At 59.2% G+C, this 49,759-nt stretch carries 47 protein-coding genes; 41 read left to right on the forward strand and 6 right to left on the reverse strand.

Annotation, left to right across the window (positions count from 1 at the left end; all coding sequences use genetic code 11):
• Window positions 1–252 precede the first annotated feature (252 nt).
• On the reverse strand, window positions 253–1,434 hold the full coding sequence (metK, locus tag B3F77_RS20280) for a methionine adenosyltransferase (RefSeq protein WP_293606702.1): 1,182 nt from the start codon (window positions 1,432–1,434) through the stop codon (window positions 253–255).
• A gap of 216 nt (window positions 1,435–1,650) precedes the next feature.
• On the opposite strand from metK, the gene B3F77_RS20285 reads away from it, so the two are divergent.
• Both B3F77_RS20285 and B3F77_RS20290 read left to right on the forward strand, forming a co-directional pair.
• A complete protein-coding gene (locus B3F77_RS20285; RefSeq protein ID WP_293606703.1) occupies window positions 1,651–2,511 on the forward strand; it encodes a lysophospholipid acyltransferase family protein in 861 nt (286 codons plus the stop codon).
• Window positions 2,511–3,410, forward strand: a complete 900-nt coding sequence (locus tag B3F77_RS20290; protein WP_293606704.1) for a lipid A biosynthesis acyltransferase — start codon at window positions 2,511–2,513, stop codon at window positions 3,408–3,410. The genes B3F77_RS20285 and B3F77_RS20290 overlap by 1 nt, the downstream gene beginning before the upstream one ends.
• Window positions 3,411–3,527: 117 nt before the next feature.
• On the opposite strand, the gene B3F77_RS20295 is transcribed toward B3F77_RS20290, so the two are convergent.
• Both B3F77_RS20295 and yihA read right to left on the reverse strand, forming a co-directional pair.
• Complete coding sequence (locus tag B3F77_RS20295; protein WP_293606705.1) at window positions 3,528–3,788, reverse strand: alpha/beta fold hydrolase; 261 nt, start codon at window positions 3,786–3,788, stop codon at window positions 3,528–3,530.
• Between the two features lie 105 nt (window positions 3,789–3,893).
• Window positions 3,894–4,628, reverse strand: a complete 735-nt coding sequence (gene yihA / locus B3F77_RS20300; protein WP_293606706.1) for a ribosome biogenesis GTP-binding protein YihA/YsxC — start codon at window positions 4,626–4,628, stop codon at window positions 3,894–3,896.
• 201 nt (window positions 4,629–4,829) lie between these two features.
• Between yihA and B3F77_RS20305 the strand changes: the two genes are divergently transcribed.
• The 3 genes from B3F77_RS20305 (at window position 4,830) to B3F77_RS20315 (ending at window position 7,483) form a co-directional block, all read left to right on the forward strand.
• Window positions 4,830–5,504, forward strand: coding sequence for a c-type cytochrome (locus tag B3F77_RS20305; protein WP_293606707.1), 675 nt, complete (start codon window positions 4,830–4,832; stop codon window positions 5,502–5,504).
• 284 nt (window positions 5,505–5,788) lie between these two features.
• Window positions 5,789–6,787: a protein-methionine-sulfoxide reductase catalytic subunit MsrP gene (msrP, locus tag B3F77_RS20310; protein ID WP_293606708.1), complete on the forward strand. Its 999-nt coding sequence runs from the start codon at window positions 5,789–5,791 to the stop codon at window positions 6,785–6,787.
• Between the two features lie 57 nt (window positions 6,788–6,844).
• Window positions 6,845–7,483: a sulfite oxidase heme-binding subunit YedZ gene (locus tag B3F77_RS20315; protein ID WP_293606709.1), complete on the forward strand. Its 639-nt coding sequence runs from the start codon at window positions 6,845–6,847 to the stop codon at window positions 7,481–7,483.
• A gap of 52 nt (window positions 7,484–7,535) precedes the next feature.
• On the opposite strand, the gene lysA is transcribed toward B3F77_RS20315, so the two are convergent.
• Window positions 7,536–8,843, reverse strand: coding sequence for a diaminopimelate decarboxylase (gene lysA, locus B3F77_RS20320; RefSeq protein WP_293606710.1), 1,308 nt, complete (start codon window positions 8,841–8,843; stop codon window positions 7,536–7,538).
• The gene (gene lptM / locus B3F77_RS20835; RefSeq protein WP_349678431.1) at window positions 8,840–9,067 is read right to left on the reverse strand and encodes an LPS translocon maturation chaperone LptM; all 228 of its coding nucleotides are present in this window, start codon (window positions 9,065–9,067) and stop codon (window positions 8,840–8,842) included. The genes lysA and lptM overlap by 4 nt, the downstream gene beginning before the upstream one ends.
• A 12-nt stretch (window positions 9,068–9,079) precedes the next feature.
• Here lptM and cyaY point away from each other — a divergent pair, with 12 nt between their 5' ends.
• Complete coding sequence (cyaY, locus tag B3F77_RS20325) at window positions 9,080–9,415, forward strand: iron donor protein CyaY (RefSeq protein ID WP_293606711.1); 336 nt, start codon at window positions 9,080–9,082, stop codon at window positions 9,413–9,415.
• Window positions 9,416–9,490: 75 nt separating this feature from the next.
• On the opposite strand, the gene B3F77_RS20330 is transcribed toward cyaY, so the two are convergent.
• Entirely contained in the window at window positions 9,491–11,890 is a 2,400-nt protein-coding gene (locus tag B3F77_RS20330) for a penicillin-binding protein 1A (RefSeq protein ID WP_293606712.1), read from the reverse strand.
• Between the two features lie 268 nt (window positions 11,891–12,158).
• On the opposite strand from B3F77_RS20330, the gene B3F77_RS20335 reads away from it, so the two are divergent.
• From B3F77_RS20335 to hisA, 35 genes are all read left to right on the forward strand, one after another.
• Complete coding sequence (locus B3F77_RS20335) at window positions 12,159–13,238, forward strand: pilus assembly protein PilM (RefSeq protein WP_293606713.1); 1,080 nt, start codon at window positions 12,159–12,161, stop codon at window positions 13,236–13,238.
• Window positions 13,235–13,858, forward strand: a complete 624-nt coding sequence (locus B3F77_RS20340; RefSeq protein ID WP_293606714.1) for a PilN domain-containing protein — start codon at window positions 13,235–13,237, stop codon at window positions 13,856–13,858. The genes B3F77_RS20335 and B3F77_RS20340 overlap by 4 nt, the downstream gene beginning before the upstream one ends.
• 23 nt (window positions 13,859–13,881) lie before the next feature.
• Window positions 13,882–14,556 (forward strand): type 4a pilus biogenesis protein PilO, encoded by a 675-nt coding sequence (locus tag B3F77_RS20345; protein ID WP_293606715.1) that lies wholly within the window; start codon window positions 13,882–13,884, stop codon window positions 14,554–14,556.
• Window positions 14,553–15,107, forward strand: a complete 555-nt coding sequence (locus B3F77_RS20350) for a pilus assembly protein PilP (protein ID WP_293606716.1) — start codon at window positions 14,553–14,555, stop codon at window positions 15,105–15,107. Before B3F77_RS20345 ends, B3F77_RS20350 begins: the two co-directional genes overlap by 4 nt.
• A complete protein-coding gene (gene pilQ / locus B3F77_RS20355) occupies window positions 15,104–17,278 on the forward strand; it encodes a type IV pilus secretin PilQ (RefSeq protein WP_293606717.1) in 2,175 nt (724 codons plus the stop codon). Before B3F77_RS20350 ends, pilQ begins: the two co-directional genes overlap by 4 nt.
• A 42-nt stretch (window positions 17,279–17,320) precedes the next feature.
• On the forward strand, window positions 17,321–19,273 hold the full coding sequence (locus tag B3F77_RS20360) for a hypothetical protein (RefSeq protein WP_293606718.1): 1,953 nt from the start codon (window positions 17,321–17,323) through the stop codon (window positions 19,271–19,273).
• Window positions 19,270–19,791 carry a shikimate kinase gene (locus tag B3F77_RS20365; protein ID WP_293606719.1) on the forward strand — a complete coding sequence of 174 codons (522 nt, stop codon included), beginning with the start codon at window positions 19,270–19,272 and terminating at the stop codon, window positions 19,789–19,791. The genes B3F77_RS20360 and B3F77_RS20365 overlap by 4 nt, the downstream gene beginning before the upstream one ends.
• An 88-nt stretch (window positions 19,792–19,879) precedes the next feature.
• Window positions 19,880–20,995 carry a 3-dehydroquinate synthase gene (gene aroB / locus B3F77_RS20370; RefSeq protein ID WP_293606720.1) on the forward strand — a complete coding sequence of 372 codons (1,116 nt, stop codon included), beginning with the start codon at window positions 19,880–19,882 and terminating at the stop codon, window positions 20,993–20,995.
• A gap of 93 nt (window positions 20,996–21,088) precedes the next feature.
• On the forward strand, window positions 21,089–22,285 hold the full coding sequence (locus B3F77_RS20375) for a deoxyguanosinetriphosphate triphosphohydrolase (RefSeq protein WP_293606721.1): 1,197 nt from the start codon (window positions 21,089–21,091) through the stop codon (window positions 22,283–22,285).
• 124 nt (window positions 22,286–22,409) lie between these two features.
• Window positions 22,410–23,147 carry a DUF1624 domain-containing protein gene (locus tag B3F77_RS20380; RefSeq protein ID WP_293606722.1) on the forward strand — a complete coding sequence of 246 codons (738 nt, stop codon included), beginning with the start codon at window positions 22,410–22,412 and terminating at the stop codon, window positions 23,145–23,147.
• Between the two features lie 67 nt (window positions 23,148–23,214).
• The gene (locus tag B3F77_RS20385; protein ID WP_293606723.1) at window positions 23,215–23,913 is read left to right on the forward strand and encodes a transposase; all 699 of its coding nucleotides are present in this window, start codon (window positions 23,215–23,217) and stop codon (window positions 23,911–23,913) included.
• A 235-nt stretch (window positions 23,914–24,148) separates the two neighbouring features.
• Window positions 24,149–28,891: a glutamate synthase-related protein gene (locus tag B3F77_RS20390; protein WP_293606724.1), complete on the forward strand. Its 4,743-nt coding sequence runs from the start codon at window positions 24,149–24,151 to the stop codon at window positions 28,889–28,891.
• 112 nt (window positions 28,892–29,003) lie between these two features.
• Window positions 29,004–30,470: a glutamate synthase subunit beta gene (locus B3F77_RS20395; protein ID WP_293606725.1), complete on the forward strand. Its 1,467-nt coding sequence runs from the start codon at window positions 29,004–29,006 to the stop codon at window positions 30,468–30,470.
• A 183-nt stretch (window positions 30,471–30,653) separates the two neighbouring features.
• Window positions 30,654–31,499, forward strand: coding sequence for an ABC transporter ATP-binding protein (locus tag B3F77_RS20400; protein WP_293606726.1), 846 nt, complete (start codon window positions 30,654–30,656; stop codon window positions 31,497–31,499).
• A complete protein-coding gene (gene mlaE / locus B3F77_RS20405) occupies window positions 31,496–32,278 on the forward strand; it encodes a lipid asymmetry maintenance ABC transporter permease subunit MlaE (protein WP_293606727.1) in 783 nt (260 codons plus the stop codon). The genes B3F77_RS20400 and mlaE overlap by 4 nt, the downstream gene beginning before the upstream one ends.
• A gap of 10 nt (window positions 32,279–32,288) precedes the next feature.
• Window positions 32,289–32,795 (forward strand): outer membrane lipid asymmetry maintenance protein MlaD, encoded by a 507-nt coding sequence (gene mlaD / locus B3F77_RS20410; RefSeq protein WP_293606728.1) that lies wholly within the window; start codon window positions 32,289–32,291, stop codon window positions 32,793–32,795.
• Between the two features lie 14 nt (window positions 32,796–32,809).
• The gene (locus tag B3F77_RS20415) at window positions 32,810–33,568 is read left to right on the forward strand and encodes an MlaA family lipoprotein (protein ID WP_293606729.1); all 759 of its coding nucleotides are present in this window, start codon (window positions 32,810–32,812) and stop codon (window positions 33,566–33,568) included.
• Window positions 33,569–33,730: 162 nt separating this feature from the next.
• Window positions 33,731–34,366 carry an MlaC/ttg2D family ABC transporter substrate-binding protein gene (locus B3F77_RS20420; RefSeq protein WP_293606730.1) on the forward strand — a complete coding sequence of 212 codons (636 nt, stop codon included), beginning with the start codon at window positions 33,731–33,733 and terminating at the stop codon, window positions 34,364–34,366.
• A gap of 14 nt (window positions 34,367–34,380) precedes the next feature.
• The gene (locus tag B3F77_RS20425) at window positions 34,381–34,662 is read left to right on the forward strand and encodes an STAS domain-containing protein (protein WP_293606731.1); all 282 of its coding nucleotides are present in this window, start codon (window positions 34,381–34,383) and stop codon (window positions 34,660–34,662) included.
• Between the two features lie 136 nt (window positions 34,663–34,798).
• Window positions 34,799–35,185, forward strand: a complete 387-nt coding sequence (locus B3F77_RS20430) for a type IV pilin protein (RefSeq protein WP_293606732.1) — start codon at window positions 34,799–34,801, stop codon at window positions 35,183–35,185.
• A gap of 9 nt (window positions 35,186–35,194) precedes the next feature.
• A complete protein-coding gene (locus B3F77_RS20435) occupies window positions 35,195–35,668 on the forward strand; it encodes a GspH/FimT family pseudopilin (protein ID WP_293606733.1) in 474 nt (157 codons plus the stop codon).
• Window positions 35,665–36,192, forward strand: coding sequence for a type IV pilus modification PilV family protein (locus B3F77_RS20440; protein WP_293606734.1), 528 nt, complete (start codon window positions 35,665–35,667; stop codon window positions 36,190–36,192). The genes B3F77_RS20435 and B3F77_RS20440 overlap by 4 nt, the downstream gene beginning before the upstream one ends.
• Entirely contained in the window at window positions 36,189–37,208 is a 1,020-nt protein-coding gene (locus tag B3F77_RS20445) for a PilW family protein (protein WP_293606735.1), read from the forward strand. The genes B3F77_RS20440 and B3F77_RS20445 overlap by 4 nt, the downstream gene beginning before the upstream one ends.
• Window positions 37,205–37,765: a pilus assembly PilX family protein gene (locus tag B3F77_RS20450; protein WP_293606736.1), complete on the forward strand. Its 561-nt coding sequence runs from the start codon at window positions 37,205–37,207 to the stop codon at window positions 37,763–37,765. Before B3F77_RS20445 ends, B3F77_RS20450 begins: the two co-directional genes overlap by 4 nt.
• 10 nt (window positions 37,766–37,775) lie before the next feature.
• Window positions 37,776–40,913, forward strand: a complete 3,138-nt coding sequence (locus B3F77_RS20455) for a pilus assembly protein (RefSeq protein WP_293606737.1) — start codon at window positions 37,776–37,778, stop codon at window positions 40,911–40,913.
• Window positions 40,914–41,065: 152 nt separating this feature from the next.
• Window positions 41,066–42,025 (forward strand): ABC transporter ATP-binding protein, encoded by a 960-nt coding sequence (locus B3F77_RS20460; protein WP_293606738.1) that lies wholly within the window; start codon window positions 41,066–41,068, stop codon window positions 42,023–42,025.
• 34 nt (window positions 42,026–42,059) lie between these two features.
• Window positions 42,060–42,818, forward strand: a complete 759-nt coding sequence (locus B3F77_RS20465) for an ABC transporter permease (protein WP_293606739.1) — start codon at window positions 42,060–42,062, stop codon at window positions 42,816–42,818.
• An 18-nt stretch (window positions 42,819–42,836) separates the two neighbouring features.
• Window positions 42,837–43,079 carry a BolA family protein gene (locus tag B3F77_RS20470; protein ID WP_293606740.1) on the forward strand — a complete coding sequence of 81 codons (243 nt, stop codon included), beginning with the start codon at window positions 42,837–42,839 and terminating at the stop codon, window positions 43,077–43,079.
• Between the two features lie 35 nt (window positions 43,080–43,114).
• Window positions 43,115–44,398, forward strand: a complete 1,284-nt coding sequence (murA, locus tag B3F77_RS20475; RefSeq protein WP_293606741.1) for a UDP-N-acetylglucosamine 1-carboxyvinyltransferase — start codon at window positions 43,115–43,117, stop codon at window positions 44,396–44,398.
• Window positions 44,398–45,036 (forward strand): ATP phosphoribosyltransferase, encoded by a 639-nt coding sequence (gene hisG / locus B3F77_RS20480; RefSeq protein ID WP_293606742.1) that lies wholly within the window; start codon window positions 44,398–44,400, stop codon window positions 45,034–45,036. The genes murA and hisG overlap by 1 nt, the downstream gene beginning before the upstream one ends.
• Window positions 45,037–45,054: 18 nt before the next feature.
• Window positions 45,055–46,398: a histidinol dehydrogenase gene (gene hisD / locus B3F77_RS20485; RefSeq protein WP_293606743.1), complete on the forward strand. Its 1,344-nt coding sequence runs from the start codon at window positions 45,055–45,057 to the stop codon at window positions 46,396–46,398.
• The gene (gene hisC / locus B3F77_RS20490) at window positions 46,395–47,480 is read left to right on the forward strand and encodes a histidinol-phosphate transaminase (protein WP_293606744.1); all 1,086 of its coding nucleotides are present in this window, start codon (window positions 46,395–46,397) and stop codon (window positions 47,478–47,480) included. The genes hisD and hisC overlap by 4 nt, the downstream gene beginning before the upstream one ends.
• Window positions 47,477–48,109: an imidazoleglycerol-phosphate dehydratase HisB gene (hisB, locus tag B3F77_RS20495; RefSeq protein ID WP_293606745.1), complete on the forward strand. Its 633-nt coding sequence runs from the start codon at window positions 47,477–47,479 to the stop codon at window positions 48,107–48,109. The genes hisC and hisB overlap by 4 nt, the downstream gene beginning before the upstream one ends.
• A 102-nt stretch (window positions 48,110–48,211) precedes the next feature.
• Window positions 48,212–48,880, forward strand: coding sequence for an imidazole glycerol phosphate synthase subunit HisH (gene hisH / locus B3F77_RS20500; protein ID WP_293606748.1), 669 nt, complete (start codon window positions 48,212–48,214; stop codon window positions 48,878–48,880).
• Between the two features lie 87 nt (window positions 48,881–48,967).
• Window positions 48,968–49,708, forward strand: a complete 741-nt coding sequence (gene hisA, locus B3F77_RS20505) for a 1-(5-phosphoribosyl)-5-[(5-phosphoribosylamino)methylideneamino]imidazole-4-carboxamide isomerase (RefSeq protein WP_293606746.1) — start codon at window positions 48,968–48,970, stop codon at window positions 49,706–49,708.
• The last annotated feature ends 51 nt before the right edge of the window (window positions 49,709–49,759 follow it).

Raw genomic sequence — 49,759 nt, forward strand, 5'->3', positions numbered from 1 at the left:
AACATTATTTACGGATAAGTTCTAAGACTCGACAGTAATTGACTGTTTTGAGGCGCGTGGTTTATCCCGAATGCCGTCCTCCAAGGTAGGGGGCACTTCAGCCGGCACTCCCTGTATGGGCCGATGGCGCTCCCCAAGGTTTTGGCCTTGGACGCGGAAATAAATGGCCGGCAAAAAAAGCCACCCAAGGTGGCTTTGCGTGAGACGAGCGGTTTTTCCCAAGACGGCCGAACCGCCGCGCGCTTGCGTGGCTTACAGCCCCGCCGCTGCACGCAGCGCTGCCGCCCGATCCGTGCGCTCCCAGGTGAACTCGGGCTCGTCGCGGCCGAAGTGGCCGTAAGCGGCGGTTTTTTCGTAGATGGGGCGCAGCAGGTCGAGCATCTGGATGATGCCTTTTGGGCGCAGGTCAAAGTGTTCGTTGACCAGTTCCGAAAGTTTCTCGTCAGAGATCACGCCGGTGCCTTCGGTGTACACCGTCACGTTCATGGGCTTGGCCACGCCGATGGCATAGGCCACCTGGATCTGGCACTGCTTGGCCAGGCCCGCAGCCACGATGTTCTTGGCCACGTAGCGCGCGGCGTAAGCAGCCGATCGGTCTACCTTGCTGGGGTCTTTGCCGCTGAAGGCGCCGCCGCCGTGCGGGCAGGCGCCGCCGTAGGTGTCCACAATGATCTTGCGGCCAGTCAAGCCGCAATCGCCCTGCGGGCCACCCACCACAAAGCGGCCGGTCGGGTTGATCAGGTATTTGGTGCCCTTGAGCCATTCCTTGGGCAGCACGGGCTTGATGATCTCTTCGATGATGGCCTCAACGAACGAAGCCTTCATCTTGTGCGGGGTTTCGCTCTGGTCGGGGCTGTGCTGGCTGGACAGCACCACGGTGTCGATGCTGTGGGGCTTGCCGTCAACATAGCGCATGGTGATCTGACTCTTGGCGTCAGGGCGCAGGAAAGGCAGGCGGCCGTCCTTGCGCAACTGGGCCTGGCGCTCGACCAGGCGGTGCGCATAGTAAATCGGCGCGGGCATCAGCTCGGGCGTCTCGTCGCAGGCGTAGCCGAACATCAGGCCCTGGTCGCCAGCACCGGTGTTCAGGTGGTCGTCGCTGGCATGGTCCACGCCCTGCGCGATGTCGTTGCTTTGCTTGTCATAGGCCACCAGCACGGCGCAACCCTTGTAGTCGATACCGTACTCGGTGTTGTCGTAGCCGATGCGTTTGAGGGTGTTGCGCGCGACCTGGATGTAGTCGACATGCGCGTTGGTGGTGATCTCGCCAGCCAGCACCACCAGGCCGGTGTTGGTCAGGGTTTCAGCGGCGACGCGCGAGCGCGGGTCCTGCTTGAAGAGCGCGTCGAGGATTGCGTCGGAAATCTGGTCAGCCACCTTGTCGGGATGGCCTTCGGAGACGGATTCGGATGTAAAGAGAAAATCGTTCGCCATTGCGTACACTCCATTAGGTTAGTCGGCGCGTTGCCGGCTGGGGTGCCTCGGCGAACGCTTTAGCAGTTTGGTTTAATGTCGCCCTGCAAGTTGTTCAGTAACTCGGCGACAGCTGAAATTATAAGACGCCTTGTAAGCCACCATGGTTTTGACTGGATTTGCCTTTCAACGTCGCTTACCTTTCCCTGTTTCCCTTAAAGCTCTTAACGCCCTTACATGCTCTGGTTATTCCGTTTCTTCTCCGTCTGGCCGCTGGCTGCCTTGCACGCACTGGGCGGCATGCTGGGCTGGCTGGTCTGGGCCATGAGCCCGCGCTACCGTGCGCAGTTTCGGGCGAACGTGGCGCAGGCGGGCCTGTCGTTTGAGGCCGCCCGGCCGGCGATTGCCGAGGCCGGGCGTTTTGTCGCCGAGCTGCCCAAGCTGTGGATGCGCCCCCCTTCGCAGTCTTGCCTGGCGAACGTCCAAGTCGAGGGCCAGTCCCATGTGGAGCAGGCTTTTGCGCAGGGCCGGGGCGTGATTTTCTTTGGACCGCACTGCGGCAGTTTTGAGCTGGGGCCGCAGGCGCTGGCCGAGCTTTACGGACCCCTTCACGGCCCCATCACCGCCATCTACCGGCCGGCCCGCAAGGCCTGGCTGGCCCAGCTGGAGCGAATGGCCCGCGACCGCCCGAATCTCACCGTGGTACCCGCCAGCCTCAGTGGCATCCGCCTGATGCACAAAGCCCTGAAGGCCAATCGGGCTGTGGCCCTGTTGACGGACCAGGTGCCACCGGAGGGCCTGGGGATCTGGGCGCCTTTTTTTGGCCGACCCGCCTACACCATGACACTGGCGGCCCGGCTGGCATTGCAAAGCGGAGCGGTCTTGCTGCCCGTGAGTTGTGAGCGCCTGCCCCGCGGGCGGGGTTATGTGCTGAAAATCTGGCCGGCGGTGGCGGGCCTGGAAGCCCACGGCAAATCCGATATGCGGCACGCCGTGACGCTGATCAACCAGGCGATTGAGGCCATCGTGCTGAGCCAGTCGGGTCAATATTTGTGGGGCTATGCGCGCTACAAGACACCACGCAAGGAAGTCCTTTGATGCCCCGTCAGCTGACCCGATGTTTCAGTTATGTCACGACCCGGGCGAGTATCGCATTCATGCAGGGGCTGGCCCTCTTGCCGCTGTCCTGGATCCGGGCCTTGGGCGCAGGGCTGGGCTGGGTCTTGTATGCCTTGGTCGGGTCACGCCGGCGGGTGGTGCAAACCAATTTTTCCTTGTGTTTCCCGGAACGCTCCGAGGCCGAGCGGCGCAAGCTCACGCAACAGACCTTTGTCTATTTCGCGCAAGCCTGGCTGGACCGGGCCTGGTTGTGGCATGCGCCCAAGCGCTGGGTGCAGCGGCGGGTGCAGTTGACCGGCGCCGTGAGCGAAGTGGCAGGCACTGACCCGACGGTGATTTTCCTGCCGCATTTTGTCGGCCTGGATGCGGCGTGGGCCGGCATAGCCTTGGCTGTCCCCCGGCTGTCGACTACCATTTACACGGACCAGTCGAACAAGCTGGTAGATCAGTGGATTCTGCGGGGCCGGCAGCGCTTTGGCCACTTGCGCCTGTTTGGGCGGGTTGACGGCGTCAAACCGATTGTGGCCGCGCTACGCGAAGGGCAGCCGCTGTATTTGCTGCCGGACATGGATTTCGGACCTGAAGATTCCGTGTTCGTTCCGTTCTACGGCATTCCGACGGCGACCGTGCCGTCGCTGTCCCGCTTTGCCAGGCTGGGCCGCGCCAAGGTGGTGCCGCTGTTGCCACGCATCACCCCGGCGGGCTACGAGGTGCAGGTGCTGCCTGCTTGGGACGATTTTCCAAGCGACGATGCGGTGCTTGACACCGCCCGCATGAACGCCCGCCTGCAGGATTACATAGCCACCATGCCGGCGCAGTACTACTGGGTCCACAAGCGCTTCAAGACCAGGCCCGAGGGCGAGCCCTCGCTGTATTGAGCCGTGCTGGTGTTGGGGTATTATCCCGGTTTCTTAAGGTTTTTTGGCTTGTAGCCCTTGCAGGACGGGCGTAGTTAGCTATTTTATTGATAGCAATTCGGCGCTGCGCTGCCCCGCTCAGCGCAGGAATTGCTGCAGATAGCTGGCCACCAGCTCGGGCTGTTCATGCACGATCCAGTGCGTCGCGCCTCCCACCCGGCGTAGCATCATTTGCGGCACAAAATCGTCCAGCCCATCCAGCAGGGCTGGGGGCAGGACGGTGTCGTCAGTGGCCCAGATCACCAGCGTCGGAAGGTGGACTTCCAGCATCTCCCGTGGAATCGTCACAGCGGCTGCAGCGGGGTCATTGTGCGGCGGGCCGGGCCGGGGTGGCCGCAAGGGGGAAGCTCGGTAGTCATTGCCGAGCCCCCTCAAGCCCTTGGCCCAAACCGCCCGGTATTGCGCCCTGACCGCTTCGGTCAGCCACGGGTGCGGCCGCGGGCTTCAGGATTCGGTGACGGGCACGACTTTGGGTGGTTTAAGCGGTTTTTCCGGCGGATGCGCCCAGTCCCACAAATGCTGGGCCACCTCTTCAACGCCCTGCCGCTTCAGCGCGGAAAAGAGTTTGACGTCTCCGCCGCCTGCCTGCAGTCGCACAATGGACAGCGCCTTGGCGGCTTCGGTCTTGTTGAGTTTGTCCGACTTGGTCAGCAACACCAGGAACTTGAGCCCTTCGACCACCCGGGGCCGGATCACGTCGAGCAGAATTTCATCGAGTTCCGTCAGCCCCAGGCGCGGGTCGCACAGCAGCACCACGGCCTTGAGATTGTCGCGGGTCTGCAGATAGTTGCCCATCACCTGTTGCCAGCGGTATTTGGCTTCCTTGGGCACGGCCGCATAGCCGTAGCCCGGCAAGTCGGCCAGCACCGCGTCGACCACGCCCTGTTTGCCTAGGCTGAACAGGTTGATGCTTTGCGTGCGGCCCGGCGTTTTCGAGGCAAAGGCCAGCCGGTGTTGCTGCGTCAGGGTGTTGATGCAGGTGGATTTGCCGGCGTTGGAGCGGCCCACGAAAGCGATTTCGGGTACCTCCAGCCGGGGCAGGTGTTGCAGTTCGGGGGCAGTGGTCAGGAATTTGGCTGTGTGCAGCCAGCCCATGGCGATCTTGGGATTGGGTGGGGCCAATGCCCCAGCGGCTTGCGGGCTGGAAGCGGGTGAGGGTGGGGAGGTGGATGAGGTCATGGTCGGGCGGTCTCTGGAGGGCTTGTGGCGTGCGCTTGTATGCGGTAGCGCGTCGGAAGATGGCGAAAGGGCGTCGGCCAGCGGGGTTGTGGCCGGTGCCAGGCTACCGCGGCAAGACTTGAATAATACGAGCTGCCATCAAGCCATTGTAAAATCAGAAAATTATAAGTTTTGCGCGCCAACCCAATTAAAACACCCGATATGAAGCTGTTCGTTACCTCCCTACTGGCCGCCTTGTTGGTCGTGCCTGCTGTGTCGTCATTGGCTGCCGGCGAAACTGCGCCTGTGCATGGCACGGCTGCAGCCCCTGCTGGCGCTGCACCCGCCCAGGTCGCGAAGCCTGATCTGGTCAAGGGTGAGGCCAGCTTTGTGGCGGTGTGCGTCAACTGCCACGGCGCTGGCGGTAACTCCGCAACACCCGCCTATCCCAAGCTGGCGCAACAGCACCCTGAATATCTGGTCAAGCAATTGCAGGAGTTCAAGGCCGGCAAGCGCCAAAACGTCATCATGCTGGGCTTAGCTTCGACGCTTTCTGAAGAGGACATGAGAAATGTCGCCTACTGGGTGACCTCGAACAAAGCCAAACCCGGTTTTGCCAAGGACAAGGATCTGGTGGCGCTCGGTGAGCGCATATACCGTGGCGGCCTGGCTGATCGCCAGATCCCCGCTTGCGCCGGCTGCCACAGCCCGGACGGTGCCGGCATTCCTGCGCAGTATCCGCGCCTGAGTGGGCAGCATGCTGAATACGTGGTGAGCCAACTGACTTCTTTCCGCGACGGTATCCGCAACAACAGCTTGCAGATGACCCAGGTCGCTGCCAAGCTGAACGATCGCGAAATCAAGGCAGTAGCCGACTACATCGCCGGTCTGCGTTAGTCCTAGGCTGGTGTCGCTGGTCAGCGCGTTGGGTTCTTGATTGAACCAAACGCTCGCAACAAACCCTGATGGGGGCGGGTCTATTTCTAAATGGGCTGCCCTTTTTTTTGAGTTAACGACAATCGGGCCTGGCAGTGAACAGCTTTGCCTTCATTGGCGTCAGTATGTTCCTGAGCGGTTTGCACAGCTACGGCACGGTCGCGGAATGATGTAGCGGGTTTGGCAACAGATTCTTGTAACAATGGACACCGTCCCACGACTGCCACTACAACGAGGACAGCATCATGTTGATCAAAACCAGTCACGACGGCTTTTGCCATCCGGTCGCCAGCGAGATCACGACCCAGCGCGTTTATGAGGGGCGCCGCGACCTGATAAAACTGATGGCCACGGGTGCCGCGGGCGCGGCGCTGGCAAGCTGGGCGGGGCGTCAGGCCCTGGCGCAGACTGCGCAAAAGCCGGGCAAGCTGGCGGCGTTGCCCGGTGGAAAATCAGCAGTTGCCGGCGCGCTGACCATGGAAAAAGTCACTGATTACAAAGACGCGACGACGTACAACAACTATTACGAGTTTGGTACTGGCAAGTCCGACCCGGCCAGAAATGCCCATACGCTGCCAACCAAGCCCTGGTCAGTCGCGGTGGAAGGTCTGGTCAAGCAGCCGAAAACTTACACTCTGGAAGATCTGATCAGGCTCAGTCCGCAGGAAGAACGCATCTACCGCCTTCGCTGTGTGGAAGGCTGGTCCATGGTGATTCCCTGGGTGGGCTATTCGCTGTCTGAACTGATCAAGAAGGTCGAGCCGCTGGGCAGCGCCAAATACGTCGAGTTCGTGACCCTGGCCGATCCCAAAACCATGCCTAGTGTGGGTTCGAGTGTGCTGGATTGGCCCTATGTCGAGGGCTTGCGGCTTGACGAGGCGATGCATCCCCTGGCGCTGCTGACGTTTGGCATGTATGGCGAAGTGCTGCCCAACCAGAATGGCGCGCCTGTGCGTCTGGTTGTGCCCTGGAAATACGGTTTCAAAAGCGGCAAGAGCATCGTCAAAATCCGCTTTACCGACAAAGAGCCGCGCACCGCATGGAACAAGGCTGCCGCGCAGGAATATGGTTTCTATTCCAACGTCAATCCCACGGTGGACCACCCGCGCTGGAGCCAGGCAAGCGAGCGGCGTATTGGTGAGGATGGGCTGTTTGCCAAAAAGCGCAAAACCCTGATGTTCAACGGCTACGAGTCGCAGGTTGCTCAGCTGTATGCCGGTATGGATCTCAAGAAGTTATTCTGAACGTCGCTTACCGCGTCGGTGCGCGATTTTTGAGTGCTGCACAAGCCGCGTTGCGCCATGAACAAACTGCTTCTTCATCCGTTCGCCAAGCCCGTCGTTTTTATCGCGTGCTTGCTGCCCTTTGCCTGGCTGTTTTACAGCGCGGTGACCAACCAGTTGGGGGCCAATCCGGCGGAGGCGCTGATTCGCTCCATGGGCGACTGGACGCTGCGCTTTATCTGCATCGTGCTGGCGGTCACGCCCCTGAGGGTCATCAGCGGCACGCCTGCGCTGGCGCGCTTTCGCCGCATGCTGGGTCTTTTTGCCTACTTTTATGTCGTCATCCACCTGCTGAGCTACAGCTGGTTTGACATGGGTTTCGACGTTCCCGCTATTGCCAAAGACATCGCCAAGCGGCCCTTCATCCTGGTGGGGTTTTCGGCGTTTGTGCTGCTCACGCCCCTGGCCGCCACATCGTTCAATGCCGCCATCAAGGCCATGGGTGCCAAACGCTGGCAATGGCTGCACAAGCTGGTCTATTTGATTGCCGCTTTGGGCTTGCTGCACTTCTTCTGGATGCGCGCCGGCAAAAACAACTTCACTGAAGTGTTTGTGTATGCCGCGATCATTGCGCTGCTGCTGGGCTGGCGTGTGCCGCAGTTCTTAAGGAAAAAGAGGCTGCAGCCCATATACAGCGGGAATACAAAGCTATCGTAATAATAGCAATTCAGTTTTCTGAAGGCGATCCCGGCGTTGTGCCCTGTTGGCTTTAGGCCGTCACCAGCTGTTCCTGGCGCATCTGGTCCTGTACGTTTTCGCGCCGACGGATCAGGTGCACCTGGCTGCCATCGATCAGCAGCTCGGCGGCGCGGCCGCGGGTGTTGTAGTTGCTGGCCATGCTCATGCAGTAAGCCCCGGCTGACAGTACCGCCAAATGGTCGCCGGCCGCAACGCTCAGGGCGCGGTCATGGCCAATCCAGTCTCCGCTTTCGCACACCGGGCCCACCACGTCGTACGTGGCCTCCACGGCTCCTGTGCCCCGCAGTGCGACGGGGACGATGGCATGAAAAGCCTGGTACAGGGCCGGGCGCGGCAAGTCGTTCATGGCGGCATCGATGATGCAGAAATTTTTCTGCTCGCCAGGCTTCAGGTACAACACCTCGGTCAGGCAGACACCGGCATTGCCGACCAGCGAGCGTCCCGGCTCAATCATCAGTTTTTTGCCGCCATAGCCGCGCGCATCCAGTTTGGCCAGCAGCAGCCGCCAGAGCGCGTCAGCCGCGGGCGGGGCGTCATCGTTGTAATTGATGCCCAGCCCGCCGCCAAAGTCGATGTGCGCCAGCGGAATGCCTGCCGCTTCAATGGCTGTGACCAGATCAAGCACCCGGTCCATGGCGTCAAGATACGGGGCGGTATCGGTGATCTGCGAACCGATATGGCAGTCGATACCGACGACCTGCAGGCCCTTCAGGGAAGCCGCGTGCTGGTAAATGCGCAGTGCGTCCTCGTGGGCAACGCCGAACTTGTTGCCTTTCAGGCCTGTGGAAATATAGGGATGCGTCTTGGGGTCGACATTCGGATTGACCCGAATGCTCACCGGCGCGCGCAGATTCATTGTGCTCGCTACGCTGGACAGCACCTCCAGTTCGGCTTCGCTTTCGACATTGAAGCAGCCAATACCGGCCGTCAGCGCCTGGCGCATCTCGGTGCGCGTTTTACCGACGCCGGAAAAAATGATTTTTTGGGCGTCACCGCCTGCGGCCAGCACACGCTCCAGCTCGCCGCCCGACACAATGTCAAAGCCGCAACCGGCCTGGGCAAACACTTGCAGCACACCCAGCGATGAGTTGGCTTTCATGGCGTAGCAGATCTGCGCATCGCGCCCCGCAAAACCGCGCTGGTAAGCCGCCAGGGCCGACAGCATGGCGGCTTTGGAATACACAAAAAGTGGCGTGCCATGCTCCCGGGCCAGCGTTGAGAGCGCCACGTTTTCGACCTGAAGCGAGTCGTTGCGATAGGCCACAAAAGGGTGGCCGGGGAGTGCCACTGGTACGGCCTGGGTCACGGGATGATTCATTTTGATGCTGACGCCGGGGAAGCGGGTACGGCCACCGCAGGTGCCGTGGCCGGATTGACATGGGTGGGGATGCTCGCGGGCGGCACCTTGGGCGGTACCGGTAGGAAGAGCGGGCCTTTCTGGCCGCAACCGGCCAGCGCTGCAGCGCCAACCACAACAGCAACAAGGCCATGCCTGAGTGCAAATGCGTGAAGGCGACCTAAAATTTGGACTGAAAAAACCATATTGGGATTGTAATGACGGACCTTGAATACCAGGACCTGGCCGAGAGCATGCTGAAAGCGATCGAGCTGGCCTGCGACCGGATCAATGATGATACCGACGCTGACATTGACAACCAGCGGACCGGCGGCATGATCACGCTGACGTTTTCAAACCGCAGCCAGATCGTCATCAATTTGCAAAAGCCGCTGCAGGAAATCTGGATGGCCGCCAAGGCGGGCGGGTTTCACTATAAATTCAATAGCAATCAGTGGACGGATACCAAGGACTCCAGCGAATTTTTCGCCAAGCTGTCGCGTTACGCCAGTGAGCAGGCAGGGCAGCCGCTGGTATTCAAGGCGCCTGCCTGATTCGCTGCCTGCCTGAACGCGCAAGAAACAAACGGGCCCCGCGCAGGGACCTGTCGCCACACTGTTATGTCCTGATCAGTTTTTGAACAGATCCAGTATCCGTTTCTTTTCATCGGAGGGCGGCAGCACCTCAATCGAGCCGCCTGGCTGGCCTGTCGCCGCCGGGTCCTGTAGGCCCACGCTACTGACCCCAGAGCCCTTGGCGTACTCGTTGTAGTACCACTCGCCGGCTACGTTGACCACGCCTTCAGGCGGCGAGTATTCGGTGACTGGCACACCTTTGAGGGCGTATTCCATGAAGTTGATCCAGATGGGCAGGCTCAGGCCGCCGCCGGTTTCCCGATCGCCGAGCTTTTTGGGTGTGTCGTAACCCATCCAGACCGCTGCCATGAGCGTCGGCTGAAAACCCACGAACCAGGTGTCTATCGAGTCGTTGGTGGTGCCGGTTTTGCCAAAAATATCAGGGCGCTTGAGTGTCGCTTGCGCCTTGGCTGCCGTACCAGAACGCGCCACTTCCTGCAGCAGGCTGTCCATGATGAAGGCATTGCGCGCATCGATACCTCTGGCCGACTCATTCAGCTCGGGTGCTTTGGTCTCTAACAGGACCTTGCCGCGCTGGTCGCTGATCTTTGTGATCAGGTAGGGGTTGACGCGGTAGCCCCCATTGGCAAAAACCGAAAACGCCGTGGCCATCTGCATGGGCGTGACAGAACCAGCGCCCAGTGCCATGGTGAGGTAGGCCGGGTGTTTTTCTGCTTCGAAGCCGAAACGGGTGATCCAGTCTTGTGCGTACTGGGTGCCTATGGCCTGCAGGATACGGATGGAAATCATGTTTTTTGACTTCTTCAAGCCGGTCCGCAAAGTCATGGGTCCCTCGAAGTTGCCGTCGTAGTTCTTGGGCTCCCACGGCTGGCCGCCCGTGACGCCAGCGTCGAAAAACAGCGGCGCGTCGTTGACCACGGTAGCCGGAGTAAAACCCTTCTCCAGCGCGGCCGAATAAATAAAGGGCTTGAAGCTGGATCCCGGCTGACGCCAGGCCTGGGTGACATGGTTGAACTTGTTTTTCTCGAAATCAAACCCGCCGACCAGCGCGCGGATGGAGCCATCACGCGGATCCAGTGCTACAAAAGCACCTTCAACTTCAGGCAGTTGGGTAATTTCCCAGGTGTTTTTGGGGGTTTTGGCAACGCGAATCAGCGCACCGCGGCGGATTTTGATGTTGGGACCGGCCTTGTCGGCCAAGCCGGACTGCGCAGGCTTGAGGCCTTCTCCCGTGATCTCAACCGTTTCGCTGTTCTGGCGCATCGCCAAAATCCGCTTAGGATTGGCCTCCAGCACCACGGCCGACATCACGTCACCGTTATCGGGGTTGTCAGCCAGTGCTTCGTCAATCGCATCTTCCGTCTCCTGGGGATTGGCGGGCAGGTCGATGAATTTTTCAGGTCCCCGGTAGATTTGCCGGCGCTCATAGTCCATGATGCCCTTGCGCAAGGCCTTGTAGGCCACGGTCTGGTCGGTGGCGCGCAAGGTGGTGTAAACATTTAGCCCGCGGGTATAGGTTTCGTCGCCGTACTGGTTGTAAACCAGCTGGCGCACGGTTTCAGCCACGTATTCAGCATGCACACGACCTGCGTCAGGCCCGGTTTTGACCTTGATCTCTTCCTCGTTGGCGGCCTTGGCCTGATCGGCCGTGATGAAGCCGTTTTCTTCCATGCGCTGAATGATGTAGAGCTGGCGGGCTTTAGCACGCTTGGGGTTGACGATGGGGTTGTACGCCGAAGGTGCTTTCGGCAGGCCGGCCAGCATGGCGGCTTCGGCAATTGAAATGTTCTTGAGTGGCTTGCCAAAGTAAGCCTCCGAGGCAGCCGCAAAGCCGTAGGCCCGGTTTCCCAGAAAAATCTGGTTCATGTAGATCTCAAGAATCTGGTCTTTGGTGAGGAGATGCTCCAGCTTGAAGGTCAGCAGAATTTCATAAATCTTGCGGGTATAGCTTTTTTCGGCTGACAGGTAAACATTGCGGGCGACCTGCATGGTGATGGTGGATGCGCCCTGGCTTTTTGCGCGGCCCATATTGGCAAGGCCGGCTCGGATCACGCCAAGGTAATCCACGCCGCCATGCGAGAAAAAGCGCGCGTCCTCGACAGCCAGCACGGCGTCTTTCATGACTTGGGGAATATCCTTGATGGGGGTGAGACTGCGGCGCTCTTCGCCGAACTCGCCAATCACCACACCATCTGCAGAATAGACGCGCAGCGGCAGTTTGGGCCGGTAGTCGGACAAATCCGAAATATCTGGCAGATTGGGGTAGGCGACCGACAGCGCGACGGCCACAAACAGGAGGATGCCGACAACACCCGCCAATGCCAGACCAAGGCTCCATAAAGAGAGCTTGATTAACCAGCGCTGCCAGGAGGTCTGCGTCACAGGGCTGGAGTTTGAGTTGGAAGAGGAGGTCTTGGAGGGATTAGAGGGCATGTAGACAATCGTAAAGTCGCGTGGGCATTATAAAAAACCCGGAAACCCGGACGTATCAGGCGCCCGCCAAAACGCCACACTGTTACATTTACAGACAGTACTTTGCCCTGGCCTGCACCGGCACGGTCCGTCAAGACCGTCTGCTTTTGACAACGCTCTTGATGCGTGAAACAGGAAAAATCCTTACTGCACAAAGATCTCACTGCTACTATTCAAGTAATTTCTTAAGTATGCAGGGCTACATATTAGCCGTCATTTGGGGACCGCCTTGATCTCTCTGGGATCGTTATCCAACCGTCAACAGCCCGCTTTGCTGGGTCTCGATATCAGTTCGTCCAGTGTCATGCTGGTGGAGTTGAGTCGTGACAAGGCCGGTAACCTGGTGCTTGATCGCTGTGCGATTGAGCCGCTGGAGCATGGCTGGATCACCGATGGCAATATCGAGAAATTCGACGAGGTGGCCGATGCCGTGCGCCGCTTGGTCAAAAAGAGCGGGACGCGCACCAGGAACGTGGCGATGGCGCTGCCGGCCTCCGCGGTCATTAGCAAAAAAATCATCCTCCCTGGCGGCCTGAGTGATGCCGAACTTGAAGTCCAGGTCGAATCCGAGGCCAATCAATACATTCCCTTCTCGCTCGATGAGGTCAGCCTGGATTTCTGTGTGGTGGGCCCCAGTGCTACGTCCAGCGGTGACGTCGAAGTGCTGATTGCTGCTTCGCGCAAGGAAAAGGTGCAGGACAGGCAGGGTCTGGCGGAAGCTGCCGGGCTGAAACCCATCGTGATCGATGTGGAGTCCTATGCTTCGCGCCGGGCAACCGCGCGCCTGATCGAGAACCTGCCCAACAAGAGTGTGGACACCATGGTTGCCCTGTTTGAAGTGGGCGCTTTAACCACCAGCATGCAGGTGATCAGGAACGATGATGTGTTGTACGAGCGCGATCAGGCGTTTGGCGGCGCGCAACTGACGCAGCTGATTGTTCGGCAGTACGGCTTTTCACCTGAAGAGGCGGAGAATAAAAAGCGCAGCGGCGATTTGCCGGAAGACTACGGGTCGGGTGTTCTGAAGCCCTTTGTCGAGAGCATGGCGCAGGAAATTGGCCGTGCGCTCCAGTTCTTTTTTACCAGTACGCCGCATAACAGGGTTGACTATGTGATGCTGGCGGGCGGCTCGTCCGGATTGCCCGGCCTGACCGATGCCGTGACGCAACAGACCTCGTTTGCCTGCCTGCTGGCCAATCCTTTTGAAGGCATGGAACTCGGTGATGGGGTGCGGGAAAAGAAGATGCGGCGTGAGGCATCGTCTTATTTGACCTCTTGCGGTCTGGCTTTGCGGAGGTTCCTGCAGTGATTCTGATCAATCTGCTCCCGCACCGCGAAGCTGCGCGCAAGCGCAGGCGCGAAGTGTTTTTTGCAACGCTTGGCGTGGCCGCGCTGATAGGCGGCCTGATTTGTGGCGCCGTGTATTCCTGGTACCTGGCTCAAATTGAAAGCCAGCGAGGGAAAAATACTTTTCTGAAATCAGAAATTACCCGTCTGGACGGGCAGATCAAGGACATCGCGACTTTGCAGGCTGAGATCGCTTCGCTGCGGGCTCGCCAAAATGCAGTGGAAGATTTGCAGGGAAACCGCAATCTGCCGGTGTACTTGCTGAGCGAGTTGGTCAAGCAACTGCCCGACGGGGTGTACATCAACAGCATGAAGCAGGATAACCAGACCGTCCTGATCACCGGTGTCGCGCAATCCAATGAACGGGTTTCCGAACTATTGCGTAATTTTTCCAATAACAGCCCCTGGTTGACCAAGCCCGAACTGGTTGAAATTACCGCTGGCACGGTTACGCTGAGCCAGCGTGACCAGCGGCGGGTCTCCAATTTCTCCATGCGGGTGGGGCTTAAACGGGCCAGTGACCCGAAAGCGGCCGGTTCCGCCTTGGCCGCTTCGGCTGCATCTGCGTCCTCCAAGCCATGACGCCGGTTTGAACGAGACTGATCATGGCAACAATTCCAAAACCCGCTATCGATTTCGCCGGTATTCAAAGCAGTTTGAAGGCCCAGTTCACCGGTCTTGATCCGAATGATCCGCCTTCCTGGCCCGCTTTGCCGCGTTATCTTCTATTCATTGCCGTCACGGTGTTTGTCGTCGTTGCGCTCTGGTTTCTATGGTTGAACTCCTCTAATGAAGAGTTGACGGCAGAAAAAGCCAAAGAGGTTCAACTGAAAGAAGACTACAAGAAGAAGCTGGTGCAGGCGGTCAATCTGGACGCCTTGAAGAAGCAGCGCGAACAAGTCCAGCAGTATGTGACGCAGCTTGAAAAGCAGTTGCCCAGCAAGGCTGAAATGGATGCGCTGTTGTCTGATATCAACCAGGCTGGTCTGGGTCGCAGCCTGCAGTTCGAGTTGTTCCGGCCGGGTCAAGTGAGCGTTAAAGAGTATTACGCCGAGTTGCCGATTGCGGTGCGTGTAACGGGCCGCTACCACGATATGGGGGCTTTTGCTGCCGATATTGCCAATCTTTCCCGCATTGTGACCTTGAATAATCTGAGCATTACACCGGGCAAGGATGGCAATTTGGTCATGGACACCACGGCCAAAACTTTCCGTTATCTGGACAGCGAAGAGGTGGCTTTGCAGCGCAAGAGTGCTCCCGTCAAGGGAGCAAAAAAATGAGATTCACCCACTATGCGCTGGCCGCAAGCCTGACGCTGATTTTATTTGGAATGGCGGGTTGCGGCGGCTCATCCGATCAGGAAGAGTTGCAGCAGTGGATGACAGAGCAGCGCAATGCGACCCGACCCAAGGTAGAGCCCCTGCCGGAGCCCACCAAATTCTCGCCGCAAGCCTATGGCCAAGAGGGCTCGATCGAGCCTTTCAGCAACCAGAAACTGGCACAAGCCCTGAAGCGCGATTCCAACCAGGTGACAGCCAATGCGGCGCTGATAACGCCGGAGCTAAGCCGGCGCAAAGAAGCTCTGGAGGCATCCCCTCTGGACGCCGTTGTCATGGTCGGCAGCCTGATTAAAGGCGGCCAGCCCGTGGCACTGGTTCGGGTTGACAACCTGATCTACCAGGTTCGAGCCGGCAACTATCTTGGCCAGAACTATGGCCGCATCACCAAGGTGACGGAGACCAGTCTTTCCTTGCGTGAAATCGTGCAAGACGCTGCGGGCGAATGGATAGAGCGGCCAGCGACTTTACAGCTTTTAGAGGGATCAAAATGAACAAGCAGACATGGGCATTAGAGGCGGAGGCGATGCGAGGTGGCCTGCGGCATTTGCTTGGACTTGTGTTGCGCTGCGCGTCACTCATGGTGGCACTGTTTGCGACCACCATGCCGTTAATGGCGCAAGCGCAAAATGCCATCCAGGCCGTTTCCGGCTCAGTTCAGGGCGGCACCGAAGTGATCCGGATCGATCTGGCCGAACCTCTGGCGTCAGTGCCTACCGGTTTCACTATCCAGGCGCCAGCGCGCATTGCACTTGATTTCCCGGGGGTCAGCAACTCCGTAGGACGCTCAGCCGTTGACCTCAATCTCGGAAATTTGCGTTCGGCGAATGTGGTTCAAGTGGGTGAGCGAACCCGGGTAGTGCTCAATCTCAAGACGCCAACTGCCTATAAGGCCGAGATAAAGGGCAAGTCCCTGCTGATTATTCTGGCGCCAGTGGCGGTGGCTTCGCCTTCCGTGGCCGCTGCCTCGGTATTTGCCGAGAGCCGCAACCGTGACATCCTGCCGCTTAAAGACATTGACTTCCGCCGTGGTGATGACAGCACGGGCCGTATCGTGGTGGGGCTGGCCAATAACGAGGTTGGCGTTGACATTCACCAGCAAGGTAAAACCCTGGTGGTCGAGTTTCTGAAAACCGCCTTGCCCGAGGGCTTGCGTCGCCGCCTGGATGTCGCTGACTTTGGCACGCCCGTGCAAACCGTGACGACCTACCAGGTAGGCGACAAAGTCCGGATGGTCGTGGAGCCAAAAGGCGCCTGGGAGCACAGTGCCTACCAAAGCGATAACCAGTTTGTACTGGAAGTACGTCAGCAGAAAGTCGATGCGGGTAAATTGACTCAGGGGACTGGCTATAACGGCGAGAAGCTGTCCCTGAATTTTCAGAATATTGAAATCCGGTCCCTGCTGCAGGTGATTGCCGATTTCACCAACTTCAATATCGTGACTTCAGATTCGGTCACCGGGAGTGTCACCTTAAGGTTGAAGGATGTTCCCTGGGACCAGGCGCTGGACATCATTTTGCAGGCCAAGGGATTGGGCATGCGTAAAAACGGCAATGTCCTGGTGATAGCGCCCAAGGACGAACTGGCCGCCAAGGACAAGCTTGACCTGGAATCGCGCAACGCCCTGCAAAATCTCGAAGCCGTTCGCACGCAATCTTTCCAGATCAACTATGCGAAGGCCGCCGATATTGGCATACAGCTCACGGCGTCCGGCAGTGGACCCGCCAGCGCCCGCATCCTGTCCAGTCGCGGCAGCGTGATTGCTGAACCACGCACCAACCAGCTGTTCGTGACGGATATTCCCTCCAAGCTGGAGCAGGTGCAGCAACTGATTGGCAAGCTCGACGTCGCCGTGCGGCAAGTGCTGATTGAAGCGCGCATCGTGGAAGCAACAGACACCTTTGGCAAATCCCTCGGTGTGAAATTGGGTGGTTTGGACCTCCGGGCGCAGCGCGGAGGAGATGCTGGTTACCAGCTCAGTGGCAACAACCGCGTTGCATTCGGTACCAACTACGGCAATGTCGTGGCCACCACGGGTGCTGGCGGAACCATAGACACCTCCAGCAATTTTGTGAACCTGCCGGCTTCGACCCTGGGCGTTGCCAATGCCGCTGCCTCGTTTGCGGTTTCCATCTTCAATGCGTCAGCCAACCGCTTCCTGAATCTTGAACTGTCCGCACTGGAGGCCGACGGCAAGGGCAAGATCGTGTCCAGTCCACGCGTCGTCACGGCCGACCAGACCAAGGCGCTGATTGAGCAGGGCACCGAGTTTCCGTATCAGGTCGCCACATCCAGCGGCGCCACATCACTGGCTTTCCGCAAGGCCAACCTGAAACTTGAGGTCACCCCGCAAATCACGCCCGAAGGCAACATCATCCTCGACCTGGATGTAAACAAGGACAGCCGAGGTGAAACCACCCAAGCCGGCATCGCCATCGATACCAAGCACATCAAGACCCAGGTGCTCGTCGAAAACGGCGGTACGGTCGTGATTGGCGGCATCTTTACACTCGACGAGTCCTCGAACGAAACCAAGGTGCCGCTGCTCGGTGACATCCCTTACGTGGGCAACCTCTTCAAGAGCCGCGAACGCACGTCGAGAAAGCAGGAAATGCTGGTGTTCATTACGCCGAAGATGATTGCGGACCGGACTGCGGCACGGTGATTAGGGTTGGAATTTATTCTCTGCAAGCGTGGAAAGATTGACATGAATTTCTTGAAATATCTATTGGCCATTGCTCTGGCCATGGCTTTGGCGGCTTGCGGTGGTGGGGGTGGCAACCCCGGCACGACAAGTGGTTCCACGGCTGGAAGCAGTAGCGGCACCGGCACCGGTAGTTCCACCACCACCACAACGACAACAACGAGCGCACCGATGATCACACTGGCCATCGTGGACGCCATGGATGCTGCTGTGACTTCCAACGCCATTGGTAGCGGAGCACTGTTTTATGTCAAAGCCGTTGTGAAAAATGCAAGTGGAAGCACAGTTGCGAACAAGCTGGTCACCTTTACCACGGCTTCGACCGTTGCCACCTTGGCGCAAGCTGCCGCGTTGACGGATGCCAATGGTGTCGCCAAAGTGCAAATAAGCCCTGTGAGCGTGACAGCAGCCACCGCTGGAAACTTGGTCGCGTCGGCCACTGTGGATACCGTGGCGATATCTTCTGACTTGGACTACCAAACCTCGGCTGCCAATGTGTCGTTGACCAACCTGAAGGTGGTGACGAGCCCGATCAGCGCGCTTCAATCGTCAGCGGTGACGGTGGAGGGGCGCGTCAATGGTGTTTTGGCTGGAAGTTCGGTGGTCGCGGTTAACTTTTCTGCCAGCTGTGGATCTTTCAGCCCCGCTAGCGCATCGACAAGCAGTGCGGGCATCGCCAGCACGACTTACCAGTCGGCTGTCACGTGCTCTGGACCTGTTACCTTGACGGCGCAAGCGACTGGAGCCACTGCCGTTACCACGACGATTAGCGTAGCGGTGGCGCAGCCTGCCAATGTGGTTTTTAGCTCCGCCACAGTGCCACTGATGGTCACTTCTGCCGCTTCCGGCGGCTTGAAGCAGTCGACGCTCAAGTTTCAGGTGTTGGACGGTTCCGGGGCGGGGATGTCAGGGCAAAGCGTTAGCATTTCGCTTGCCAATTCGACTATCAGTGCCGGAGTGACATTCTCCGGGGGGACCACAGCGCCACAAGTTGTGCCCACGGATGGAAGTGGTTATGCCTCCGTTACGGTATCTTCTGGAGGTTTGCCTACGCCGGTCGTTGTGACTGCTGCTTTGGTCGGGTTCACTCCCGTAGTACAGGCCTCATCCTCCGGCGTTGCCATCACCTCAGGGCGGGCAACCCAAAATGCCGCATCTTTGAGCGCCACTAAATTGAGCATCGAGGGATTTAACGTCGATGGTGTTCAGACGACTTTGACCATACGGGTTGCAGACCGACAAGGCAACCCTGTTCCTGCGGGGGCACCGGTAAACTTTGTGACGGGGCATGGCTCGGTGGTGGGCACTTGTACGCTTGACTCTGCCTCGCAGTGCAACGTGACCTATACAAGCCAAGGGCTGCGTCCCACCAACGGCCGCGTGGCCATTCTTGCCTACATGGACGGAGAAGAAAGCTTTATCGATCAGAACGGCGACAACATCTGGCAACCCGGCGAACCTTTTTATGACGTGGGTACGCTGTATCGGGACGACAATGAAAATGGCGTTTACGATGCCGCGACCGAGCAAATTTACCCAGGGGGATTAACCGGCACTTCATCGTGTGCTAGTGCTGTGTACGCATATCCCTCGGTTGTCAATTCCTGTGACGGCACGTGGAGCAGCAGTATCAGGGTTCGTCAACAGATCATCATCTCCTTGGCCACCACTGAAGCCAACGTGATTTTGACGACGCCTCGAACCTTGACTGGCTTTACGGTGCGTGTGACTGACTTGAATGGCAATGCCATGCCAACAGGCACAACCGTAAGCGCTGCTGTAGTAACGTCGGGTGCCAACTGCACTGTTTCTTCAACCAGCCCCAATGTCGTACGAAACTCGGCAAACGGGGGCGATCATGTTGTTAATCTAAATGGGGCGACTGATTGCTCGACCGTTCGGGTAGCTGTGACTGTGACACCCCCGAGTTCAGTCGCGACCGTTGTGAGCTTTTGATTGTTTTAGTCGGCCTGCCCGGCTCAGGTAAATCCACCGTCGGGCGGCAACTCGCCCGGCGGCTGCAGCTCCCCTTCTTTGATTCCGATCATGTGATTGAGCGGCAACTCGGCTGCTCCATCCGTGAGTATTTCGAGCGGGAGGGGGAAGAGCGATTCCGCGATGTCGAGGAGTCGGTGATCGACCAGCTCACGCAGAATCAAAAAGCGGTGTTGTCGACCGGTGGCGGTGTCGTGTTGCGGGCCGCCAACCGCCAGCACCTGCGGGAACGTGGTCAGGTGATTTACCTGAATTCACCTCCAGATGAACTGTTTCGACGTCTGCGCCATGATGTGAACCGGCCCTTGCTTCAGGTGGCTGATCCGCTGGCCCGACTTCGTGATCTCTACAGTGCCCGCGACCCCTTGTACCGGGAAACCGCGCACTTCGTGATTGAAACCGGCCGCCCCTCGGTTTCGACCCTGGTCAACATGATCGTCATGCAACTGGAACTGGCGGGCGTCGTTCCGGCGCCGTAGCTGGCGCCAGGCGATGGTGCCAAGGCCCATGCCGGCGCAAAGACCGGCTACCTTTGCCGGTCTGACGAGTGCCTCTACACTTGCCGCTATGCAAGTAAATTCTTTTTCCGCGGCGGCGCAGGTTCAAATCCATCTGGCCGAGCGCAGCTATCCCATTGTCATCGGCACCCAGCTGCTGGGAAACGCGCTCACCTACCAACATCTGCCCAGGGCCGCTACAGCGCTGGTGGTGTCCAACACGACGGTTGCCCCCTTGTATGCGGCCCAGCTCACGCAGGCCCTGCGGGCGCGTTATGACAAGGTGTTGTTGGTGACCTTGCCCGATGGCGAGGTCTACAAGGGCTGGCCCACCTTGCAGCTGATTTTTGACGCCTTGCTGGAAAACGGCTGTGACCGCAAAACCGTGCTGTTCGCGCTGGGCGGTGGCGTGGTCGGTGACATGGCTGGTTTTGCCGCGGCCAGTTACATGCGCGGTGTGCCGTTTGTGCAAGTTCCCACCACGCTGCTGGCCCAGGTGGACTCCTCGGTGGGCGGCAAAACCGCCATCAACCATCCGCTGGGCAAAAACATGATTGGGGCGTTTTATCAGCCCCTGCTGGTTGTCTGTGATCTGGACGTACTCGCTACGCTGCCGCCCCGTGAATTGAGCGCCGGGCTGGCCGAGGTCATCAAATACGGGCCGATTGCCGACATGGCGTTTCTCGAATGGATCGAAGCCAAGCTCGATGCCCTGCTGGCAAAAGATGCCGCTGCGCTGGCGCATGCCATTCAGCGCAGTTGCGAAATCAAGGCCTGGGTTGTGGGTCAGGACGAGCGTGAGTCGGGCTTGCGGGCGATTTTGAATTTTGGCCATACCTTTGGCCATGCCATCGAATCCGGGCTGGGCTATGGCCAATGGCTGCACGGCGAAGGGGTGGGCTGCGGCATGGTGATGGCGGCGCATCTGTCACAGCGTCTGGGCCTGGTCGACAAGCCGTTTGTCGAACGCCTGACAGCGCTGGTCCGGCGAGCCGGGCTGCCCGTCAAGGGACCGGTGCTGTCGGTTGCTGACAATGCTGGCCGTTACCTGGAGCTGATGCGCATCGACAAAAAATCCGAGGCCGGTGAGATCCGCTTTGTGGTGATTGACGGACCCGGCAGGGCGGCCGTGCGCGCTGCGCCAGATGCGCTGGTGCGCGAAGTCATCGATGCCTGCTGTGCCTGATCAGCCATGAAAAGTTCTCATCAGACTGCTATTCTATTAATAGCTGATTGTGCCCGTCATTATTGGGCTAGAAGCCATTTTTATTAATAATCCATGATCTTGGCACGCTATGCCTGTGACCCCGCCCTGTCGCGCGGCCGCCGCTACCCCGAGGCCCCGGCACCGACGCGCTCCGACTTTCAGCGGGACCGCGACCGGATTGTGCATTCCACCGCCTTTCGCCGTCTGGTCTATAAAACCCAGGTATTTTTGAACCACGAAGGCGACCTGTTCCGCACCCGCCTGACGCATTCGCTGGAGGTGGCGCAGCTGGGACGCTCCATTGCCCGTACCCTGCGGCTCAATGAAGACCTGGTGGAGGCGATTGCGCTGGCGCACGACCTGGGCCACACACCGTTCGGGCATGCTGGCCAGGATGCCCTGAACGCCTGCCTGAAAAATTACAACCCTGAAAGCGCGGGCTTCGAGCACAACTTGCAAAGCCTGCGCGTCGTGGATGCGCTGGAAGAGCGTTACCCGGCATACAACGGCCTGAACCTGACGTTTGAGACGCGCGAAGGCATCTTGAAGCACTGCTCAAAGGCCAATGCCCGCCATCTGGAGGCCCGCGAACCCGGTGGCGTGGCCCGCCGGTTTTTGGATGCGCCTGACAGTTTCCATGGGCGGCAGCCCAGCCTGGAGGCGCAGCTGGCCAATCTTGCCGATGAAATTGCCTACAACGCCCACGATATCGATGACGGCGTTCGATCAGGCTTGCTGAGCCTGGAGCAAATGGAGGACGTGGCGCTGTTCAGCCAGTACCGCCGCGAAACGCTGCAGGAGCACCCCGCGCTGCGGGGTCGGCGGCTGCTGTTTGAAATCATACGGCGCATGCTCAGCGCGCAGGTCTACGACGTGATGGATGCAACGCGGCTGGCCTTGCAGAAGGCGGCGCCAAGCGACGTTCAGGCCGTGCGCCAAAACCTGCCGCTGGTCTGTTTTTCCAAGGAAATGGCCTTGCAGTCCGCGTCCCTCAAGCGTTTCCTGCTACAAAATTTATACCGCCATCGACAAGTGGTGCAGACCACGCAAGCCGCCCAGCAGGTCGTGCGGGATTTGTTCGAGGCCTATATGACCGACCCCGCGCAAATGCCGCAAACCCATATCGACCGCTTTGACGGCATCGACACCCCCCACGCCGCAGGCGCAAAACCTGAGCGCGTGGTGGCCGACTATATCGCCGGCATGACCGACCGCTTCGCCGCCAAAGAGCATGAACGTCTGAAAGGACGCGCTGCTTTTCCCGTTTGACGACCCTTGTTGGATACCACCGGTGGCAAATTTTCAGGGCAGCAGCAACGGCATGCCGAGGACATGCATAGCCTGATGACCTGTTGGCATTTCCCCGACTGCCCCAATAGCGATAATCGGCAACATGTCTGCTGCACCACGCTTTGACCGCCTCGACGCCCTGCGCGGCGTGGCGATGGTGTGGATGACGGTCTACCACTTGAGCTTTGATCTGAACCATTACCGCTGGCTCAGTCAGGACTTTTACCGCGATCCGTTTTGGACATGGCAGCGCACAGTGATCGTGAGCCTGTTTTTGCTGTGCGCTGGTGCGGGACAGGCCGTTGCGGTGCAGCAGGGGCAGAGCTGGCCGCGCTTTTGGCGGCGCTGGGGGCGGATTGCGGGCTGCGCGCTGCTGGTCAGTGCCGGGTCTTACTGGATGTATCCGCAGAGTTTTATTTACTTCGGGGTGCTGCACGGCATCGCGGTCATGCTCATCATCGTGCGGCTGACCGCGCATTGGGGCCGCTGGCTGTGGCTGTGCGGAGCCCTGGCAATTGCCATGAAATTCATAGCTCATTACGCACTATTCATGGGCGGAACCTTGCAATTCCTGAATGATAAAACTTTCAACTGGCTGGGTTTTATCTCGGTCAAGCCCATCACCGAAGACTATGTGCCGCTGATCCCCTGGCTGGGCGTCATGTGGTGGGGCATGGCGGCTGCGCAAGGGCTGCTGCAATACCGCCCCGCCCTGCTCACTGGGTCAGTTCCCGCAGCCGCGCGCTGGCTGGCATTCCTTGGAACCTGGAGCCTCACGTACTACATGCTGCACCAGCCGGTAATGATCGGACTATTGGAGGCTGTACAGCACTGGCGATAGATGGTTGCGAAATATCGGGGTGGTCAGATTCCAATTATCATGACGCAAACTCAAGATATTGCACCTCATGGCCCGTCTTCCCCGTCTCACGGTTCCCGGCTATCCGCATCACATCATCCAGCGGGGCAATAACCGGCAAGCCATTTTTTCATCCGCTGCCGATTACCAGATGCTCTTGGGCCTGCTGGATGAAAATGCCCAAAAATTTGGTGTGGCGCTGCATGCCTATGTGCTGATGAGCAACCATTTCCATTTGCTCGCCACCCCGGCCACCGCTGATGGGCTGCCGCAGATGATGCAAGCCGTCGGCCGCAGCTATGTGCGTTATTTCAACGACAGCCAGGGGCGCTCCGGGACCTTGTGGGAAGGGCGTTACCGCTCGACGTTGATAGAAACTGAACGCTACCTGCTGGCCTGTATGGCCTATATCGATCTCAATCCGGTGCGCGCCGGTATGGTGAAAGAGGCAAGAGACTACGCTTGGTCCAGTCACGGTCACTACATCGGCTTGCGGACTGACAAGATAGTGACGCCGCACCCGCTGTTCTGGGCGCTGGGCAACACGCCTTTTGGGCGTGAAGCGGCCTACGCCGAATGGGTGCATGCTGGCATCACAACGGAGCAGCAGGACGCGCTGACCCGATCAGCCCTCAGTGGCTGGGCTTTGGGAGGCGAAGATTTTGTGGCTGATTTACAAAAACGCACAGAGCGCCGCGTCAAAAAGACCCAGCCCGGACGGCCTATCAGCAATGCGTTGAAGCCTTGAAAATGCCAATTTCTCTTATGTATATTTGGTTTTGTGCTCCCTTTTTTGATGTGTCCCTAATTAATTGTCGATGAAATAAAGCGGGAATTAATTGGAATCTGACCCCTATTAAAGTGCTTGGTATTGTTGCTGCCGTGCACTATGCTTCCCTTCCCTGCAAAAAATATGAACCCTTGCGGAGAGTAGCGATGCGTGCCCGATACGCCGCTCTTGCCCCAACTGACGAGGAATTGCCATGACCACGGCTGCTGAAATCAAGCACTTTGAACAACACGGTTTATATGCCGGTGCCAACGAGCACGACGCGTGCGGTGTGGGATTCGTCGCGCACATCAAGGGCCACAAAACCCACGCCATCGTCCAACAGGGCTTGAAGATTCTTGAGAACCTCGATCACCGGGGTGCGGTAGGTGCCGACAAACTGATGGGCGACGGTGCCGGCATCCTGATCCAGTTGCCCGATGCGCTGTACCGCGAAGAAATGGCCAAACAAGGCGTTGATTTGCCCCCGCCGGGCGAATATGGCGTGGGCATGGTGTTTTTGCCCAAGGAGCATGCGTCGCGTCTGGCGTGCGAACAGGTGCTGGAACGCGCCGTCAAGGCCGAAGGCCAGGTGCTGCTGGGCTGGCGCGATGTGCCGGTCAACCGCGATATGCCGATGTCGCCCACCGTGCGCGAAAAAGAACCCATACTGCGCCAGATTTTCATTGGCCGTGGCAACGACGTGATCGTTCAGGACGCGCTGGAACGCAAGCTGTATGTGATCCGCAAAACCGCCAGCGCGGCGATCCAGAACCTGCACCTGACGCACAGCAAGGAATATTACGTCCCCAGCATGTCCAGCCGCACCGTGGTCTATAAGGGCTTGTTGCTGGCCGACCAGGTGGGCACCTACTACCTCGATCTGCAGGACCAGCGCTGCGTGTCGGCGCTAGGTCTGGTGCACCAGCGCTTTTCGACCAACACCTTTCCCGAGTGGCCACTGGCCCACCCTTACCGCTATGTCGCGCACAACGGCGAGATCAACACCGTCAAGGGCAACTACAACTGGATGAAGGCGCGCGAAGGCGTGATGTCCTCGCCCGTGCTCGGTGCCGATCTGCAAAAGCTCTACCCGATCACCTTTCCCGGTCAGTCCGATACCGCCACTTTCGACAACTGCCTGGAGCTGCTGACGATGGCGGGCTACCCCATCAGCCAGGCTGTGATGATGATGATCCCCGAGCCGTGGGAGCAGCACACCACCATGGATGAGCGCCGCAAGGCCTTCTACGAGTACCACGCGGCCATGCTGGAACCGTGGGACGGTCCGGCGTCCATCGTGTTCACCGACGGCCGCCAGATTGGCGCGACGCTGGACCGCAACGGCCTGCGGCCTTCACGTTATTGCGTCACTGATGATGACCTGGTCATCATGGCCTCTGAATCGGGCGTGTTGCCGATTCCCGAGCACAAGATCGTGCGCAAGTGGCGTTTGCAGCCTGGCAAGATGTTCCTGATTGATCTGGAACAGGGCCGCATGGTGGACGACGAAGAGATCAAGGCCACGCTGGCCAACAGCAAGCCCTACAAACAGTGGATTGAAAACCTGCGCATCAGGCTGGACGATGTGTCGGCCAAGACCCCGGAAAGCGCCGTACAGGCTCCGGTGACTTCCGAAGTTTCTCTGCTTGACCGACAGCAGGCCTTTGGCTACACCCAGGAAGACATCAAATTCCTGATATCGCCCATGGCGATCAATGGCGAGGAAGCCACCGGCTCCATGGGCAACGACAGCCCGCTGGCCGTGCTGTCCAGCAAAAACAAGCCGCTCTACAACTACTTCAAGCAATTGTTCGCGCAGGTCACCAACCCGCCGATTGACCCGATTCGCGAAGCCATCGTGATGTCGCTGGTGTCCTTTATCGGACCCAAGCCCAACCTGCTGGATATCAACCAGGTCAACCCGCCCATGCGGCTGGAAGTCAGCCAGCCGGTGCTGAGCAGCGCCGACATGCAAAAGCTGCACAACATCGAAGCGCATACCCAGGGCAAGTTCAAAAGCTACACCCTTGACATCACTTATCCGCTGGCATGGGGCCATGAAGGGGTGGAGGCCAAGCTCGCCTCGCTGTGCGCTGAAGCGGTTGATGCGATCAAGGGCGGCAAAAACATCCTGATCGTGAGCGACCGCGCCATGAGCGCACGCCAAGTCGCCATTCCGGCATTGCTGGCACTGTCAGCCATTCACCAGCATTTGGTGAAAGAGGGCCTGCGCACCACCGCCGGACTGGTCGTCGAAACCGGTTCGGCCAGAGAGGTGCATCATTTTGCCGTGCTGGCAGGGTACGGCGCCGAGGCGGTTCATCCCTACCTCGCCATCGAAACACTGGCCGAACTGTCCAGGGGGCTTCCGGGCGACCTGAGCACCGACAAGGCGGTTTACAACTACACCAAGGCCGTCGGCAAGGGTCTTTCCAAGATCATGTCCAAGATGGGCGTGTCGACCTACATGAGTTACTGTGGTTCCCAGCTATTCGAGGCGATTGGACTGAACCGCAACACCGTGGATAAATTTTTTACCGGAACGGCCAGCCAGGTGGGCGGCATGGGCGTGTTCGAGATTGCCGAAGAAGCCTTGCGCATGCACAAGGCCGCCTTCAGCGATGACCCGGTGTTGGCCAACATGCTGGACGCCGGCGGTGAATACGCCTGGCGGGTGCGCGGCGAAGACCACATGTGGACGCCCGATGCGATTGCCAAGCTGCAGCATTCCACGCGTTCGAACAACTGGAACACCTATAAAGAGTACGCCCAGCTGATCAATGACCAGAATCGCCGTCACATGACGCTGCGTGGTCTGTTCGAGTTCAAGATCGACCCCGGCAAAGCGATTCCGATTGACGAAGTCGAGCCTGCGAAGGAAATCGTCAAGCGCTTTGTCACTGGCGCCATGTCGCTGGGCTCCATCAGCACCGAAGCGCATGCAACACTGGCGGTGGCCATGAATCGCATAGGCGGCAAGAGCAACACCGGAGAGGGCGGTGAAGACCCGAACCGCTACCGCCAGGAACTCAAGGGTATTCCGATCAAAAAGGGTGAGACGCTGAAAAGCGTGATTGGCGAGAGCGTGGTGGAAGTCGACCTGCCGCTGCAGGACGGAGATTCGCTGCGTTCCCGCATCAAGCAGGTCGCTTCGGGCCGCTTTGGTGTCACGGCTGAATACCTGGTGTCGGCCGACCAGATACAGATCAAGATGGCGCAGGGGGCCAAGCCTGGCGAGGGCGGACAGTTGCCCGGCGGCAAGGTCAGTGAATACATCGGCCACCTGCGTTTCTCGGTGCCCGGTGTCGGCCTGATTTCGCCGCCGCCACACCATGACATTTATTCGATTGAAGACCTGGCACAGCTCATCCACGACCTGAAAAACGTCAACCCGCGCGCCAGCATCAGCGTCAAGCTGGTCAGCGAAACGGGAGTCGGCACAGTGGCTGCGGGCGTCGCCAAGGCCAAGGCCGACCATGTGGTGATTGCCGGCCATGACGGCGGCACGGGCGCCTCGCCCTGGTCGTCCATCAAGCATGCCGGGTCACCCTGGGAAATCGGTCTGGCTGAAACCCAGCAGACGCTGGTGCTCAACCGCCTGCGTGGCCGCATTCGCGTGCAGACTGATGGCCAGATGAAAACCGGCCGCGACGTGGTCATTGGCGGGCTGCTGGGCGCTGACGAATTCGGCTTTGCCACAGCGCCCCTGGTGGTCGAGGGCTGCATCATGATGCGCAAATGCCATCTCAACACCTGCCCGGTAGGCGTGGCCACGCAAGACCCGGTGTTGCGCCAGAAATTCAGTGGCAAGCCTGAGCATGTAGTCAATTACTTCTTCTTTGTCGCTGAAGAAGCCCGTCAGCTCATGGCGCAGTTGGGGGTGCGCAAGTTTGATGACCTGATTGGCCGCGCCGACCTGCTCGATACGCAAAAAAGCATTTCGCACTGGAAGGCCAGCGGCCTGGACTTCAGCCGCCTGTTCTATCAACCTGATGTGCCTGCCGATGTGCCGCGTCGGCATGTGATGGAGCAGGACCACGGGCTCGAAAAAGCGCTGGACATCCGCCTGATTGAAAAATCAAAAGCCGCGCTGGAAAAGGGCGAGAAGGTTCAATTCATCGAAGTCGTGCGCAACGTCAACCGTACCGTTGGCGCCATGCTGTCGGGCGAACTGACTCGCTTGCGACCTGAAGGCCTGCCCGACGACACGCTGCGCATCCAGCTAGAAGGCACCGGAGGCCAGTCGTTTGGCGCCTTCCTGGCCAAAGGCATTACCCTTTACTTGATTGGTGACGCGAACGACTACACCGGCAAGGGTCTGAGCGGTGGCCGCATCGTGGTGCGCCCCAGCATTGACTTCCGCGGTGAGGCCGTCAAAAACACCATCGTCGGTAACACCGTGCTCTACGGTGCGACCACCGGCGAAGCCTTCTTCAGCGGCGTGGCGGGCGAACGTTTTGCAGTACGCCTGTCAGGCGCGACGGCGGTGGTCGAAGGCACGGGCGACCATGGCTGCGAATACATGACGGGCGGCACGGTGGCGGTGCTGGGCAAGACGGGCCGTAATTTCGCGGCTGGCATGAGCGGCGGCGTGGCCTATGTGTACGACGAAGACGGGCAGTTTGCGACGCGCTGCAACACGTCCATGGTGTCCATGGACCGGGTGGTGACCACGGCCGAGCAGCACAGCCATGACAAAGCCGACTGGCATGTCGGTGAAAGCGATGAAGTGCTGCTCAAGCGGCTGCTGCAGGAGCACCACCGCTGGACTGGCAGCAAACGCGCGCGCGAGTTGTTGGACGCTTGGCCCGAGTCACGCCTGAAGTTTGTGAAAGTGTTCCCCAATGAGTACAAGCGGGCTTTGATTGAGCGCAAGGAACGCCGGCTGGAAGCGGCAACCGAAACCACGCGCGCGCAAGTGGCCACCAACCAGGAAGCCGTACTCGCCAAATAGGGCCAAGGAAGGCAAGGCGGCTATCGTTTGCTATTGTATTAATAGCTGCTTGCGCCCGTTAAAAATGGGCTGGCAGCATAAAACGCTTAAGAAAATCGCACAGGACCTCATCATGGGAAAAATCACCGGCTTCATGGAATACGAGCGCATCGAAGAGGGCTACAAGCCCGTTGCCGAGCGCCTGAAGAACTACAAGGAATTTGTCATCGGCCTGAACGACTCGCAGGCCAGCAAGCAGGCGGCGCGCTGCATGGACTGTGGCACGCCGTTTTGCACCAGCGCTTGCCCGGTCAACAACATCATTCCCGATTTCAACGACATGGTGTTCCGCGCCGACTGGAAAAACGCGATCGATACGCTGCACAGCACCAACAACTTTCCGGAGTTCACCGGCCGCATCTGTCCCGCACCGTGCGAGGCGGCCTGCACGCTCAACGTGAACGACGACGCGGTGGGCATCAAATCGATTGAGCACGCCATCATTGACCGTGCCTGGTCCGAAGGCTGGGTCAAGCCCCAGTTGCCCAAGCACAAAACCGGCAAAAAGGTAGCGGTTGTGGGCTCCGGCCCTGCCGGCATGGCCGCTGCGCAGCAGTTGGCGCGTGCCGGTCACGACGTGACGCTGTTTGAGAAAAATGATCGCGTGGGCGGCCTGCTGCGCTACGGCATTCCCGACTTCAAGATGGAAAAAATCCACATTGACCGGCGTGTCGAACAGATGCAGGCTGAAGGCGTGCACTTTCGCACGGGCGTGATGGTCGGCAGCCTGCCCAAAGACTCCAAAGTGACGAACTGGGCCAAAGAGACTATTCAAGCGCAGCAACTTCAAAAAGACTTCGATGCCGTGATCCTGACCGGCGGCGCCGAACAGTCGCGTGATCTGCCGGTGCCCGGCCGCGACCTGGACGGCGTGCATTTCGCCATGGAATTTTTGCCATCGCAAAACAAAGTCAATGCGGGCGACAAGGTGAAAGGCCAGATCAGGGCCGACGGCAAGCACGTCATTGTGATTGGCGGTGGCGACACGGGTTCTGACTGCGTGGGCACCAGCAACCGCCATGGGGCGGCCAGCGTGACCCAGTTTGAACTGATGCCGCAGCCCCCTGTTGAGGAAAATCGACCCATGACCTGGCCAGATTGGCCGGTCAAGTTGCGCACCAGCTCCAGCCACCAGGAGGGTTGCGAGCGCGAGTTCGCCATCTCGACCAAGGCGCTGATCGGCGAGAAGGGCAAAGTCACGGGCCTGAAAACCGTTCGCGTCGAATGGAAAGACGGCAAGATGATTGAAGTGCCCGGCTCGGAGCAAACCTTGAAGGCCGATCTGGTTCTGCTGGCCATGGGCTTTGTCTCGCCCGTCGCTTCGGTGCTGGAGGCCTTTGGCGTCGAGAAAGACAACCGCGGTAACGCCAAAGCGAGCGCTGACTTCACGGGTGGCTATGCCACCAACGTGCCCAAGGTGTTTGCCGCAGGGGATATCCGGCGCGGCCAGAGTCTGGTGGTATGGGCGATTCGCGAAGGCCGCCAGGCTGCGCGCGCGGTTGACGAATTCCTGATGGGTTACAGCGACCTGCCGCGCTGAGGCCTTCGCAAATCGCCCCCCGGGGTGGATTAACAAAACGCAAGCTGGCAGCTTGCGTGGCGTGAACGCCGCCAGGCTGCGCGCGCCCTTGACGAATTGCTGATGGGCTTGCAGCAACCCGCAGCGCTGAAAAGCATAATCCCTTATGATTGACAAGCCGGATAAACCCGGCTTTTGTCTTTTATGGCCCCATCTTCTACCGAATCCCTTGTTGAACTGCGCCACCTGACCTTTGGGTACGGGGAGCGCGTCATTCTGGACGACATCTCGCTGTCGGTGCCGCGTGGCAAGGTCACGGTACTGATGGGGGCATCCGGCGGAGGCAAGACGACCATTCTTCGCTTGATTGGCGGCCAGAACCGGGCGCAGTCTGGCGAACTGCTGTTCGACGGCCAGGATGTGACCCCCATGAATCAGCAGCAGCTCTACGCCGCCCGGCGCCGCATGGGCATGTTGTTCCAGTTTGGGGCGCTGTTTGCCGACCTCAGCGTGTTCGAGAATGTGGCCTTTCCGCTGCGCGAGCATACCGACCTGCCCGAGGCCCTGATACGCGACATTGTGCTCATGAAACTCAATGCGGTGGGCCTGCGTGGCGCGTGTGACCTCATGCCCAGCGAGGTGTCGGGCGGCATGGCGCGGCGTATTGCGCTGGCGCGTGCGATTGCCCTCGATCCCGAGCTGGTGATGTACGACGAACCCTTTTCGGGCCTCGATCCAATCTCTTTGGGCACTGCGGCACGGCTGATCCGTCAGCTTAATGACTCCATGGGCCTGACCAGTATTTTTGTGTCGCACGAGCTCGAGCAGACCTTCGGGATTGCTGACCATGTGATCATTCTGGCCAACGGAAAGATCGCCTCCGAGGGCACCCCCGAACAGGTGCGTAAAAGCACCGACCCGCTGGTGTACCAGTATGTGAATGCCCTGCCGGACGGCCCGGTCCAGTTTCATTATCCCGGCGTGACGGTCGAGGAAGACTTCGGTCTTGGCCATAAGTCGCTGGCGCAGCAGCCTGGAGTTTCACCATGAGCTGGTACAAGCCCTCGGATGTCGGCCTCGCCACCCGCACCAAGCTGGCTGCTCTGGGTCGTGGCGCCCGGCTGTTCATCCGGCTTCTGGCAACGCTCGGTTCGAGCTTCAAACGCTTTGGCCTGGTGCGCGACCAGATTCATTTTCTTGGCAATTATTCGCTGGCGATCATCGCCATTTCGGGTCTGTTTGTCGGTTTTGTGTTTGGCCTGCAGGGCTATTACACGCTGCTGCGCTATGGTTCTTCGTCCGCGCTGGGCTTGCTGGTGACACTGACCCTGGTGCGGGAACTCGGTCCGGTGGTGACTGCGCTGCTGTTTGCCGGACGGGCCGGGACGTCGCTGACGGCCGAGATCGGCCTCATGAAGGCGGGTGAGCAGATCAGCGTCATGGAAATGATGGCGGTGGACCCGGTGCAACGCATTCTGGCGCCACGTTTCTGGGCGGGTGTCATCACCATGCCCTTGCTGGCTGCTGTGTTCAGCGCCATGGGCATTATTGGCGGCTGGGTGGTGGGCGTGCTCATGATCGGTGTGGATGGTGGCTCTTTCTGGAGCCAGATTCAGGGCGGTGTCGATGTCTGGCAGGATGTGGGCAACGGCATTGTCAAGAGCATCGTGTTCGGCTTTACCGTGACCTTTATTGCCCTGTTGCAGGGTTTTGAGGCGCAAGCTACGCCGGAAGGGGTGGCAAGCGCCACCACGCGTACGGTGGTCGTGGCCTCCCTTGCCGTTCTGGGTCTGGATTTCATCCTGACCGCGATGATGTTTACAAAATAAGGAGAGTGTTGTGCAACGCTCAAAGAATGATGTGTGGGTAGGCTTGTTTGTCCTGATCGGGGCTGCGGCCATCCTGTTTCTCGCGCTGCAGGCCGCCAACCTGCTGAATCTGAATTTCCAGTCCACCTACCGGATCGAAGCCCACTTTGACAACATTGGCGGTCTCAAGCCGAAGGCGGCGGTGCGCAGCAGCGGCGTGGTGGTGGGCCGCGTGGAGGACATCACGTTTGACGACAAAACTTTCCAGGCGCGTGTCACGCTTGCCATGGAGGGCCGTTATGCCTTTCCCAAGGACAGTTCGCTGAAGATTCTTACCAGCGGTCTGCTCGGTGAACAATACATCGGCGTGGTGCCCGGCGGAGACGAAAAAAACCTCGCCGCGGGGGACGTGATCAACCAGACACAGTCCGCCGTGGTGCTGGAAAATCTGATCAGCCAGTTTTTGTTCAGTAAGGCTGCGGACAGCAGTTCTGGATCCGGGTCTGCACCGCCATCAGGGACCACAGAAAAAAAATGACACCCCAGATCACGATGAAACAGTCCTTATTGTGGGCCACGGCAGCCCTGGTGTTGGCCTTTTTGCAAGGCTGCGCCACCGGGCCTAATGCCAATCCGGCCGATCCGTTGGAGCCGTTCAACCGGACGGTGTTCAACTTCAACGACGGCGTGGACCGGGCCGTCATCAAGCCTGTGGCGACGGCCTACCAGGATGTCACGCCTGCGCTGGTGCGCACGGGCGTTACCAATTTCTTTGGAAATATTTCAGACCTCTGGTCGCTGGCGAACAACGTGCTGCAGTTCAAGCCTGAAGCGGCCAGTGACAGCTTCTTTCGCGTCACGGTCAATACATTCTGGGGACTGGGTGGCATTTTAGATGTTGCCAGCGACATGAAAATCCCGAAGCATCGCGAGGATTTTGGCCGAACCCTGGGATATTGGGGCGTGGCTTCTGGTCCCTATTTGGTACTGCCTTTGCTGGGGCCTTCCACCGTGCGTGATTCCGTCGGCACGCTGGTTGACACGCAGGGAAATCTGGTGAGCCGTGCGCACAATGTGCCCGTGCGTAATTCCCTGATTTCCTTGCGCGCAGTGGATACACGGGCGAATTTGCTGAGTGCCGGTGAATTTCTGGAGGAGGCGTCCCTGGATAAATACAGTTTTGCGCGCGATATCTACCTGCAGCACCATCGCAGCCGAACTGGTGGCGCGGCCGCCCCGACCGAGGAGCGTTACGACCTGCCTGAAGCGGTACCCGGCGCCGGGGAACCCGCTGCGCCGGCTACCCAATAAAGAGCGCTTGTAAACGACTTTTACAAGACTGCCGTAAAACTTCATCTCCCACCCCGAACCAATCGCGCAAAATAACTATCGAACCACGGGTTCTCAGCAAAATGTGCATGATGGTCATGTGGCGATGTTGATGAGCACCTGTTTCGCTATCGAAGGAAAACCATGAACCGTAGAACTCTCGGCCATTTATTGACTGCCTCGCTCAGCCTGGCACTGCTCGCATCGGCCCCTTTTGTTCGCGCTGCCGAAGAGGCTCCTGATGCGCTGATCAAGCGTGTTTCTGCTGAAGTGCTGGACAACATCAAGTCGGACAAGGGCGTGCAGTCCGGTGACATGGCCAAGGTGATTGCGCTGGTGGACAGCAAGGTCATGCCCCACGTGAACTTCACGCGCATGACGGCTTCCACTGTCGGCCGCAGCTGGCGTCAGGCGACTCCCGAGCAGAAAAAGCGTCTGCAAGAGGAGTTCAAGACGCTGCTGATCCGTACCTACTCCGGCGCGCTTTCACAGGTCAAGGATCAGACCCTCAACGTCAAGCCATTGCGCGCAGCACCGACGGACACCGAGGTGCTGGTGCGAACCGAAGTTCTTGGCCATGGTGAACCGGTTCAGTTGGACTACCGCATGGAAAAAACCCCCACGGGCTGGAAAATTTATGACTTCGATGTGCTGGGCATCTGGATGGTAGAAACCTACCGCACCCAGTTCGCCCAGGAAATCAACGCCAAAGGCATTGATGGCCTGATCGCGTCACTCGCGCAGCGCAACAAAGCCAACGCTGGCGACCAGAAGTCCTGAGCAGGACCTTTGCCATGTTGACGCTTCCTCCTGTTCTGACGCATGCTGTGGCGGCCGGGTTTGTCCGCGGGTTGAAGCAGGTGGTGCTGTCCCAGTCGGCCGAGGTGGTGGCTGATGCCAGCGCCCTGCAGCAGTTTGATTCGTCCGCGCTGGCGGTTCTGCTCGAATGCCGCCGCCAGGCTTTGGCTGCGGGCAAGGCTTTTTCGGTGCAGGGCGCGCCTGCGCGCTTGCGTGAGCTGGCCAGCCTCTACGGTGTTGCGGCACTGATTCCTTCCACGGCTACTGCCATCGCCTGAGTCCGAAGGCTTGCCGGTTTCACCGGTGGCCTTATGCGACGAACGGCTTTTTTCACGGTATGGGTGGCATTGACTGAGTTAACTTGGGTGACTAACAATAGCCAAGCATATAGATAATTCCAAGTTGGAGTGTGGTGTGAAAAAAAATCGCGGTTTCACGCTGATTGAGCTCATGATTACCGTAGCCGTGATTGGTATTTTGGCGGCTGTCGCCTACCCGGCTTATTTAGATCAGATCCGCAAGTCCCGACGCGCAGAAGCCCAGGCGGCATTAATGAACATCAGCGCGCGCCAGCAACAGATGTTGCTTGACACGCGCAGCTATGCAACGACGGTAGGTGCGCTTAACGTCACCATTCCCAATACGGTCCAGCAAACCTATGCCATCACATTGAGTGTTGGTACTGCAGTTGTGCCGACCTTTACTGCACTGGCGACTCCTTCGGGCTCGCAGGCCGCAGACAAATGCGGAGCCCTGAGCATCGACCAGGTTGGTACCAAATCTCCTTCGTCTTGCTGGTAAGGCCTTGCCATGGAATGCTCAGCCAAGAACACAACTCGAGGATTTACGCTTATTGAACTGATGGTCACTGTAGCTGTGCTGGCTGTGATGGCGTCGCTGGCCGCGCCTTCTTTCCGGGAACTGCTGGCCGCGCAACGGGTACGGACAACCGCCTACAACATCGTTGGTGATTTGGTGCTGGCGCGTAACGAGGCGGTCAAGCGCGGGGAGAGTGTTACGCTCACACCCGTTTCCGCCGCATGGAATAACGGATGGAGTGTCAATGTGGCCTCCAGCACTGAAGTACTCAGCGGACAAGGCAGCGTCGGGAGCGGTGTTCAATTCACCACATCGCCAGCCAGTATTACTTTCGACAGGAATGGTCAAACAAGCGTATCCACCGTGGTGCGATTTGGCCTGTCGGACGGAGGCACGCACAAACGCTGCATCTCGCTGGACCCTTCGGGCCGACCGAAAAGTGCCAACATGGAGTGCCCCCCGTGATCAAGAACCGGTTTCAGCGTGGAGCCGCCATGATGGAGGTGCTGATTGCCATGCTCATCATCGCGTTTGGCGTGCTGGGTTTTGTGGGTCTGCAGGCCCAGACCGCCCTGTCGCAAGTGGAGGGATATCAGAGGTCGCAGGCCTTGCTCCTCATCAATGACATCTCTGCGCGCATGAGCCTGAACCGGGTCAGCGCAGCCGCATACGTAGGCAACAACATTGGCACCACAGACCCGGGTGACTGCACGACGCCAACCACGCGCGCCGGCAAGGACTTGTGCGAATGGAGTCTGTTGATACAGGGGGCGGCAGAAGTCCGGGGGACGGCCAAACTGGGGGCCATGACAGGCGCCCGTGGCTGCATCACCAGTCCGGCGGCCAACCAGTATCTGATCAGTATTGCCTGGCAAGGCGTCCAGGCCACAGGAGCGCCAGCCAATACCTGCGGCCAGGGCGCCTACTCCAATGAAAACATGCGCAGAACGGTGACTACCGTGGTGCAGATTGCCACCCTTGCATCATGAAAATCAACTTGCCTGTCGGGCGTGCCTCGGCACCCAAGTCGATGCGGGGGTTCTCGCTCGTCGAACTCATGGTTGCCATTGCGATTGGTCTGATCCTCGTGGCGGGGCTGGCAACCCTCTTTGCGAACAGCAGCCAGACCGGCAGTGAACTCGATAAAAGCATGCGGCAGATCGAAAACGGCCGGTATGCCGCTGAGTTGCTGGGCGAGGACATCAGCGTTGCCGGCTATTACGGCGAGCTGTCCGCCACCGGCATCACGGCGGTCACGGCGCCGGCCTGCGCCACCGCCGTCACGGCGCTGGGTTGGGACAACACCGCTTCGACCGGGCCGGTGGCCGTCACGGGCTTGAGCGCCACCGAAGCCGCGGCACTGAGCTGCCTGCCTAATTACAAAACCGGCACCGGAGCTCTGGTGCTGCGGCACGTAGACACGACGTCCGTCGCACCCGGGGCCGCCACGAATGGCGGCGTCTACCTGCAAACCTCCCGCTGTTCCACCGACCCCAATGCCACCCGCTTCATCGTCTCCACCGCGTCCAGCGACTTTACCCTGCATGGCATCGATTGCACCATCATCAACACTGTTCAGCGCTATATCAGCCGCATCTATTACGTGGCCACTTGCGACGAATGCGGCGCAGACACCATACCCACACTCAAGCGGGCCGAACTCAAGGGCAACCAGATGGTGGTGTCACCGCTGGCAGAAGGCATTGAAGAAATTGCGTATGACTATGCCTTTGACACCAGCGGCGACGGGAGTCCCGACAGCTACCTGGCCGGACTGAGCGGCGTGGCAGGCGCGGCAGACAACGACTGGGGCAACGTCGTGGGTGTGCGTGTTCACTTCCTGTCGCGCACCACCGAACCCAGCGCCGGATTTACCGACGGCGGCACGACTTATGACCTCGGCCTGTCCGGCACGCGCGGGCCTTTCACTGACAGCTACAAACGCCGGGTTTACACCGTGACCACGCGCATCAACAACATTGCGGGTCCCAGGGAAATACCATGACCTCCAAAGCACACCAACGCGGCGCCACACTCCTGGTGGCGATGATTTTTTTGATCCTGATGAGCCTGTTTGCCATCAGCGCCTTCAAAAGCTCGACCGGCAACCTGCGCATCATTGGCAATATGCAGTCCCGCCAGGAGGCCATTGCGGTTGGCCAGAAAGCGATTGAAGACACCATCAGCTCATCGGTCTTCACCAGCAACCCCGCAGCCGTTGCCGCCACGCCAGTAGCGGTGGATATCGACGGCGACGGCACGGTGGACTACACCGCCACGCTCAACCCCCAGCCCCATTGCTACCGTACCAAAGCCATCAAAAGCAGCGATCTCAATCCCGCCATCCCTGCCGATCTGGCCTGCATGACGTCCAGCGTGGTGCAGCAGGGCGGGCTTGATATTCCCGATGCCGCCGCCGATGCGGGCAACTCTTTGTGTGCCAACAGCGAGTGGAATGTTGGGGCGCAAGTGGTTGATCAGCGCTCGGGCACCAAGGTGGTTGTGAATCAGGGTGTTGCCGTGCGGGTTCTCGAAACTGATGCGGCCAACGCCTGTCTGTAAGGATTATCAAATGACCTTTTTTTTGTTCCGTAAAACCCTGAACTTCCTGGCGTTGGCTGCCGGCCTGATGATGGCTGTGCCCGGGTTTGCACAATATTCAAGCGACATTGATATTTACGGGAGTACGCCTGCCAGCGGCGATTTGCCAAACGTTCTTTTTGTTTTGGATAATTCCGCCAACTGGAACGCCAATAACAGCCAGCCCAACTGCTATTACAAAGAAAATGGCGTATTGACGACGACGGGACCCTCCACTCAAGGCAAGAAGTCCAGCATTGAGCAGTGCGCTTTGTACAACGTGATTGATGCACTGCCCACCGGGTCTGGAGGAGCAGCGCTTTTCAATATCGGGTTTATGGTTTTTAACGATACCAATGTGAATACTGGAGCGCGCCCCATCAAGGCGTTTACGCCTTTAACCGCCGCGGGAAAAGACGCTCTTAAAACCGTTATTAAAAAACTGACAGACGGCCAATCACCTTCTCCAACTTCTTTTGCGCTGGCAATGCACGAGGCCTACTTGTATTACGCAGGTGCAGCGCCGTATGCGGGGCAACGTAGCGGAACGCCTCCTTACGATCCCGCTGCATTCTTGAGCGGTAACTATGTCAGTCCTTCGGCCTCAAGCTGCGGCCGCAATTATGTGATCATCATTGCCAATGGCCCGCCACAGGGTGATTGGAACAACATCAGTAATGATGACGTCAAGTCCATGTTGAAAGGGCTCGGCGGCGATACCACGCCAATCGCATACACCACAGGTTACGTTGACCCCAAGGACGCCGCCAACTGGACGGATGAGTACGCGCGCTTCCTGCTGGGCCGCGATGTCAGTAGCCAGGCCGGCACTCAAAACATCGTGACTTACTCAATTGCGGTCACGGGTGCCAATAGTGACAAAGCGACATATCCCAATATCTTTCGGGGCATAGCCAAAGCAGGTGGCGGCGACTTCTACGAAGCCAACAACGTTGACAACCTGACGGTGGCGCTGACGGATATTTTCAACCAGCTGCAAGCGGTCAACAGTGTTTTTGCATCAGCCAGTTTGCCGGTGAGTGTTAACGCTCGGGGTACCTACCTGAATCAGATTTTCATGGGCATGTTCCGCCCCGATGGGCAGGCCAGACCGCGCTGGCGTGGCAACCTGAAGCAGTACCAGTTTGGCTACGATCCCACGACCGACAGCCTGTTTCTAAGTGGCGCCGACAACAAGCCGGCCATCAGCGGCGCCACCGGCTTTCTTTCGCCATCGGCGGTTTCTTTCTGGACGACTCCGAGCTCGTACTGGATCAATCAGCCGCTGGGAACACCACCTACCAGTTCCGACTCCGCCGATGGTGAAGTGGTTGAAAAAGGCGGCGTGGCCCAGCGCATCCGCGAGGTCTACGCAAGCTCGCAGGATGCACGCAATGTTTACACCTGCATCAGTTGTGCAGCCAATACCAATCTGGCCGACACAAGCAACTCGGCGACCAAGTTTTCCACAGCCAACACTGCGCTCACCGCAACGACAACGGCTCTTGGCGTGACCGACCCGGGGACCTTGATCAACTGGGTGAGGGGAACAGACAATAACAGTCCCACCGATGAGCAGGGCCCCGGTGCAACCACCACCATACGCCCCAGCGTGCACGGCGATGTGCTGCATTCCCGGCCGGCCGTGGTGAACTACGGCGGCTCAACCGGGGTGGTGGTTTTCTATGGTGCCAACGACGGTGCCTTGCACGCCATCAATGGCAATCAGACAGGTGCAACTGCCGGTAATGAACTGTGGAGCTTCATACCCCAGGAGCAGTTTCTCAAACTGAACCGCCTGCGCATCAACTCACCGGAGATTCGGCTGTCCACCACCATCGTGGGCAGTACAAACACGACCACCACCCCAACTCCCCGCGACTACTTTGTTGACGGTCCCATCGGGATTTATCAGAAAGTATCGATCGACCCAACAACCAAAGTTCAAACTGTTGATAAGGTCATTTTGTATGTCGCCATGCGCCGGGGCGGGAGCGTGTTGTATGCGATTGACGTCACCATCCCTTCGGCACCGAAATTTCTCTGGAAGAAAACCAGCCCTAGCGCTAGCACTGGTAGCACTGGCACTAACATTTCGGTACTCGGACAAACCTGGTCGGAGCCCAAGGTGGCCAAGATCAGGGGCAACGCAAATCCGGTGATCATTATGGGTGCAGGTTATGACGCTGCCAACGAAGATGGCCCGTCTCAGACCAATACCAACATGGTGGGCAATGCCGTTCTGGTGCTGGATGCCATTACGGGCAGCGTCCTTAAAACGTTCGCAACCGACCGCAGCGTGCCCTCCGACGTCTCGCTGATTGACACGGACTTTGACGGTTACGTGGATCGCGCCTATGCCGTTGACATGGGCGGCAATGTGTACCGGATCGATCTGGAAAAAACCACAACCACCGGCACAAGCACAAGCACCAGCTCTTTGGTGGCTGATTGGGGCATGTACAAGCTCGCGGCGCTGACCGGCAGCGCGACCTCAAGCTTCAGCGGAACGCGCAAGTTTTTCTACCAGCCCGATGTGGTGCTGACGCCTACTTTTGCGGCAGTGTTGGTGGGCTCTGGCGACCGGGAAAAACCGCTGGCCGCAGCCAGCGCCGACGCCTTCTTCACCGTCAAGGATTTTCAGACCACCAAGGGAACGCCTTCCACCTCGTTTACGCCCATCACGCAGGGCAACCTGGGCCAGGTCGGCACCACCCAGGACCAGACCGCTGGCTGCTACATTCCCATGAGCACCAGCGGTGAGAAAATTGTCAATGCGCCGGTGTCCGTGGGTGGTGTGACGTACTTCAGTACGAATAAACCCTCGGCGCCGGCGGCCAACTCTTGCAGTGCCAATCTGGGGGTCGCCAAGGTCTATTCAGCCCCCTTGTTCTGTGGAACGGCGACGAGCCAGGTATTGGTGGGAGGCGGCTTGCCGCCCAGTCCGGTAACCGGTACTGTGACAGTGAGCTACATCTCGCCCCTCACCAAGGAAACCGTCACCAAACAGGTTCCATTCATCATTGGCGCACCCAATAGCAAAGGCTCGGGCATTGAAGCCTCCAAAGTCACGCCAATCATTACACCCATACGAAAACGGCGCTATTGGTATCTGGAAAACGTTCGCTAATTCAAGGCCTTGTATGGAGTAGCGCTGATTCCTGCGGGTTTTGAACGTGAGTTTTGCCGGTAGTGAAAGCGATAGCTCAGCTTTTCGAAGCTGAGCTCGCTTCAACCTCATTAATGAACCTGATTAGCGCCAGCCCTTAAAATGACGGGCTCATGCCAGCTATTTCATTCCAGTCCGTCTCCAAAACCTACCCCTCCGCGCGAAGTCAAACCGGCCCTGTTGTCCGGGCGCTTGACAACGTGAGCTTTGACATTCAGCAGGGCGAGTTTTTCGGCCTGCTGGGTCCCAACGGGGCAGGAAAGACGACGCTCATCAGCATTCTGGCGGGCCTCTCCCGGGCCAGCAGCGGCACTGTCAAGGTGCATGGCAGCGATGTGGTGACGGATTACGCCAATGCCAGGCGCAAGCTCGGCGTCGTGCCGCAGGAGCTGGTGTTTGACCCGTTTTTCACGGTGCGCGAGGCCTTGCGCATTCAGTCGGGCTATTTTGGCATCAAGCACAACGACGCCTGGATTGACGAGCTGCTGGCCAGTCTTGGGCTGGCTGACAAGGCCAGCGCCAACATGCGCCAGCTCTCGGGCGGCATGAAGCGCCGCATGCTGGTGGCGCAGGCGCTGGTGCATAAACCTCAGGTGATCGTGCTGGACGAGCCCACCGCTGGCGTCGATGTGGAGCTGCGCCAGACCTTGTGGCAGTTCATCGTCAAGCTCAACAAGCAGGGCAGCACCGTTCTGCTGACCACGCACTACCTTGAAGAGGCCGAGGCCCTGTGCGGCCGTATCGCCATGCTCAAGCAGGGACATGTGGTCGCGCTGGACCAGACCTCCGAGCTGCTCAAGGCGGCGTCATCGAATGTCCTGCGCTTCAAAATTGACAGCGAACTGCCTCCGCAACTGGCTGCCCGGGCCAGGATCACCGGCCGTATCGTGCAGTTTCCTGCGAACAGCGCCCGCGAAATCGAGCAATACCTGGCCGCTATTCGCGAGGCGGGACTGGTGGCCGAAGACGTGGAAATCCGCAGGGCTGATCTGGAAGACGTGTTTCTCGATGTGATGGCCGAAAAAGCCGTGGACGAACCTGTGCAAATTGACATTACTGGAATAGCCGCATGAGCGCCGCAAACGAACTGACCAGCGTGGGGGCACCATGACCAGCGGCTGGCAAACCTTGTTTTACAAGGAAGTCCTGCGCTTCTGGAAAGTCGGTTTCCAGACCGTGGGCGCCCCGGTATTGACCGCTGTGCTGTACATGCTGATTTTTGGTCACGTGCTGCAGGGCCGGGTGTTGGTGTATGGCCAGCTGAGTTACACCGCTTTCCTGGTGCCCGGCCTGGTGATGATGAGCGTGCTGCAAAACGCATTTGCCAACAGCTCCTCGTCGCTGGTTCAAAGCAAGATCATGGGCAGCCTGGTGTTTTTGCTGCTCACGCCCCTGTCGCACTGGAACTGGTTTTTTGCCTACGTGGGCTCTTCGGTTGTGCGCGGCCTGCTGGTCGGCGCGGGCGTGTTTGCCGTCACCGTATTTTTTGGCCAGCCCGGTTTCGTGGCACCACTCTGGATTGCGGTGTTTGCGATTCTGGGTGCCGCCCTGATGGGCGCCTTGGGCATGATTGCCGGCCTGTGGTCTGAAAAATTCGACCAAATGGCCGTTTTCCAGAACTTCGTCATCATGCCCATGACCTTCTTGAGCGGCGTGTTTTATTCGATTCATTCGCTGCCGCCTTTTTGGCAGAAGGTCAGTCACCTGAACCCCTTTTTCTACATGATTGACGGCTTCCGCTACGGATTTTTCGGGGTGAGCGATGTGTCGCCCTGGCTGAGCCTGGGCATCGTGCTCGTCGCATTACTCATGGTCAGCGCCGTGGCGGTCAACATGCTGCGCACAGGCTACAAAATCAGGCACTAACCGAAAGACAAGAACACCATGACCAGCGAAGAACTTCAAGCCATTATTGCGGCAGGCCTGCCGTGCGAACACATTGACCTGTCCGGCGATGGTCGGCACTGGTATGCCACCATCGTCTCCAGCGCTTTTGAAGGCCAGCGCCTGATCCAGCGCCACCAGCGGGTGTATGCCGCGTTGGGCAACCGCATGCAGACGGATGAGGTGCATGCCCTGTCGATGAAAGTCTTCACGCCCGCCGAGTGGGCCGCCAGCAACGCGTAATAACCAAGCGCAATAACCACGCAGAACAAGAACGCATGGACAAATTACTTATCAGGGGCGGCAAGTCGCTGGCCGGCACGGTCGCTATTTCGGGTGCCAAGAACGCCACACTTCCAGAGTTGTGCGCGGCCCTGCTGACCGCAGAAGCCGTAACGCTGGAGAACGTGCCCGGCCTGCAGGACGTGGCCACCATGCTCAAGCTGATCCGCAACATGGGCGTGGCCGCTGAGCGCAGTCAGAGCATGCCCGGCACCGTCACCCTCAACGCGGGCGCCTTGAGCTCACCCGAAGCGCCTTATGACCTGGTGAAAACCATGCGCGCCTCGGTGCTGGCCCTGGGTCCGCTGCTGGCGCGCTTCGGTGAGGCCACGGTGTCGCTGCCCGGCGGCTGCGCCATCGGCTCGCGGCCAGTGGACCAGCACATCAAGGGCTTGCAGGCCATGGGCGCCGAGATCGTGGTCGAGCACGGCTACATGCTGGCCAAATTGCCGGCGGGCCCAAATGGCGGACGTGGACGCCTGAAGGGCGCAAGCATCACGACCGACATGGTCACCGTGACGGGAACCGAAAATTTCCTGATGGCCGCCACCTTGGCCGAGGGCGAAACCATTCTCGAAAACGCGGCGCAGGAGCCCGAGATCGGCGACCTTGCCGAGATGCTCATCAAGATGGGTGCGAACATTGAAGGCCATGGCACGCGCCGCATCCGCATTCAGGGCGTGGAGCGCCTGCATGGTTGCACTCACCAGGTGGTGGCCGACCGGATCGAGGCCGGTACCTTTTTGTGCGCCGTCGCGGCCACGGGTGGCGACGTGGTGCTCAAGGCTGGCCGTGCCGATCACCTGGATGCCCTCATCGACAAGCTGCGTGAAGCGGGGGCCACGGTCACCGCCGGCGACGGTTTTATCCGCATCCAGGCCCAAGGCCGCATGAAGGCCCAGTCCTTCCGTACCACGGAATACCCCGGTTTCCCGACCGACATGCAGGCCCAGTTCATGGCGCTCAACGCCATTGCGCAGGGCACCAGCACCGTGACGGAAACGATTTTTGAAAACCGTTTCATGCACGTCAACGAAATGGTGCGGCTGGGCGCCAAGATCCACATTGAAGGCAAGGTAGCGGTCACGGAAGGCGTTGAAAAACTCTCCGGCGCCACCGTGATGGCCACCGATCTGCGAGCCTCCGCCAGCCTGGTGATTGCCGGGCTGGTCGCCGACGGCGAGACACGGGTGGAGCGTATTTACCACCTCGACCGGGGCTATGACCAAATGGAAGCCAAACTGCGCGGCATTGGCGCCGACATCGAAAGAGTCAAATAATGATTACCCTCGCCCTCTCCAAAGGACGCATCTTCGACGACATCCTGCCGCTGCTTAAAACGGCCGGTATCGAGGTGCTCGACGACCCGGAAAAATCACGCAAGCTGATTCTTGATACCAATCAGCCCGATCTGCGTGTGGTGCTGGTGCGCGCCACCGACGTGCCGACCTATGTGCAATACGGCGGTGCCGATCTGGGCGTGGTCGGCAAGGACACCCTGCTCGAATCCGGCAGTCAGGGCCTCTACCTGCCGCTGGATCTGCAGATTGCCAAATGCCGCATCAGTGTGGCGGTGCGCCAGGGCTTTGACTACGCCGCCGCCGTGAAGCAGGGCTCGCGTCTGAAGGTGGCGACCAAGTATGTGGCCATTGCGCGCGACTTTTTCGCCACCAAGGGCGTGCACGTCGATTTGATCAAGCTGTACGGCAGCATGGAGCTGGCGCCGCTCACCGGGCTGGCAGATGCGATCGTCGATCTGGTGTCCACCGGCAGCACGCTCAAGGCCAACCACCTGGTGGAGGTCGAGCGCATCATGGACATCAGCTCGCATCTGGTGGTGAACCAGACGGCGCTCAAGCTTAGACAGGCGCCTATCCGCAAACTGATTGATGCTTTTTCCTTGGCGCTTGCCCAATAACCCATCATTAGAAATGCTATGAATTTAGTAGCTGCACCAGCCCGTCTATCAAGCACTTCAAGTACTTTTTATGCTGAATTCAAGGCGCTCCTGCACTGGTCTGCCGATGCCGATGCGGCGATTGAACAGCGCGTGGCCGACATTCTGGCCGACGTGCAGCAGCGCGGCGATGCGGCGGTGCTGGAATACACCGCACGCTTTGACGGCCTGAGTTCTGCATCAATGGGCGCACTTGAGCTCACGCAGGCTGAGTTGAAAGCCGCATTCGATGCGATTCCCGCAGTCCAGCGCGACGCCCTGCAGGCGGCCGCCCGCCGTGTGCGCAGCTACCACGAGGCGCAAAGAAAGGCCAACGGCGAAAGCTGGAGTTACCGCGACGAAGACGGCACGCTGCTGGGCCAGAAGGTCACGCCGCTGGACCGCGTGGGCATTTATGTGCCGGGTGGCAAGGCGGCTTACCCCTCGTCGGTGTTGATGAATGCCATTCCCGCCCATGTGGCCGGCGTGGCTGAAATCATCATGGTGGTGCCTACCCCTGGCGGTGAAAAGAATGCTTTGGTGCTGGCGGCCGCTTACGTGGCCGGTGTGACCCGCGCGTTCACCATTGGGGGAGCCCAGGCCGTGGCCGCGCTGGCTTACGGCACGGCCACCATTCCCGCCGTTGACAAGATCACCGGCCCGGGCAACGCCTATGTGGCCGCCGCCAAGCGCCGCGTGTTTGGCACGGTGGGCATCGACATGATTGCCGGGCCGTCCGAAATTCTGGTGCTGGCCGATGGCAGCACGCCCGCTGACTGGGTGGCCATGGATTTGTTCAGCCAGGCCGAGCATGACGAGTTGGCGCAGAGCATTTTGCTGTGTCCCGATGCGGCCTACATTGACGCGGTGCAGGCCGCCATCAACCGCCTGCTGCCCACCATGCCACGCGCCGACATCATTGCCAAATCGCTCAATGGACGGGGTGCGTTGATTCACACGCGCAGCATGGAAGAGGCCTGCGAAATCAGCAACCGCATTGCGCCCGAGCATCTGGAAGTCTCGAGCCGCCAGCCGCACCAGTGGGAGCCCCTGCTCAGGCACGCGGGCGCCATTTTTCTGGGCGCCTACACCAGCGAAAGCCTGGGCGACTACTGCGCCGGCCCCAACCACGTGCTGCCCACCAGCGGCACCGCGCGCTTTTCCAGTCCGCTGGGCGTGTATGACTTTCAAAAGCGCAGCAGCCTGATCGAGGTCAGCGAAGCGGGCGCGCAGGCCCTCGGGAAAATTGCCGCCGAACTCGCCTATGGTGAAGGCCTGCAGGCCCATGCGCGCGCTGCCGAGATGCGCTTGCGGACCGTACCCCCAATGAGAGTGAAACCATGACCGTGCTTGATCCGAAACTCAAAAAACTGATTCGCCAGGATGTGCAGTCCATGCACGCCTACGCCATTCAGGACTCGGCCGGCATGGTCAAGCTCGACGCGATGGAAAATCCGCACCGCCTGCCCGCCGCTTTGCAGGCCCACCTGGGGCAGCGGCTCGGTGCGCTGGCGCTGAACCGTTATCCGGATGGCCGTGTCAATGACTTGCGCCATGCGCTGGCGGACTATGCCGGGATGCCTGAGGGCTTTGACATCATGCTGGGCAATGGCTCGGACGAGCTGATCTCGCTGCTGGCCCTGGCCTGCGATGTACCGGGTGGCGCCATCCTTGCGCCGCTGCCCGGCTTTGTGATGTACGGCATGAGCGCGCAATTGCAGGGCCTGAAATTCATCGGTGTGCCCTTGACGGCCGACTTTGAGCTCGACCAAGCCGCGATGCTGGCCGCCATTGCCGAGCACCATCCCTCCGTCACTTACATTGCCTACCCCAACAACCCCACGGCCAATCTATGGGACGACGCAGTGATCGAGCACATCATCGACGCCGTCGGCGCGCAAGGCGGCCTGGTGGTGATGGACGAGGCCTACCAGCCGTTTTCCAGCAAAAGCTACATGGACCGCATCGCCAGGCACAGCCATGTGCTGCTGCTGCGCACCCTGAGCAAGTTCGGGCTGGCTGGCGTGCGTATCGGTTACATGATGGGCCCGAAAGCGCTAATTGCCGAAATCGACAAGGTGCGGCCGCCCTACAACATCAGCGTGCTCAACTACGAGTGCGCGCTCTTTGCGCTGGAGCACCGCGACGTGTTTGCCGCGCAGGCGCAGGAGCTGGTTGCGCAGCGCACGGTGCTGTTTGCCGCGCTCAGTGCCATGAAGGGCGTCAAAGCCTGGAAAAGCGACGCCAACATGATTCTGGTGCGCGTACCGGATGCGGCCAAAGCCTTCGAAGGCATGAGGCAGCGCAAGGTGCTGGTCAAAAACGTTTCTAGAATGCATCCATTGCTGGCCAATTGTTTGCGCCTGACGGTTGGCACCATCGAAGAAAATTCGCAAATGCTGGCGGCGCTTGAAGAATCCCTATGACGACCTCCCTTCCTACCTCTATCCCTGCCCCCATCACCGCTCCGCGCACCGCGGAAGTCTCGCGCAACACAGCCGAGACCCAGATCACCGTCAAGCTCAACCTTGACGGCACCGGACAGGCCAAACTGTCAACGGGCATCGGTTTCTTTGACCACATGCTGGACCAGATCGCCCGCCACGGCCTGATTGATCTGGACATTCACGCCAAGGGTGACCTGCATATTGACGGCCACCACACGGTGGAAGACGTCGGCATCACGCTGGGGCAGGCCGTGGCCCAAGCCGTGGGCGACAAAAAAGGCCTGCGCCGCTATGGCCACGCCTATGTGCCGCTCGATGAGGCCTTGTCCCGCGTGGTGATTGATTTTTCGGGCCGACCTGGCCTGGACATGAACGTGCCGTTCAAGAGCGGCATGATTGGCACTTTTGACAGCCAGCTTGCCTATGAATTTTTCCAGGGCTTTGCGAATCATGCATTCGTGACGCTGCATATCGACAACCTCAAAGGCGAAAATGCCCACCACCAGGCCGAAACGGTGTTCAAGGCCTTCGCCAGAGCCTTGCGCATGGCGCTGGAAATCGATCCGCGTGCCGTGGGTGTGATTCCTTCGACCAAGGGTTCGCTGTAACGGGGTTGCCACGGGATGACCGCAGTTTTAGAATATTTTGGCCGTTAGCCCATAGAATACGGTTGTAAGTAGCTATTAAAATAATAGCAAATAATTCTTAGAATATCCAAGTTGAAAACAGTAGCGGTGGTTGATTACGGCTCGGGCAATCTGCGCTCGGTGTCGCAAGCCGTCCAGCATGTGGCCCAAGGCAGCGGCTACGAGGTCGTGGTTACTTCGCGTGCGCAGGACGTATTGGACGCTGAACGCGTGGTGCTGCCCGGCCAGGGCGCCATGCACGACTGCATGCGCGCCCTCGCCGAATCCGGCCTGCAAGAGGCCGTGTTGCACGCCGCCGCGAACAAACCGCTGTTTGGCGTGTGCGTCGGCATGCAGATGTTGCTGGACAACAGCCACGAGGGGCTTGACGGCGCCGCAACGCCCGGCTTGGGCCTGATCCACGGCGATGTCGTCAAGTTTGATCTGGCAGGGAAAATCCAGCCCGATGGCAGCCGCTACAAAGTGCCGCAAATGGGCTGGAATCAGGTGTATCAAACAAGCCCGGTGCATCCTATGTGGGCCGGCGTGCCAGACGGCGCGTATTTTTATTTCGTCCACAGCTTTTATGCCCGTCCGTCGGATGCCCGCCACATTGCGGGCGAGACGGACTACGGTGGGCGCTTTGCGGCAGCCATTGCACGCGATAATATTTTCGCCACCCAGTTCCACCCCGAGAAAAGCGCCGAGCACGGACTGGCCCTGTACCGTAATTTCCTGCACTGGAAGCCCTGAAATCCCATCCGCCGCCGATTGCACCCGGAGCACCGAGGGTGAATCGTCTTTTTTTAAACCCTTCCTTCGTTTTCTTCTTACCCCAACATGCTACTCATCCCCGCGATTGACCTGAAAGACGGTCACTGCGTTCGCCTGAAACAGGGCGACATGGATCAATCCACCATCTTCAGTGAAGACCCCGCCGCCATGGCGCGCAGCTGGGTCGACAAGGGCGCCCGCCGCCTGCACCTGGTGGACCTGAACGGCGCATTTGCAGGCAAGCCCAAAAACGAGCTGGCCATCAAGCGCATCCTGGCGGAAGTGGGCAACGAAATCGACGTGCAACTGGGCGGCGGCATTCGCGATCTGGATACCATTGAGCGCTACCTGGACGCCGGCCTGCGCTACGTCATCATCGGCACCGCAGCCGTCAAGAATCCGGGCTTTCTGCAGGACGCCTGCACCGCCTTTGCCGGCCACATCATCGTCGGGCTTGATGCCAAAGACGGCAAGGTCGCCACTGACGGCTGGAGCAAGCTGACCGGCCACGAAGTGGTGGACCTGGGCAAAAAATTCCAAGACTACGGCGTGGAGTCCATTATCTACACCGACATTGGCCGCGACGGCATGCTCAGCGGCATCAACATTGAAGCGACGGTCAAGCTCGCGCAGGCACTGATAATTCCCGTCATCGCCTCGGGTGGCCTGTCGAGCATGGCCGATATCGAAGCGCTGTGCGCCGTGGAAGACGAGGGCATTGACGGCGTGATCTGCGGCCGCTCCATCTACAGTGGCGACCTGGACTTTGCGGCGGCCCAGGCGCGGGCTGATGAGCTGAACGGCTGAAATATGGCCCCCACGCTTGTCACTTCGTGTACTGCGCGAGGCCTTGCAGGC

The sequence above is a fragment of the Polaromonas sp. UBA4122 genome (genome assembly GCA_002381615.1).
Lineage (GTDB): Bacteria > Pseudomonadota > Gammaproteobacteria > Burkholderiales > Burkholderiaceae_C > Polaromonas.

Coding starts and splice junctions, on each gene's coding strand:
- metK (WP_293606702.1), bottom strand. CDS start 1,434: ATGGCGAACGATTTTCTCTTTACATCCGAATCCGTCTCCGAAGGCCAT.
- B3F77_RS20285 (WP_293606703.1), top strand. CDS start 1,651: ATGCTCTGGTTATTCCGTTTCTTCTCCGTCTGGCCGCTGGCTGCCTTG.
- B3F77_RS20290 (WP_293606704.1), top strand. CDS start 2,511: ATGCCCCGTCAGCTGACCCGATGTTTCAGTTATGTCACGACCCGGGCG.
- yihA (WP_293606706.1), bottom strand. CDS start 4,628: ATGACCTCATCCACCTCCCCACCCTCACCCGCTTCCAGCCCGCAAGCC.
- B3F77_RS20305 (WP_293606707.1), top strand. CDS start 4,830: ATGAAGCTGTTCGTTACCTCCCTACTGGCCGCCTTGTTGGTCGTGCCT.
- msrP (WP_293606708.1), top strand. CDS start 5,789: ATGTTGATCAAAACCAGTCACGACGGCTTTTGCCATCCGGTCGCCAGC.
- B3F77_RS20315 (WP_293606709.1), top strand. CDS start 6,845: ATGAACAAACTGCTTCTTCATCCGTTCGCCAAGCCCGTCGTTTTTATC.
- lysA (WP_293606710.1), bottom strand. CDS start 8,843: ATGAATCATCCCGTGACCCAGGCCGTACCAGTGGCACTCCCCGGCCAC.
- lptM (WP_349678431.1), bottom strand. CDS start 9,067: ATGGTTTTTTCAGTCCAAATTTTAGGTCGCCTTCACGCATTTGCACTC.
- cyaY (WP_293606711.1), top strand. CDS start 9,080: ATGACGGACCTTGAATACCAGGACCTGGCCGAGAGCATGCTGAAAGCG.
- B3F77_RS20330 (WP_293606712.1), bottom strand. CDS start 11,890: ATGCCCTCTAATCCCTCCAAGACCTCCTCTTCCAACTCAAACTCCAGC.
- B3F77_RS20345 (WP_293606715.1), top strand. CDS start 13,882: ATGGCAACAATTCCAAAACCCGCTATCGATTTCGCCGGTATTCAAAGC.
- B3F77_RS20350 (WP_293606716.1), top strand. CDS start 14,553: ATGAGATTCACCCACTATGCGCTGGCCGCAAGCCTGACGCTGATTTTA.
- pilQ (WP_293606717.1), top strand. CDS start 15,104: ATGAACAAGCAGACATGGGCATTAGAGGCGGAGGCGATGCGAGGTGGC.
- B3F77_RS20360 (WP_293606718.1), top strand. CDS start 17,321: ATGAATTTCTTGAAATATCTATTGGCCATTGCTCTGGCCATGGCTTTG.
- aroB (WP_293606720.1), top strand. CDS start 19,880: ATGCAAGTAAATTCTTTTTCCGCGGCGGCGCAGGTTCAAATCCATCTG.
- B3F77_RS20375 (WP_293606721.1), top strand. CDS start 21,089: ATGATCTTGGCACGCTATGCCTGTGACCCCGCCCTGTCGCGCGGCCGC.
- B3F77_RS20380 (WP_293606722.1), top strand. CDS start 22,410: ATGTCTGCTGCACCACGCTTTGACCGCCTCGACGCCCTGCGCGGCGTG.
- B3F77_RS20385 (WP_293606723.1), top strand. CDS start 23,215: ATGGCCCGTCTTCCCCGTCTCACGGTTCCCGGCTATCCGCATCACATC.
- B3F77_RS20390 (WP_293606724.1), top strand. CDS start 24,149: ATGACCACGGCTGCTGAAATCAAGCACTTTGAACAACACGGTTTATAT.
- B3F77_RS20395 (WP_293606725.1), top strand. CDS start 29,004: ATGGGAAAAATCACCGGCTTCATGGAATACGAGCGCATCGAAGAGGGC.
- B3F77_RS20400 (WP_293606726.1), top strand. CDS start 30,654: ATGGCCCCATCTTCTACCGAATCCCTTGTTGAACTGCGCCACCTGACC.
- mlaE (WP_293606727.1), top strand. CDS start 31,496: ATGAGCTGGTACAAGCCCTCGGATGTCGGCCTCGCCACCCGCACCAAG.
- B3F77_RS20415 (WP_293606729.1), top strand. CDS start 32,810: ATGAAACAGTCCTTATTGTGGGCCACGGCAGCCCTGGTGTTGGCCTTT.
- B3F77_RS20420 (WP_293606730.1), top strand. CDS start 33,731: ATGAACCGTAGAACTCTCGGCCATTTATTGACTGCCTCGCTCAGCCTG.
- B3F77_RS20425 (WP_293606731.1), top strand. CDS start 34,381: ATGTTGACGCTTCCTCCTGTTCTGACGCATGCTGTGGCGGCCGGGTTT.
- B3F77_RS20435 (WP_293606733.1), top strand. CDS start 35,195: ATGGAATGCTCAGCCAAGAACACAACTCGAGGATTTACGCTTATTGAA.
- B3F77_RS20445 (WP_293606735.1), top strand. CDS start 36,189: ATGAAAATCAACTTGCCTGTCGGGCGTGCCTCGGCACCCAAGTCGATG.
- B3F77_RS20450 (WP_293606736.1), top strand. CDS start 37,205: ATGACCTCCAAAGCACACCAACGCGGCGCCACACTCCTGGTGGCGATG.
- B3F77_RS20455 (WP_293606737.1), top strand. CDS start 37,776: ATGACCTTTTTTTTGTTCCGTAAAACCCTGAACTTCCTGGCGTTGGCT.
- B3F77_RS20460 (WP_293606738.1), top strand. CDS start 41,066: ATGCCAGCTATTTCATTCCAGTCCGTCTCCAAAACCTACCCCTCCGCG.
- B3F77_RS20465 (WP_293606739.1), top strand. CDS start 42,060: ATGACCAGCGGCTGGCAAACCTTGTTTTACAAGGAAGTCCTGCGCTTC.
- B3F77_RS20470 (WP_293606740.1), top strand. CDS start 42,837: ATGACCAGCGAAGAACTTCAAGCCATTATTGCGGCAGGCCTGCCGTGC.
- murA (WP_293606741.1), top strand. CDS start 43,115: ATGGACAAATTACTTATCAGGGGCGGCAAGTCGCTGGCCGGCACGGTC.
- hisG (WP_293606742.1), top strand. CDS start 44,398: ATGATTACCCTCGCCCTCTCCAAAGGACGCATCTTCGACGACATCCTG.
- hisD (WP_293606743.1), top strand. CDS start 45,055: ATGAATTTAGTAGCTGCACCAGCCCGTCTATCAAGCACTTCAAGTACT.
- hisC (WP_293606744.1), top strand. CDS start 46,395: ATGACCGTGCTTGATCCGAAACTCAAAAAACTGATTCGCCAGGATGTG.
- hisB (WP_293606745.1), top strand. CDS start 47,477: ATGACGACCTCCCTTCCTACCTCTATCCCTGCCCCCATCACCGCTCCG.
- hisA (WP_293606746.1), top strand. CDS start 48,968: ATGCTACTCATCCCCGCGATTGACCTGAAAGACGGTCACTGCGTTCGC.